This window comes from Neorhizobium sp. S3-V5DH (assembly GCF_004343065.1).
GTDB classification, from domain to species: Bacteria; Pseudomonadota; Alphaproteobacteria; order Rhizobiales; family Rhizobiaceae; genus Neorhizobium; species Neorhizobium huautlense.
The window spans coordinates 1-53,824 of the sequence record NZ_SMCL01000023.1 but is presented as its reverse complement, the minus strand read 5'-3'; the positions used below and the strand labels follow the sequence as shown (position 1 = coordinate 53,824).

At 60.3% G+C, this 53,824-nt stretch carries 64 protein-coding genes (1 of these 64 cut by a window edge); 44 read left to right on the top strand and 20 right to left on the bottom strand.

What is annotated here, in order from left to right:
• The 28 genes from tuf to rplQ all read left to right on the top strand — a co-directional run.
• A protein-coding gene (gene tuf, locus EDE09_RS23495; RefSeq protein ID WP_105374399.1) for an elongation factor Tu crosses the window boundary here: on the top strand, window positions 1-327 show its final stretch. 849 nt of this gene lie to the left of the window's left edge; 327 of the gene's 1,176 nt are visible here — the last part of the coding sequence; the start codon falls outside the window, past its left edge; the stop codon is at window positions 325-327.
• A 305-nt stretch (window positions 328-632) separates the two neighbouring features.
• Complete coding sequence (gene rpsJ, locus EDE09_RS23490; protein ID WP_003547547.1) at window positions 633-941, top strand: 30S ribosomal protein S10; 309 nt, start codon at window positions 633-635, stop codon at window positions 939-941.
• 37 nt (window positions 942-978) lie between these two features.
• Window positions 979-1,620: a 50S ribosomal protein L3 gene (gene rplC / locus EDE09_RS23485; protein WP_105374400.1), complete on the top strand. Its 642-nt coding sequence runs from the start codon at window positions 979-981 to the stop codon at window positions 1,618-1,620.
• Window positions 1,621-1,634: 14 nt separating this feature from the next.
• On the top strand, window positions 1,635-2,255 hold the full coding sequence (gene rplD, locus EDE09_RS23480; protein ID WP_105374401.1) for a 50S ribosomal protein L4: 621 nt from the start codon (window positions 1,635-1,637) through the stop codon (window positions 2,253-2,255).
• Window positions 2,252-2,545, top strand: coding sequence for a 50S ribosomal protein L23 (locus tag EDE09_RS23475; RefSeq protein ID WP_037151093.1), 294 nt, complete (start codon window positions 2,252-2,254; stop codon window positions 2,543-2,545). The genes rplD and EDE09_RS23475 overlap by 4 nt, the downstream gene beginning before the upstream one ends.
• Window positions 2,546-2,556: 11 nt before the next feature.
• Entirely contained in the window at window positions 2,557-3,393 is an 837-nt protein-coding gene (gene rplB, locus EDE09_RS23470; RefSeq protein WP_105374402.1) for a 50S ribosomal protein L2, read from the top strand.
• A gap of 18 nt (window positions 3,394-3,411) precedes the next feature.
• Entirely contained in the window at window positions 3,412-3,690 is a 279-nt protein-coding gene (rpsS, locus tag EDE09_RS23465) for a 30S ribosomal protein S19 (protein WP_029620128.1), read from the top strand.
• 2 nt (window positions 3,691-3,692) lie between these two features.
• A complete protein-coding gene (gene rplV, locus EDE09_RS23460) occupies window positions 3,693-4,082 on the top strand; it encodes a 50S ribosomal protein L22 (protein WP_093000487.1) in 390 nt (129 codons plus the stop codon).
• The gene (gene rpsC / locus EDE09_RS23455; RefSeq protein WP_105374403.1) at window positions 4,082-4,825 is read left to right on the top strand and encodes a 30S ribosomal protein S3; all 744 of its coding nucleotides are present in this window, start codon (window positions 4,082-4,084) and stop codon (window positions 4,823-4,825) included. The genes rplV and rpsC overlap by 1 nt, the downstream gene beginning before the upstream one ends.
• Window positions 4,826-4,863: 38 nt before the next feature.
• Window positions 4,864-5,277, top strand: a complete 414-nt coding sequence (rplP, locus tag EDE09_RS23450; RefSeq protein WP_105374404.1) for a 50S ribosomal protein L16 — start codon at window positions 4,864-4,866, stop codon at window positions 5,275-5,277.
• A gap of 12 nt (window positions 5,278-5,289) precedes the next feature.
• Window positions 5,290-5,490, top strand: coding sequence for a 50S ribosomal protein L29 (gene rpmC / locus EDE09_RS23445; RefSeq protein WP_037151107.1), 201 nt, complete (start codon window positions 5,290-5,292; stop codon window positions 5,488-5,490).
• Between the two features lie 11 nt (window positions 5,491-5,501).
• Entirely contained in the window at window positions 5,502-5,738 is a 237-nt protein-coding gene (gene rpsQ, locus EDE09_RS23440; protein WP_071008864.1) for a 30S ribosomal protein S17, read from the top strand.
• Between the two features lie 235 nt (window positions 5,739-5,973).
• Window positions 5,974-6,342, top strand: a complete 369-nt coding sequence (gene rplN, locus EDE09_RS23435; RefSeq protein WP_105374405.1) for a 50S ribosomal protein L14 — start codon at window positions 5,974-5,976, stop codon at window positions 6,340-6,342.
• Window positions 6,343-6,355: 13 nt separating this feature from the next.
• Window positions 6,356-6,664, top strand: a complete 309-nt coding sequence (rplX, locus tag EDE09_RS23430; RefSeq protein ID WP_105374406.1) for a 50S ribosomal protein L24 — start codon at window positions 6,356-6,358, stop codon at window positions 6,662-6,664.
• Entirely contained in the window at window positions 6,657-7,214 is a 558-nt protein-coding gene (rplE, locus tag EDE09_RS23425) for a 50S ribosomal protein L5 (protein WP_105374407.1), read from the top strand. Before rplX ends, rplE begins: the two co-directional genes overlap by 8 nt.
• A gap of 34 nt (window positions 7,215-7,248) precedes the next feature.
• The gene (gene rpsN, locus EDE09_RS23420) at window positions 7,249-7,554 is read left to right on the top strand and encodes a 30S ribosomal protein S14 (RefSeq protein ID WP_105374408.1); all 306 of its coding nucleotides are present in this window, start codon (window positions 7,249-7,251) and stop codon (window positions 7,552-7,554) included.
• Between the two features lie 12 nt (window positions 7,555-7,566).
• Window positions 7,567-7,965 (top strand): 30S ribosomal protein S8, encoded by a 399-nt coding sequence (rpsH, locus tag EDE09_RS23415; RefSeq protein WP_105374409.1) that lies wholly within the window; start codon window positions 7,567-7,569, stop codon window positions 7,963-7,965.
• A 44-nt stretch (window positions 7,966-8,009) separates the two neighbouring features.
• Entirely contained in the window at window positions 8,010-8,543 is a 534-nt protein-coding gene (gene rplF / locus EDE09_RS23410; protein WP_105374410.1) for a 50S ribosomal protein L6, read from the top strand.
• 12 nt (window positions 8,544-8,555) lie between these two features.
• Window positions 8,556-8,918, top strand: a complete 363-nt coding sequence (gene rplR / locus EDE09_RS23405) for a 50S ribosomal protein L18 (protein ID WP_105374411.1) — start codon at window positions 8,556-8,558, stop codon at window positions 8,916-8,918.
• Window positions 8,919-9,072: 154 nt separating this feature from the next.
• A complete protein-coding gene (gene rpsE / locus EDE09_RS23400) occupies window positions 9,073-9,642 on the top strand; it encodes a 30S ribosomal protein S5 (RefSeq protein ID WP_105374412.1) in 570 nt (189 codons plus the stop codon).
• Window positions 9,643-9,656: 14 nt separating this feature from the next.
• Window positions 9,657-9,866, top strand: coding sequence for a 50S ribosomal protein L30 (gene rpmD / locus EDE09_RS23395; RefSeq protein ID WP_006728669.1), 210 nt, complete (start codon window positions 9,657-9,659; stop codon window positions 9,864-9,866).
• Between the two features lie 16 nt (window positions 9,867-9,882).
• Window positions 9,883-10,362, top strand: a complete 480-nt coding sequence (gene rplO, locus EDE09_RS23390) for a 50S ribosomal protein L15 (protein WP_105374413.1) — start codon at window positions 9,883-9,885, stop codon at window positions 10,360-10,362.
• 238 nt (window positions 10,363-10,600) lie between these two features.
• Window positions 10,601-11,941 (top strand): preprotein translocase subunit SecY, encoded by a 1,341-nt coding sequence (gene secY / locus EDE09_RS23385; RefSeq protein ID WP_105374414.1) that lies wholly within the window; start codon window positions 10,601-10,603, stop codon window positions 11,939-11,941.
• The gene (locus EDE09_RS23380) at window positions 11,938-12,588 is read left to right on the top strand and encodes an adenylate kinase (protein WP_105374415.1); all 651 of its coding nucleotides are present in this window, start codon (window positions 11,938-11,940) and stop codon (window positions 12,586-12,588) included. The genes secY and EDE09_RS23380 overlap by 4 nt, the downstream gene beginning before the upstream one ends.
• A 244-nt stretch (window positions 12,589-12,832) precedes the next feature.
• Window positions 12,833-13,201 carry a 30S ribosomal protein S13 gene (rpsM, locus tag EDE09_RS23375; protein ID WP_105374416.1) on the top strand — a complete coding sequence of 123 codons (369 nt, stop codon included), beginning with the start codon at window positions 12,833-12,835 and terminating at the stop codon, window positions 13,199-13,201.
• Between the two features lie 120 nt (window positions 13,202-13,321).
• Window positions 13,322-13,711: a 30S ribosomal protein S11 gene (rpsK, locus tag EDE09_RS23370; protein ID WP_007766864.1), complete on the top strand. Its 390-nt coding sequence runs from the start codon at window positions 13,322-13,324 to the stop codon at window positions 13,709-13,711.
• 185 nt (window positions 13,712-13,896) lie between these two features.
• Window positions 13,897-14,907, top strand: a complete 1,011-nt coding sequence (locus EDE09_RS23365) for a DNA-directed RNA polymerase subunit alpha (RefSeq protein WP_105374417.1) — start codon at window positions 13,897-13,899, stop codon at window positions 14,905-14,907.
• 135 nt (window positions 14,908-15,042) lie between these two features.
• Window positions 15,043-15,468, top strand: coding sequence for a 50S ribosomal protein L17 (rplQ, locus tag EDE09_RS23360; RefSeq protein WP_038585860.1), 426 nt, complete (start codon window positions 15,043-15,045; stop codon window positions 15,466-15,468).
• Between the two features lie 277 nt (window positions 15,469-15,745).
• Here rplQ and EDE09_RS23355 read toward each other — a convergent pair whose 3' ends face one another.
• The 3 genes from EDE09_RS23355 to msrP all read right to left on the bottom strand — a co-directional run bounded on the left by EDE09_RS23355 (window position 15,746) and on the right by msrP (window position 17,778).
• The gene (locus tag EDE09_RS23355) at window positions 15,746-16,117 is read right to left on the bottom strand and encodes a hypothetical protein (protein WP_245505224.1); all 372 of its coding nucleotides are present in this window, start codon (window positions 16,115-16,117) and stop codon (window positions 15,746-15,748) included.
• A gap of 78 nt (window positions 16,118-16,195) precedes the next feature.
• Window positions 16,196-16,834 carry a protein-methionine-sulfoxide reductase heme-binding subunit MsrQ gene (gene msrQ, locus EDE09_RS23350; protein ID WP_132413043.1) on the bottom strand — a complete coding sequence of 213 codons (639 nt, stop codon included), beginning with the start codon at window positions 16,832-16,834 and terminating at the stop codon, window positions 16,196-16,198.
• Window positions 16,835-16,836: 2 nt separating this feature from the next.
• Window positions 16,837-17,778, bottom strand: coding sequence for a protein-methionine-sulfoxide reductase catalytic subunit MsrP (gene msrP / locus EDE09_RS23345; protein WP_112796699.1), 942 nt, complete (start codon window positions 17,776-17,778; stop codon window positions 16,837-16,839).
• A gap of 208 nt (window positions 17,779-17,986) precedes the next feature.
• Between msrP and EDE09_RS23340 the strand changes: the two genes are divergently transcribed.
• Window positions 17,987-18,397 (top strand): DUF4112 domain-containing protein, encoded by a 411-nt coding sequence (locus EDE09_RS23340; RefSeq protein ID WP_112796702.1) that lies wholly within the window; start codon window positions 17,987-17,989, stop codon window positions 18,395-18,397.
• Between the two features lie 149 nt (window positions 18,398-18,546).
• Complete coding sequence (gene ilvD / locus EDE09_RS23335) at window positions 18,547-20,382, top strand: dihydroxy-acid dehydratase (RefSeq protein ID WP_112796704.1); 1,836 nt, start codon at window positions 18,547-18,549, stop codon at window positions 20,380-20,382.
• A gap of 21 nt (window positions 20,383-20,403) precedes the next feature.
• Here the strand turns inward: ilvD and EDE09_RS23330 are convergent, their stop codons facing one another.
• On the bottom strand, window positions 20,404-20,763 hold the full coding sequence (locus tag EDE09_RS23330) for a hypothetical protein (protein ID WP_207914883.1): 360 nt from the start codon (window positions 20,761-20,763) through the stop codon (window positions 20,404-20,406).
• A 240-nt stretch (window positions 20,764-21,003) separates the two neighbouring features.
• On the opposite strand from EDE09_RS23330, the gene EDE09_RS23325 reads away from it, so the two are divergent.
• A complete protein-coding gene (locus EDE09_RS23325; protein WP_112796706.1) occupies window positions 21,004-22,407 on the top strand; it encodes a DegQ family serine endoprotease in 1,404 nt (467 codons plus the stop codon).
• Entirely contained in the window at window positions 22,404-23,720 is a 1,317-nt protein-coding gene (locus tag EDE09_RS23320) for a replication-associated recombination protein A (protein WP_105374425.1), read from the top strand. The genes EDE09_RS23325 and EDE09_RS23320 overlap by 4 nt, the downstream gene beginning before the upstream one ends.
• Before the next feature lie 15 nt (window positions 23,721-23,735).
• On the opposite strand, the gene EDE09_RS23315 is transcribed toward EDE09_RS23320, so the two are convergent.
• Window positions 23,736-24,050, bottom strand: coding sequence for a DUF1883 domain-containing protein (locus EDE09_RS23315; RefSeq protein WP_105374426.1), 315 nt, complete (start codon window positions 24,048-24,050; stop codon window positions 23,736-23,738).
• A gap of 330 nt (window positions 24,051-24,380) precedes the next feature.
• On the opposite strand from EDE09_RS23315, the gene EDE09_RS23310 reads away from it, so the two are divergent.
• Window positions 24,381-25,322 carry an alpha/beta hydrolase gene (locus EDE09_RS23310; protein WP_132413041.1) on the top strand — a complete coding sequence of 314 codons (942 nt, stop codon included), beginning with the start codon at window positions 24,381-24,383 and terminating at the stop codon, window positions 25,320-25,322.
• Between the two features lie 96 nt (window positions 25,323-25,418).
• On the opposite strand, the gene EDE09_RS23305 is transcribed toward EDE09_RS23310, so the two are convergent.
• A complete protein-coding gene (locus EDE09_RS23305) occupies window positions 25,419-26,420 on the bottom strand; it encodes a 2-dehydropantoate 2-reductase (protein ID WP_132413039.1) in 1,002 nt (333 codons plus the stop codon).
• An 81-nt stretch (window positions 26,421-26,501) separates the two neighbouring features.
• Entirely contained in the window at window positions 26,502-26,720 is a 219-nt protein-coding gene (locus tag EDE09_RS23300; RefSeq protein WP_112796712.1) for a hypothetical protein, read from the bottom strand.
• Window positions 26,721-26,949: 229 nt separating this feature from the next.
• Here EDE09_RS23300 and ftsZ point away from each other — a divergent pair, with 229 nt between their 5' ends.
• Complete coding sequence (gene ftsZ / locus EDE09_RS23295; RefSeq protein ID WP_105374430.1) at window positions 26,950-27,975, top strand: cell division protein FtsZ; 1,026 nt, start codon at window positions 26,950-26,952, stop codon at window positions 27,973-27,975.
• A gap of 72 nt (window positions 27,976-28,047) precedes the next feature.
• On the opposite strand, the gene EDE09_RS23290 is transcribed toward ftsZ, so the two are convergent.
• On the bottom strand, window positions 28,048-28,959 hold the full coding sequence (locus EDE09_RS23290) for a hypothetical protein (RefSeq protein WP_132413037.1): 912 nt from the start codon (window positions 28,957-28,959) through the stop codon (window positions 28,048-28,050).
• 1,060 nt (window positions 28,960-30,019) lie between these two features.
• Here EDE09_RS23290 and EDE09_RS23285 point away from each other — a divergent pair.
• Window positions 30,020-30,223, top strand: a complete 204-nt coding sequence (locus EDE09_RS23285) for a DUF1059 domain-containing protein (protein WP_112796716.1) — start codon at window positions 30,020-30,022, stop codon at window positions 30,221-30,223.
• Between the two features lie 218 nt (window positions 30,224-30,441).
• On the opposite strand, the gene EDE09_RS23280 is transcribed toward EDE09_RS23285, so the two are convergent.
• Window positions 30,442-31,629, bottom strand: a complete 1,188-nt coding sequence (locus EDE09_RS23280; RefSeq protein ID WP_132413035.1) for an MFS transporter — start codon at window positions 31,627-31,629, stop codon at window positions 30,442-30,444.
• A gap of 356 nt (window positions 31,630-31,985) precedes the next feature.
• On the opposite strand from EDE09_RS23280, the gene EDE09_RS23275 reads away from it, so the two are divergent.
• The 5 genes from EDE09_RS23275 to arsB all read left to right on the top strand — a co-directional run bounded on the left by EDE09_RS23275 (window position 31,986) and on the right by arsB (window position 35,303).
• The gene (locus EDE09_RS23275) at window positions 31,986-32,636 is read left to right on the top strand and encodes an outer membrane protein (protein ID WP_112796718.1); all 651 of its coding nucleotides are present in this window, start codon (window positions 31,986-31,988) and stop codon (window positions 32,634-32,636) included.
• A gap of 225 nt (window positions 32,637-32,861) precedes the next feature.
• A complete protein-coding gene (locus EDE09_RS23270; protein WP_112796720.1) occupies window positions 32,862-33,215 on the top strand; it encodes a metalloregulator ArsR/SmtB family transcription factor in 354 nt (117 codons plus the stop codon).
• On the top strand, window positions 33,212-33,739 hold the full coding sequence (locus EDE09_RS23265; protein ID WP_112796722.1) for an arsenate reductase ArsC: 528 nt from the start codon (window positions 33,212-33,214) through the stop codon (window positions 33,737-33,739). Before EDE09_RS23270 ends, EDE09_RS23265 begins: the two co-directional genes overlap by 4 nt.
• A complete protein-coding gene (gene arsC / locus EDE09_RS23260) occupies window positions 33,736-34,170 on the top strand; it encodes an arsenate reductase (glutaredoxin) (RefSeq protein WP_132413033.1) in 435 nt (144 codons plus the stop codon). Before EDE09_RS23265 ends, arsC begins: the two co-directional genes overlap by 4 nt.
• A 59-nt stretch (window positions 34,171-34,229) precedes the next feature.
• Window positions 34,230-35,303 carry an ACR3 family arsenite efflux transporter gene (arsB, locus tag EDE09_RS23255; protein ID WP_112796726.1) on the top strand — a complete coding sequence of 358 codons (1,074 nt, stop codon included), beginning with the start codon at window positions 34,230-34,232 and terminating at the stop codon, window positions 35,301-35,303.
• Between the two features lie 19 nt (window positions 35,304-35,322).
• Here arsB and phnE (EDE09_RS23250) read toward each other — a convergent pair whose 3' ends face one another.
• The 4 genes from phnE (EDE09_RS23250) to phnC all read right to left on the bottom strand — a co-directional run bounded on the left by phnE (EDE09_RS23250) (window position 35,323) and on the right by phnC (window position 39,718).
• Window positions 35,323-36,828, bottom strand: a complete 1,506-nt coding sequence (gene phnE / locus EDE09_RS23250; RefSeq protein WP_112796728.1) for a phosphonate ABC transporter, permease protein PhnE — start codon at window positions 36,826-36,828, stop codon at window positions 35,323-35,325.
• A gap of 11 nt (window positions 36,829-36,839) precedes the next feature.
• Window positions 36,840-37,799: a phosphonate ABC transporter, permease protein PhnE gene (gene phnE / locus EDE09_RS23245; RefSeq protein ID WP_112796730.1), complete on the bottom strand. Its 960-nt coding sequence runs from the start codon at window positions 37,797-37,799 to the stop codon at window positions 36,840-36,842.
• Between the two features lie 78 nt (window positions 37,800-37,877).
• Entirely contained in the window at window positions 37,878-38,783 is a 906-nt protein-coding gene (gene phnD, locus EDE09_RS23240; RefSeq protein ID WP_112796732.1) for a phosphonate ABC transporter substrate-binding protein, read from the bottom strand.
• 83 nt (window positions 38,784-38,866) lie between these two features.
• On the bottom strand, window positions 38,867-39,718 hold the full coding sequence (gene phnC, locus EDE09_RS23235) for a phosphonate ABC transporter ATP-binding protein (RefSeq protein ID WP_112796735.1): 852 nt from the start codon (window positions 39,716-39,718) through the stop codon (window positions 38,867-38,869).
• Window positions 39,719-40,051: 333 nt separating this feature from the next.
• Here phnC and EDE09_RS23230 point away from each other — a divergent pair, with 333 nt between their 5' ends.
• The 3 genes from EDE09_RS23230 (at window position 40,052) to EDE09_RS23220 (ending at window position 41,467) form a co-directional block, all read left to right on the top strand.
• The gene (locus EDE09_RS23230) at window positions 40,052-40,561 is read left to right on the top strand and encodes a hypothetical protein (RefSeq protein ID WP_105374558.1); all 510 of its coding nucleotides are present in this window, start codon (window positions 40,052-40,054) and stop codon (window positions 40,559-40,561) included.
• A gap of 76 nt (window positions 40,562-40,637) precedes the next feature.
• Entirely contained in the window at window positions 40,638-41,009 is a 372-nt protein-coding gene (locus EDE09_RS23225) for a hypothetical protein (RefSeq protein ID WP_112796794.1), read from the top strand.
• 59 nt (window positions 41,010-41,068) lie between these two features.
• Window positions 41,069-41,467, top strand: a complete 399-nt coding sequence (locus EDE09_RS23220) for a hypothetical protein (protein ID WP_245423012.1) — start codon at window positions 41,069-41,071, stop codon at window positions 41,465-41,467.
• Window positions 41,468-42,147: 680 nt separating this feature from the next.
• Here EDE09_RS23220 and EDE09_RS23215 read toward each other — a convergent pair.
• The 7 genes from EDE09_RS23215 to EDE09_RS23185 form a co-directional block, all read right to left on the bottom strand.
• Window positions 42,148-43,083 (bottom strand): DUF4238 domain-containing protein, encoded by a 936-nt coding sequence (locus EDE09_RS23215; RefSeq protein WP_162712218.1) that lies wholly within the window; start codon window positions 43,081-43,083, stop codon window positions 42,148-42,150.
• Window positions 43,084-43,191: 108 nt separating this feature from the next.
• Complete coding sequence (locus tag EDE09_RS23210; protein WP_112796739.1) at window positions 43,192-47,013, bottom strand: vitamin B12-dependent ribonucleotide reductase; 3,822 nt, start codon at window positions 47,011-47,013, stop codon at window positions 43,192-43,194.
• A gap of 794 nt (window positions 47,014-47,807) precedes the next feature.
• Window positions 47,808-48,389 carry a hypothetical protein gene (locus EDE09_RS23205; RefSeq protein ID WP_112796741.1) on the bottom strand — a complete coding sequence of 194 codons (582 nt, stop codon included), beginning with the start codon at window positions 48,387-48,389 and terminating at the stop codon, window positions 47,808-47,810.
• Window positions 48,390-48,448: 59 nt separating this feature from the next.
• Window positions 48,449-50,269 carry a HAMP domain-containing methyl-accepting chemotaxis protein gene (locus tag EDE09_RS23200; RefSeq protein WP_112796743.1) on the bottom strand — a complete coding sequence of 607 codons (1,821 nt, stop codon included), beginning with the start codon at window positions 50,267-50,269 and terminating at the stop codon, window positions 48,449-48,451.
• 257 nt (window positions 50,270-50,526) lie between these two features.
• Window positions 50,527-51,024 (bottom strand): xanthine phosphoribosyltransferase, encoded by a 498-nt coding sequence (gene gpt / locus EDE09_RS23195; protein ID WP_105374565.1) that lies wholly within the window; start codon window positions 51,022-51,024, stop codon window positions 50,527-50,529.
• A gap of 71 nt (window positions 51,025-51,095) precedes the next feature.
• Window positions 51,096-51,935 (bottom strand): universal stress protein, encoded by an 840-nt coding sequence (locus EDE09_RS23190; RefSeq protein ID WP_105374566.1) that lies wholly within the window; start codon window positions 51,933-51,935, stop codon window positions 51,096-51,098.
• Between the two features lie 111 nt (window positions 51,936-52,046).
• On the bottom strand, window positions 52,047-52,826 hold the full coding sequence (locus EDE09_RS23185) for a competence/damage-inducible protein A (protein ID WP_105374567.1): 780 nt from the start codon (window positions 52,824-52,826) through the stop codon (window positions 52,047-52,049).
• A gap of 249 nt (window positions 52,827-53,075) precedes the next feature.
• Between EDE09_RS23185 and wrbA the strand changes: the two genes are divergently transcribed.
• On the top strand, window positions 53,076-53,675 hold the full coding sequence (gene wrbA / locus EDE09_RS23180; protein ID WP_105374595.1) for an NAD(P)H:quinone oxidoreductase type IV: 600 nt from the start codon (window positions 53,076-53,078) through the stop codon (window positions 53,673-53,675).
• The last annotated feature ends 149 nt before the right edge of the window (window positions 53,676-53,824 follow it).

The window sequence follows — 53,824 nt, the reverse complement described above, 5'->3', positions numbered from 1 at the left end:
GTCGAGCGTGGCCAGATCCTGTGCAAGCCGGGTTCGGTCAAGCCGCACAAGAAGTTCAAGGCCGAAGCCTACATCCTGACGAAGGAAGAAGGCGGCCGTCATACGCCGTTCTTCACCAACTACCGTCCGCAGTTCTACTTCCGCACGACGGACGTGACGGGCATCGTGACGCTGCCGGAAGGCACGGAAATGGTCATGCCTGGCGACAACGTCACCGTTGACGTCGAGCTGATCGTGCCGATCGCGATGGAAGAAAAGCTGCGCTTCGCCATCCGCGAAGGCGGCCGCACCGTCGGCGCCGGCATCGTCGCTTCCATCATCGAGTAAGAGATGATGGGGCCGGTGCAGACCAGATCTGCGCCGGATGCATGAATTCTTTTAAGCAAGCGGCCGTTTAGCCGCTTGCTTATGACATAAAAATGTAGCAAATGGCGCGCGAGCGCGATTTGCCCCTGCTTCGCTATCGGGGCAGCAATCAAAATATAAGGTGGGTCGAAAGGCCCGGAGAGTGGAAAGGGATACCGGCTCGGTGTCCCCTTCGATCTTTGAAACCGGTGGTCCGCCTTAGGAAAAAGAACAAACCCGTGCCTTTCGTTCGGCACGTGGATAACAGACAACAAGGATAACGTCGAATGAACGGCCAAAATATCCGCATTCGCCTGAAGGCGTTCGATCACCGGATTCTCGATGCTTCCACGCGCGAGATCGTGTCGACGGCGAAGCGCACCGGTGCTAGCGTCCGGGGCCCCGTTCCGCTTCCGACCCGCATCGAGAAGTTTACGGTTAACCGGTCCCCCCACATCGACAAGAAGAGCCGCGAGCAGTTCGAGATGCGCACCCATAAGCGCCTTCTCGATATCGTTGACCCGACACCGCAGACGGTAGACGCGCTGATGAAGCTCGATCTCGCCGCTGGTGTCGATGTTGAGATCAAGCTCTGAGACTTCGGTTTCAGACTGAGTGAGAAGGATTGAACCGATGCGTTCGGGTGTAATTGCACAGAAGGTGGGAATGACCCGCGTCTACAACGACGCCGGCGAGCATATCCCGGTAACCGTATTGCGGCTGGAGAACTGCCAGGTCGTCGCACACCGCACCGTTGAGAAGAATGGCTACACCGCCGTTCAGCTCGGTGCCGGCACGGCGAAGGTAAAGAACACCTCCAAGGCGATGCGCGGCAACTTTGCCGTCGCAAATGTCGAGCCGAAGGCGAAGCTCGTCGAGTTTCGCGTTTCCGAAGACAACATGATCGATGTCGGCACTGAGCTGAAGGCCGATCATTTCACGGCCGGTCAGCTGGTGGACGTCACCGGTACCTCGATCGGTAAGGGTTTTGCCGGCGCCATGAAGCGTCACAACTTCGGTGGTCTGCGTGCCACGCACGGTGTGTCCGTTTCGCACCGTTCGCATGGTTCGACTGGTAACAACCAGGATCCGGGCAAGGTCTGGAAGGGCAAGCGCATGGCTGGTCATATGGGCCAGACGCGTGTCACCACCCAGAACCTCGAGATCGTCTCCACCGACGAGAACCGTGGCCTGATCCTCGTCAAGGGCGCCGTACCCGGCTCCAAGGGCGCTTGGATCGTCGTTCGCGACGCCGTCAAGTCGGCCGCGAAGTAAGGGAGCCAGCTACAATGGAATACAACGTCAAGACCCTCGAGGGAAAAGACGCCGGCAAGGTCTCCCTGTCGGACGAGATTTTCGGCCTCGATCCCCGCGAAGACATTCTGGCCCGCATGGTTCGTTGGCAGCTCGCCAAGAAGCAGCAGGGCAGCCACAAGACCAAGAGCCGTTCGGAAGTTTCCCGCACCGGTGCGAAGATGTACAAGCAGAAGGGTACGGGCCGCGCTCGTCACCATTCGGCCCGCGCTCCGCAGTTCCGTGGCGGTGGCCGTGCTCATGGTCCGGTCGTCCGCAGTCACGAGCATGATCTTCCCAAGAAGGTTCGCGCTCTCGCCCTGCGCCACGCCCTGTCTGCAAAGATGAAGTCGGAAGACCTCATCATTGTCGACAACCTGGTGGCCGCTGAAGCGAAGACCAAGGCTCTGGCCGGTTCCTTCGCCGAACTCGGCTTCACCAACGCGCTCTTCATCGGCGGCGCCGAGCTCGACAACAACTTCAAGCTCGCCGCTCAGAACATCCCGAACGTCGATGTTCTGCCGGTTCAGGGCATCAATGTTTACGACATCCTGCGCCGCGGCAAGCTCGTGCTTTCCAAGGCTGCGGTAGAAGCTCTGGAGGAGCGGTTCAAATGACGGATCTTCGCCACTATGATGTGATCGTCTCGCCGGCGATCACCGAAAAGTCGACGCTGGCATCCGAGCAGAACCAGGTCGTCTTCAACGTTGCCAAGACTGCTTCCAAGCCGGAGATCAAGGCTGCCGTAGAGGCGCTGTTCGGCGTGAAGGTCACGGCCGTCAACACGCTTGTCCGCAAGGGCAAGGTGAAGCGGTTCCGCGGCTTCATCGGCAAGCAGAAGGACGTAAAGAAGGCTGTCGTGACCCTGGCCGAAGGTCAGACGATCGACGTCTCCACCGGTCTCTGAGGTATAAGATAATGGCATTGAAAAGCTTCAACCCGACGACCCCGAGCCAGCGTCAGCTGGTCATCGTCGACCGGTCCGGCCTTTGGAAGGGCAAGCCTGTCAAGACGCTGACGGAAGGTCTCTCCAAGAGTGGCGGCCGTAACAACCTCGGTCGCATCACCGCCCGCTTCATCGGCGGCGGTCACAAGCGTACTTACCGCCTGGTCGACTTCAAGCGTCGCAAGTTCGACGTCGAAGGCACGGTCGAGCGTCTGGAATACGACCCGAACCGCACCGCGTTCATCGCGCTCGTCAAGTACGAGGACGGCGAATTGGCCTACATCCTCGCACCGCAGCGCCTTGCTGCGGGCGACAAGGTCATCGCATCCGACAAGGCTGTCGACGTAAAGCCGGGCAACACCATGCCGCTGCAGTACATCCCGGTCGGCTCGATCGTTCACAACGTCGAAATGAAGCCGGGCAAGGGCGGTCAGATCGCCCGTTCGGCAGGCACTTACGTGCAGCTCGTCGGCCGCGATGCCGGCATGGCGATCCTCCGCCTGAACTCGGGTGAACAGCGCCTGGTGCCGGGCTCGTGCCTTGCAACCGTCGGCGCCGTTTCCAACCCGGACCACGGCAACATCAACGACGGCAAGGCTGGTCGCACCGTCTGGCGCGGCAAGCGTCCGCATAACCGCGGCGTCGTCATGAACCCGGTCGACCATCCGCACGGCGGTGGTGAAGGCCGCACCTCCGGTGGCCGTCATCCGGTCACCCCGTGGGGCAAGCCGACCAAGGGCAAGCGCACTCGTTCGAACAAGTCCACCGACAAGTTCATTATGCGCTCCCGCCACGACCGTAAGAAGTAAGAGAAGGGAAGTCGTTCAATGGCTCGTTCAGTATGGAAAGGTCCGTTTGTTGACGGCTATCTTCTCAAGAAGGCTGAGAAGGTACGTGAAGGCGGACGCAGTGAAGTGATCAAGATGTGGAGCCGTCGCTCCACGATCTTGCCGCAGTTCGTTGGTTTGACGTTTGGCGTCTACAACGGCTCGAAGCACATTCCGGTCAGCGTCAACGAAGACATGGTCGGACACAAGTTCGGTGAATTCGCTCCCACCCGTACCTATTACGGTCACGGCGCGGACAAGAAGGCGAAGAGGAAGTAATCATGGCGAAGGCTAAGACCGAACGCCGGCTGAAGGACAATGAGGCGCAGGCAGTTGCCCGCACCCTCCGCGTCAGCCCACAGAAGCTGAACCTCGTTGCCGCCATGATCCGCGGCAAGAAGGTCGAACGCGCGCTTGCAGAACTTGAATTCTCGCGCAAGCGCATCGCCGGCACGGTGAAGAAGACTCTTGAGTCCGCAATCGCCAATGCCGAAAACAACCATGACCTCGACGTCGACTCGCTGATCGTTTCGGAAGCTTATGTCGGCAAGTCGATCGTGATGAAGCGTTTCCACGCTCGTGGCCGCGGCCGTGCATCTCGCATCGAGAAGCCGTTTGCGCACCTGACGATCGTCGTTCGCGAAGTCGAGGAAAAAGGGGAGGCCGCATAATGGGCCAGAAAATTAATCCGATCGGTTTTCGCCTCGGCATCAACCGTACCTGGGACAGCCGCTGGTTCGCCGACAATGCCGAATACGGCCAGCTCCTCCATGAGGATCTGAAGATCCGCGCCTACCTGATGCAGGAGCTGAAGCAAGCCGGTATCGCCAAAGTGGTCATCGAGCGTCCGCACAAGAAGTGCCGCGTTACGATCCACTCGGCTCGCCCGGGTCTGATCATCGGCAAGAAGGGTGCGGACATCGAGAAGCTTCGCAAGAAGATCGCCACGATGACCAATTCGGAAACGCACCTCAACATCGTCGAAGTGCGCAAGCCGGAAATCGACTCGACGCTCGTCGCCCAGTCGATCGCTCAGCAGCTCGAGCGCCGCGTGGCTTTCCGCCGTGCGATGAAGCGTGCTGTTCAGTCCGCCATGCGTCTTGGCGCCGAAGGCATCAAGATCACCTGCGCCGGCCGTCTCGGCGGTGCCGAAATCGCCCGTACGGAATGGTACCGCGAAGGTCGCGTTCCGCTTCACACGCTGCGCGCTGACATCGACTACGGTACGGCGGAAGCCGAAACCGCATTCGGCATCTGCGGCATCAAGGTCTGGATCTTCAAGGGCGAAATCCTTGAGCACGATCCGATGGCTTCCGAACGTCGCGCGCTGGAAGGCGACGCGCAGGGTCCGGCAAGCCGTGAACGTGACCGTGGCGATCGTGGTGATCGTCGCCGCGAACGCGAAAACGCTTGATCAACGCTGGCGAAAGATAAGCTCGGAGAAGTAAGAAAATGTTGCAGCCAAAGCGTACCAAGTACCGCAAGCAGTTCAAGGGTCGCATCAAGGGTGTGGCCAAGGGCGGCTTCGATCTGGCCTTCGGCGAATTCGGCCTGAAGTCCCAGGAACCCAACCGCGTCAACGCCCGCGAGATCGAGGCGGCCCGCCGCGCGATCACGCGTGCCATGAAGCGCGCCGGCCGTGTGTGGATCCGCGTATTCCCGGACGTTCCGGTGACCGCGAAGCCGACCGAAGTGCGTATGGGTAAGGGCAAGGGCTCTGTCGAATACTGGGCCTGCAAGGTCAAGCCCGGCCGCATGATGTTCGAGATCGATGGTGTTTCGGAGGAGCTCGCCCGCGAGGCGCTTCGTCTCGGCGCCGCCAAGCTCTCGGTCAAGACGCGCTTCGTACAGCGCATCGCAGAGTAAGGAGAAGGCACGATGAAAGCCGAAGACGTACGCGGCCTCACGGCCGATCAGCTCAAGGACAAGCTCGCCGACCTCAAGAAGGAGCAGTTCAACCTGCGCTTCCAGAAGGCCACCGGTCAGTTGGAAAAGTCCTCGCGCATCAACGAAGTCCGCAAGGATATCGCCCGCGTGAAAACCATTGCCCGCCAGAAGGCGGCAGAAGCCAAGGCTTAAGGAAGAATAATATGCCGAAACGCATTCTGCAGGGCGTAGTCGTTTCCGACAAGAACGAGAAGACCGTTGTTGTCCGGGTAGAGCGCCGATTCGCGCATCCGCTGCTTCAAAAGACGGTCCGCCGTTCCAAGAAGTACAAGGCGCATGACGAGAACAACCAGTACAAGGTTGGTGACGTTGTTTCCATCGAGGAATGCGCGCCGATCTCCAAGGATAAGCGCTGGACGGTGGTTGCCGCCCAGGCTTAATTTTACAGAGATTTCGGCCAGGCCCTTGCGTCTGGCTGAAATATCTGTATGAAGCAGCGCATTGGCGCAGGACGCTCGGTAACGGGCGTTCTTTTGCTTTGAGCGCAGGGAAGGTCCCTTTCAGGGAAACCACCTTGGCAAGACCCATCCCGCGCACATCGAAATTCTGTCCAAAGCCGGCTCCGTACGTTTTCAGCGTTCGGTAGCGCCGGTCATTAGAAAAAGGCGACCTGACATGATTCAGATGCAAACAAACCTCGACGTGGCGGACAATTCCGGCGCACGTCGTGTCATGTGCATCAAGGTGCTGGGCGGCTCGAAGCGTAAGTATGCTTCCATCGGCGACGTCATCGTCGTTTCGATCAAGGAAGCCATCCCGCGCGGCCGCGTCAAGAAGGGTGATGTGATGAAGGCGGTTGTTGTGCGTACCGCCAAGGACATCCGTCGTCCGGACGGCAGCGTCATCCGCTTCGACAACAACGCAGCGGTCCTCATCGACAACAAGAAAGAGCCGATCGGCACCCGTATCTTCGGACCGGTTCCGCGCGAACTTCGCGCCAAGAACCACATGAAGATCATCTCGCTGGCTCCGGAAGTACTGTAAGGGAGCGCGAGACATGCAGAAGATTAAGAAGGGCGACAACGTCGTCGTATTGACCGGCAAGGACAAGGGCCGCACTGGCGAAGTGCTTCAGGTTCTGCCGAAGGAAGACCGCGCCGTCGTGCGTGGCATCAACATGGTGAAGCGCCACCAGCGTCAGTCTCAGACGCAGGAAGCTGGCATCATCAACAAGGAAGCTTCCATTCACCTGTCGAACATCGCGATCGCCGCGAAAGACGGCAAGCCGACCCGTGTTGGCTTCTCCGTTGTCGACGGCAAGAAGGTGCGTGTGGCCAAGCGTACGGGAGATGTGATCGATGGCTGAGGCAAAATATGAGCCGCGGCTCAAGAAGGAATATGTTTCCCGCATCCGCGGCGCGCTGAAGGAGCAGTTCTCCTACGCAAACGAGATGATGATCCCGAAGCTGGACAAGATCGTGATCAACATGGGCGTTGGCGAAGCGACGGCTGACTCGAAGAAGCCAACCGTTGCTGCTGCAGACCTCGCAGCGATCGCCGGTCAGAAGCCGGTCATCACGCGCGCTCGCAACTCGATCGCAGGCTTCAAGGTCCGCGAACAGATGCCGATCGGCGCGAAGGTCACTTTGCGCGGCGCCCGCATGTATGAATTCCTGGATCGCCTGGTCAACATCGCGCTTCCGCGCGTTCGCGACTTCCGCGGCCTGAATCCGAAAAGCTTTGACGGCCGTGGCAACTTCGCTATGGGCATCAAGGAACACATTGTGTTCCCTGAGATCAACTACGACAAGGTTGATCAGATGTGGGGCATGGACATCATCGTTTGCACGACGGCGACCAACGACGACGAAGCGCGGGCTCTTCTGAAAGAGTTCAACTTCCCGTTCCGTCAGTAACCGTAACGACGAGCGTTAAAAAGGAACTCCCGATATGGCGAAAACCAGCGCAGTTGAAAAGAACAAGCGCCGCCGCAAGACCGTCGCTCAGCACGCTGCCAAGCGCGCTGTTCTGAAGGCGACCATCATGAACCAGGACCTTCCGATCGAAGAGCGGTTCAAAGCAACTATCAAGCTCGCTTCGCTGCCGCGCGATGGCTCGAAGACGCGTATCCGCAACCGTTGCGAAGTCACCGGTCGCCCGCGCGCTTTCTATCGCAAGCTCAAGATGTCGCGTATCGCGCTTCGTGAGCTTGGCAACCTCGGCAAAGTGCCGGGCATCGTCAAGTCGAGCTGGTAAGGAGATCGTTAGATGACCATGACTGATCCCTTGGGCGATATGCTCACCCGTATCCGCAATGGTGCCGCTCGCCGCAAGTCGACCGTAAGCACGCCGGCTTCCAAGCTGCGCGCTCGCGTCCTCGACGTTCTGCAGGCGGAAGGCTACATCCGCGGTTATTCGGAAATCGATTACGGTAACGGCAAGTCCGAAATCGAAATCGAACTCAAGTACTACGAAGGTGCGTCGGTGATCCGTGAGATCGGCCGCGTCTCCAAGCCGGGCCGCCGGGTCTATGTCTCGGTAAAGTCCATTCCGCAGGTCGCGAACGGCCTCGGCATCACCATCCTTTCGACCCCGAAGGGCGTGATGGCCGATCACCAGGCTCGCGAACAGAACGTTGGTGGCGAGGTTCTCTGCTCGGTCTTCTAAGACTTGAGCAGGGGAACTCCATAACGAACAGACAGGATTGAAACATGTCTCGTATCGGTAAAAAGCCCGTTCAGGTTCCTGCAGGGATCACGGCCACTGTTGATGGCCAGAAAGTGACTGCCAAGGGCCCGAAGGGCGAGCTGTTCTTCGTCGCAAACGACGAGATCAAGCTGGCACTCGAAGACAATGCCGTTTCGGTGACCCCGGTCAACGATTCGAAGGATGCTCGTTCCAAGTGGGGCATGTCCCGCACGATGATCGAAAACATCTTCAAGGGCGTAAAGGACGGTTTTGAGCGCAAGCTCGAGATCAACGGCGTCGGTTACCGCGCGTCCATGCAGGGCAAGAACCTGCAGCTGGCGCTCGGTTTCTCCCATGACGTGGTCTATGAACCGCCGCAGGGCATCACCATTGCCGTTCCGAAGCCGACGGAAATCGTCGTGACCGGCATCAATAAGCAGCAGGTCGGTCAGGTTGCCGCGGAAATCCGCGAATACCGCGGTCCGGAGCCCTACAAGGGCAAAGGCGTCAAGTACGCCGAGGAACGGATCGTCCGCAAGGAAGGCAAGAAGAAGTAAGGATCACGCGAAATGGCTAGCAGGAAACAAGCACTTGCAAAGCGCGCGAGCCGCGTGCGCCGCCAGATCAAGGCGGTTGCCAACGGCCGTCCGCGCCTGTCGGTTCATCGCTCGTCGAAGAACATCTATGTCCAGGTCATCGATGACGTGGCCGGCCGCACTCTTGCTGCCGCTTCCACGCTCGACGCTGATCTGCGCTCGGCGCTGAAGACCGGCGCTGACGTCGCGGCTGCTGCCGCCGTCGGCAAGCTGGTAGCCGAACGTGCCGCCAAGGCCGGTGTCAAGGAAGTCGTGTTCGATCGCGGCGCCTTCATCTATCACGGCCGCATCAAGGCGCTCGCCGAAGCTGCCCGCGAAGGCGGTCTGAGCTTCTAAGAATTTTCGCCCGGTTTCCTTCAGAGAGGGGAGGCCGGGCGAAACGCGGTTCTGCCGCAATCATCAGTCGTTCCATCTTAGTCCTTCATGGACAGGGGATGGTTGGCTCCCGGAAATTGCCCGTTGCACCCGGAAAAGAAAAAGGAAAAGGACAATGGCACAAGAAAGAAGAGGCCAGCGCGAAGATCGCCAGAGCCGCGAAGAGCGCGATAGCGAATTCGTCGACAAGCTGGTCGCGATCAACCGCGTCGCCAAGGTCGTCAAGGGCGGCCGTCGTTTTGGTTTCGCAGCCCTCGTCGTCGTTGGCGACCAGAAGGGCCGCGTTGGCTTTGGCCATGGCAAGGCACGCGAAGTGCCGGAAGCCATCCGCAAGGCAACTGAAGCTGCCAAGCGCGAACTGATCTTCGTACCGCTGCGCGATGGCCGTACGCTGCATCACGACGTCAACGGCCGTCACGGCGCCGGCAAGGTTCTGCTGCGCTCCGCCAAGGCCGGTACCGGCATCATCGCCGGCGGCCCGATGCGCGCCGTTTTCGAAACCCTTGGCATGCACGATGTTGTCGCCAAGTCGACCGGTTCGTCGAACCCTTATAACATGGTTCGCGCCACGTTCGACGCCCTGAAGCATCAGGTGCATCCGAAGGACGTTGCAGCTCAGCGTGGTCTCAAATACGCCACGCTGCAGGCTCGCCGCGCCGCTTCCGGCAACGCGTCTGAAGAATAAGAGGAGTCTGATCCATGGCCAAGGCTACGAAGAAGACTGAAGCAAAGACGATCACGGTCGAACAGATCGGCTCGCCTATTCGCCGTCCGGCTGTCCAGCGCGCAACGCTGGTTGGTCTGGGCCTCAACAAGATGCACCGGGTCCGCACCCTGGAAGACACTCCTTCCGTTCGTGGCATGATCCGGGCTGTCCAGCATCTCGTTCGCGTTGTCGACGAGAAGTGAGACGGAGGAATTGACCATGAAACTGAATGAGATCAAGGACAACGAAGGCGCCACCAAGGATCGTATCCGCGTCGGTCGCGGTATCGGTTCCGGCAAGGGCAAGACCGGTGGTCGCGGCGTGAAGGGTCAGAAGGCCCGTTCCGGCGTTGCGATCAACGGCTTCGAAGGCGGCCAGATGCCGATCTATCGCCGCCTGCCGAAGCGCGGCTTCAACAACATCTTCGCCTCTGACTACGTCGTCGTTTCGCTCGGCCGTATCCAGACCGCGATCGATGCTAAGAAGCTCGACCCGAAGGCCACGATCGACGCGGCTGCCCTCAAGGCTGCCGGTGTCATCCGTCGCCCGAAGGACGGCGTGCGCATCCTGTCCGACGGCGAACTGAAGGCTAAGGTATCGATCGAAGTTGCCGGCGCTTCCAAAGCTGCCGTCGAAAAGATCGAAAAGGCCGGCGGTTCGGTGAAGCTTCTCGCTGTAGCTGAAGCTGCGGCGGAATAAATCGTTTGAAAGTCGCCCGGTTTGAGCTTCACACCGGGCGATTTTATCTCCATATGTGAGCCTCACGATCCCGAAGCGATCCTGTTGGTCGCCTGACCGGGATCATACGGAAAACAGGGTGAGGCATCCGATTGCGTCGCAATCTCCGCGCCCGGTTTTTTTGAACCAGAATTTTTAGACTGCTTTCCGGGTCCGGCATTTCCCCCGCCGCCGGAGATTTGGTCGGGCGGAGAATTGCATGGCTTCTGCAGCGGAACAACTTGCCTCCAATCTGAATTTTTCCACCTTCGCCAAGGCGGAGGACCTCAAAAAGCGGCTGTGGTTTACCCTTGCAGCATTGCTTGTTTATCGCCTCGGCACGCATATCCCGCTTCCGGGCCTGAACCCCGAAGCCTACGCTCAGGCTTTCCGCGGCCAGGCTGGCGGCATTCTCGGCCTCTTCAACATGTTTGCCGGCGGCGCCGTCGAGCGCATGGCGATCTTCGCCCTCGGCATCATGCCGTATATTTCCGCGTCGATCATCGTGCAGCTGATGACCTCGGTCGTGCCTTCGCTTGAGAACCTCAAGAAGGAAGGCGAGGCAGGCCGCAAGATCATTAACCAGTACACCCGTTACGGCACCGTCCTGCTCGGCACCTTGCAGGCCTATGGTATCGCCGTCGGCCTTGAGAGCGGGCAGGGGATCGTCGCGGATCCGGGCTGGTTCTTCCGCATTTCCACTGTTGTGACGCTCCTCGGCGGAACCATGTTCCTGATGTGGCTCGGCGAGCAGATCACCTCGCGCGGCATCGGCAACGGCATTTCGCTGATCATTTTCGCGGGCATTGCCGCAGGTCTTCCGACCGCACTGGCCGGCACACTGGAACTCGGCCGCACCGGCGCCCTTCCGACGGCGCTGATTCTCACTGTCATCGTGGTGGCCATCGGGGTCATCGCCCTGATCGTGTTTGTCGAGCGTGCCCAGCGCCGCCTTCTGATCCAGTATCCGAAGCGCCAGGTCGGCAACCGCATGTTCCAGGGCGATACGTCGCACCTGCCGTTGAAGCTCAATACCTCGGGCGTCATCCCGGCGATCTTTGCCTCGTCGCTGCTGCTTCTGCCGGCGACAGCGGCAGGCTTTGCCGGCAACAGCCAGCTCCCGAACTGGGCGACCATGATCATTTCTGCGCTCGGTCACGGCCAGCCGCTGTTCATGCTCTTCTACGGCATGCTGATCGCCTTCTTCGCCTTCTTCTATACCGCCATCGTCTTCAATCCGAAGGATACGGCGGACAATCTGAAGAAGCATGGCGGCTTCATTCCCGGCATCCGTCCGGGCGAGCGCACAGCCGAATACATCGATTACGTGCTGACCCGCATCACGGTGGTCGGCGCGATTTACCTCGTCTTCGTCTGCATCCTGCCGGAGTTCCTGGTTGCCCGCACGGGCGTGCCATTAGCCCTTGGTGGTACTTCGCTTTTGATCGTTGTCAGTGTAACCCTCGATACGGTTGCACAGATTCAGGGACATCTCATTGCGCAGCAGTATGAGGGTCTGATCAAGAAGTCGAAACTGCGCGGAGGAAAGAGGGGACGATGAGATTGATTCTTTTGGGGCCGCCGGGCGCGGGTAAGGGAACCCAGGCCCAGCGGATCGTGGAGAAGCACGGCATACCGCAGCTCTCCACGGGGGACATGCTTCGGGCCGCGGTGGCCGCCGAGACGGAAGTCGGCAAGCGCGCCAAGGCGGTTATGGACGCAGGCAACCTCGTGTCCGACGACATCGTCAACGCGATCGTCTCCGAGCGAATCGACCAGGCGGATGCCGCCAACGGCTTTATCCTCGACGGTTTCCCCCGCACGCTCGTCCAGGCCGATGCGACCGAGGAAATGTTGCGGTCGAAGGGCCTCGATCTTTCCGTGGTCATCGAGCTGCGAGTGGACGACAAAGAGCTCGTTCGCCGCGTATCGGGCCGGTATTCCTGCGCCCAGTGCGGTACGGTCTATCACGATACGGACAAGAAGCCGGCAAGCGAGGGCGTCTGCGACAAGTGCGGCTCGACGCATTTCAAGCGCCGGCCGGACGACAATGCCGAGACCATGACCAAGCGTCTCGAGGTCTATTACAAGGAGACCTCGCCGCTGATCGGTTATTACCACGCCAAGGGCAAGCTCAAGGTTGTGGATGGCATGGCCGAGATCGACGAGGTCACGGCTGATATCGAGGCAATCCTGGCGGCTCTTTAGGAGGCCGTCATCGATCTGTTAAAGAATCTTGGGCGGAGTGGTTGCATTTCGGCGCTGATTCCGCTAAACACCGCGCCAACTCGCGACAGCTATTGAGCGATCGGCGCGGATTTCCCGCAAGGACATCCGGGACCGGTCGTTTTGACCTGTTCCGTATGGCGTTTGAACTGGCGGCCGCTGAGTGGCTGCTCTCATAGAAGAAGTACCACTTGCCGGATGGCAACTGGAACCAAGGAGAATAGGCGTGGCACGTATCGCTGGCGTCAACATCCCGACTGCGAAGCGCGTCGTTATCGCGCTGACCTACATTCACGGGATCGGCACAAAATTTGCGCAGGAAATCGTGGAAAAGGTCGGTATTCCGGCTGAGAAGCGCGTCCATCAGCTGACGGACTCGGAAGTCCTTCAGATCCGCGAAACCATCGACCGCGACTATCAGGTCGAAGGTGATCTTCGTCGCGAAACCTCGATGAACATCAAGCGCTTGATGGACCTCGGCTGCTACCGCGGCCTGCGTCATCGCCGCGGCCTTCCGGTTCGCGGTCAGCGCACGCACACCAACGCCCGTACCCGCAAGGGGCCGGCTAAGGCGATTGCTGGCAAGAAGAAGTAATTTTGGGTGATCGGTCTTGGTGGGTAGGGGCGTTGCCGCTGCTCGCCGTGACGTTTATGGATCACTCCAAGGTGGAGCCGCTGGAATTACGGCGGTGCAGAGATCAACGAAAGGGATAATATGGCCAAGGAAGCCACCCGCGTTCGCCGCCGCGAACGCAAGAATATCACGTCGGGCGTAGCTCACGTCAATTCAACCTTCAACAATACGATGATCACCATCACTGACGCGCAGGGCAATGCCATTGCCTGGTCGTCTGCTGGTGCCAAGGGCTTCAAGGGTTCGCGCAAGTCGACCCCGTTCGCGGCTCAGATCGCTGCCGAAGACTGCGCCAAGAAGGCTCAGGAGCATGGCATGAAGTCGCTGGAAGTCGAAGTTTGCGGTCCGGGCTCCGGCCGTGAATCGGCTCTGCGCGCTCTGCAGGCTGCCGGCTTCATGATCACCTCGATCCGCGATGTGACCCCGATCCCGCACAACGGCTGCCGCCCGCGCAAGAAGCGCCGCGTCTGATCGTCGGAATGGAAGGGGCTGCCGAAAGGCGGCCTCTCTCGTGGACTCGGGCATAGCCGCCTGATCCTCTCTCGGAGGTTCGGCGGCTTTACCCATATAGCCGATGAACATCTTCGTTCCTCTCGGTGTTCCTCATGCTCGGTTGCCACGATTGAATGGTGGCAACGAACGGAAGGTATTTAGTCATGATCCAGAAGAACTGGCAGGAACTGATCAAGCCGAACAAGGTGGAATTCTCCTCCTCCGGCCGTACCAAGGCAACGCTGGTTGCCGAACCCCTGGAGCGCGGCTTCGGTCTGACGCTCGGCAACGCGCTTCGCCGCGTGCTTCTGTCGTCTCTGCGCGGTGCTGCTGTTACCGCAGTGCAGATCGACGGCGTATTGCATGAGTTCTCCTCCATCCCGGGCGTCCGGGAAGATGTGACGGACATCGTGCTCAACATCAAGGAAATCGCCATCAAGATGGATGGCGACGATGCCAAGCGCATGGTCGTGCGCAAGCAGGGCCCAGGCGCTGTCACCGCCGGCGACATTCAGACGGTCGGCGATATTGAGATCCTGAACCCCGACCACGTGATCTGCACACTCGACGAGGGCGCAGAAATCCGCATGGAGTTCACGGTCAACAACGGCAAGGGCTATGTTCCGGCCGATCGCAACCGCGCGGAAGACGCTCCGATCGGGCTTATCCCGGTCGACAGCCTCTATTCCCCGGTCAAGAAGGTGTCCTACAAGGTGGAAAACACCCGTGAAGGACAGGTTCTCGACTATGACAAGCTGACCATGACGATCGAAACCGACGGCTCGGTCACAGGCGAAGACGCTGTTGCCTTCGCCGCCCGGATCCTTCAGGACCAGCTCGGCGTGTTCGTCAATTTCGACGAACCGCAGAAGGAAGCCGAAGAAGAATCCGTCACCGAGTTGGCGTTCAACCCGGCGCTCCTCAAGAAGGTGGACGAACTGGAACTCTCTGTCCGTTCGGCCAACTGCCTGAAGAACGACAACATCGTTTATATCGGCGACCTCATCCAGAAGACCGAGGCGGAAATGCTGCGCACTCCGAATTTCGGTCGCAAGTCGCTGAACGAGATCAAGGAAGTTCTGGCATCCATGGGCCTCCATCTTGGTATGGAAGTTCCCGCCTGGCCGCCGGAAAATATCGAAGATCTCGCCAAGCGCTACGAAGACCAGTACTGAAATTAGCAAAGGCAGGTTTTGACTGCCTTTCCCCGTCAAACAGCAGGCACCTTGTCCAAAGATCCGGATGTCTGTATGTGCCAGGAAACGGCAGGCCCTAAGAAGAGTGGGTCCCTGCATTAAAGGAGAATAGCCATGCGCCACGGAGTAGCCGGCCGCAAGCTCAATCGTACCGCAAGCCACCGCAAGGCGATGTTCGCCAACATGGCGGCTTCGCTCATCACTCACGAGCAGATCGTGACGACCCTGCCGAAGGCGAAGGAAATCCGTCCGATCGTCGAAAAGCTCGTCACCCTCGGCAAGCGCGGCGACCTGCACGCTCGCCGCCAGGCGATCTCGCAGATCCAGGATCAGGACGCCGTCAAGAAGCTGTTCGACGCCATTGCCTCGCGTTACGCAACCCGCAACGGCGGTTACCTGCGTATCATGAAGGCTGGCTTCCGCCAGGGCGACAACGCTGCCATGGCCGTCATCGAGTTCGTCGAGCGCGATGTCGACGCCAAGGGCGCAGCCGACAAGGCTCGTGTTGCTGCTGAAGCAGAAGCTGCCGAAGCCGCATAATCCTGTCCGCATAGTCGGAATTTAGAAAAAGCCGGGTGGCAACGCCCGGCTTTTCTGCGTCAGCACTGACGTTGTTGTGCCGATGTTTGAGCTGCATCAATGAACGGCGTTTCCCATCGGTGTTCAATACTAGTATCTGCGCTTCCTCCCCCAAGGGCGCAGCAGGGCCGATTTCCCGCGGTCCGAAGAAAGGCCGGGCGCGAGCCCGGCCTTTGCCATTATCGGGACAACCATTTCGCCGGTGAGGCCCAGTCTTTGCATCGGATGGGCGCTCGCATCATGTCGCCGGCGGTTGCTGGTCTGCCGTCGGCGGTCCGGACCAGGAGGGTGGCCAGCGATCGAAGTCCCTCGCCATCCAGATCGCCTCTCCCTGAAGGGCGAACAACGCGTAACGCGGGGGATCCGGCCAACCGAACCAGTCGCGCTCCCGGGCGATCCACTGTTTGCCGTCAAATTGTGCGGTGGCGATTGTGACGTCGCCGAAACGTTGGATTTGCGGATGGCGTCCTATCCGGTCCTCATCGGCCGGCGTCGGCTTGAACCAGGAAATGGCACTCCGCCGACTTTGCCGGAAACGCCACCACCAAAGCAAGTCTATCCACCAGCCCTGGCCCAGACCGTCGGGGTCGAGGACCGCTGTCGGCTCCACTTGGTTACCGGCATTTCTTCCCATCGCGGGATAGTCGTCACGGCCCCGTGAAACGTCAACTCTGTCGTATTCCTCCGTTTAACGTGCTGGCCGTAAGGCAGGCTTGCCGCGCCTCCAGTTGAGAACCGGTCGCCGCAGCGGGCGGTAAGCGAGCAACAGGACGACGAGCGCAACGTGGATGAACGGCACCAGTGTAACCGATTTGACCGCGAGCACATAGTGGAACGCACCGCCGGCCGCGATCAGGTAGACGAGCTTGTGAAGCTTGTTCCAGCCCTGCTGGAGCTTACGGATAGACCAGTTGTTGGAGGTGAGTGCGAGCGGGAGGAGGAGCAGGAGGCAAGCAAATCCGATGGTGATGTAAGGCCTCTTCGCAATGTCGCCGCCGACCGCCCCGAGGTCGAGCCTGAGGTCGAGCAGTGCATAGACCGAAAAATGCATCAGGACGTAATAGAAGGCGAGAAGCCCAAGTGCGCGCCGGTAGCGGATCCAGTTGATGCCGGCGAGATCGCGCAGCGGGGTGATCGCGAGCGTCGCGATGATGAAGCGCAGCGCCCAGATGCCAAGGAGATGCTCGAATTCCTTGACGGGGTTGAAGCCCAGCCCGCCGGTGGCCGCCAGGTAGAAATACCAGGCGGCGGGACAGAGTCCGATCACATAGAGCATCCAGATGCTGGCGGAGTGATATCGGCGGGGCAGGGTGGGGAGGACCGCCATTCTCAATAGTTCGCCTTGAGGTCGAGGCCTGCATAGAGGCTTGCCACCTGCTCTGCATAGCCGTTGAACGGCAGGGTCGGCCGGCGCCCTGCGCCGAAGAAGCCGCCTTCGCCGATCCGCTGTTCGGTCGCCTGACTCCACCGGGGGTGGTCGACCGCCGGATTGACGTTGGAATAGAAGCCGTATTCACGCGCATTGGCGTTCTTCCAGGTCGTCTGCGGCTGCTGTTCGACCAGCGAGATCTTGACGATCGATTTGATGCTCTTGAAGCCATATTTCCATGGCACGACGAGACGGATCGGGGCACCGTTTTGGTTCGGCAGCGTTTCGCCATAGAGGCCGACCGCAAGAATAGTCAGGGGATGCCGGGCTTCGTCAAGCCGCAGGCCTTCGATATAGGGCCAGGGCAGAGGTTGGAAGAAGCCTTTCTGGCCGGGCATCTCCTCCGGCCGCACGACCGTTTCGAAAGCGACATATTTGGCGCTGCCGAGCGGTTCCACCTGATCGAGCAGGGCCGAAAGAGGGAAGCCGATCCAGGGAATGACCATCGACCAGCCTTCGACGCAGCGCATCCGATAGGTGCGGTCTTCGAGCGGTATCTTCATGAGTTCTTCGAGACCGAACTCCTTCGGCTTGCCGACCAAGCCGTCGACCTTGACGGTCCACGGGGTCGGCTTGAATTCCCCTGCATTCTGCGACGGATCCTCCTTGTTGACGCCGAATTCGTAGAAATTGTTGTAGGCGGTCACGGCTTCCTTGGGCGTCAGTGGTTCGTCCACTTTGAAAGCGCTGGGCGAGGCGGTAAGTGGTGCCGCCAGCGCACCGCCGGTGCCGCCGATGAGGAGGCCGGCAGCCGCCGTCCCCATGAAGCTTCGGCGGGACATGTAGATCTCGCGCGGTGTGATTTCCGAGGCCGGAATATGCGGCGGACGATGGGCGGACATGACGAAATCTCCTCTCAAGGCACAGGTGCCTTTTCTTCCTATACGTAACGCGGAACGGAAAGGTTTCACAGCATCGCAAAGATTGCGGCGGACCACGTTTGCGTGAGGAAACGATCGCTTTCGGTATGGAAAAGGCATGCCGGGAACCCCATCTCCGGTTTAAGGGTTCTCACCGTAGGGTGACAAAGCCTGCGATAGGAGATGGCGGATGACGACACGCAGCTGGGACGCGAGGACGGACGGCGAATTCACCGATCGCGCAGAACATCTGCGGCGCCTGCGCCGATTGGCGGCGATCGCGCGGCTGATGGATACGGCAATCCGCATTCCCGGGACCGGAATCCGCTTCGGCGCGGATTCGGTCCTCGGCCTCGTTCCACTCGTCGGCGATGCCGGCGGCGCCCTGGTCGGTCTTTATATCGTCAATGAAGCCCGCAGGCTCGGCCTGCCGCCGGCGAAGCTCGCGCGGATGCTCGGCAATGTCGCAGCCGATTCCATCCTCGGCAGCGTGCCTCTGGCGGGCGATGTCTTCGACCTCTTCTTCAAGTCGCATCGCCGGAACCTGCATGTGATCCTCGATCACTTCGGCATACATCCGGACGAGCTTCGGCAGAGATAGGCTAGCGGGCAACCGTACCGCTTTGGCCTGTCATGATAGTGACACTCATTGCCCTTTGCGGTAGGAAAGCCGCAAAACTAAGGGTTTTTGCGCGGCCGCCGGGAAAGCGGTAGACTGTTGCACACCCGAAAGACATCGAGGACAACACCATGCCTGCTTATCGCTCCAGAACCACGACCCATGGCCGCAACATGGCTGGCGCGCGCGGGCTCTGGCGTGCCACCGGGATGAAAGACAGCGATTTCGGCAAACCGATCATCGCCGTCGTCAACTCCTTCACCCAGTTCGTCCCAGGCCATGTGCATCTCAAGGATCTCGGCCAGCTCGTCGCCCGCGAGATAGAGGCTGCCGGAGGCGTCGCCAAGGAATTCAACACGATCGCCGTCGATGACGGCATCGCCATGGGCCACGACGGTATGCTCTATTCGCTGCCGTCGCGCGAAATCATCGCCGACTCGGTGGAATACATGGTCAATGCCCACTGCGCCGACGCCATGGTCTGCATTTCCAACTGCGACAAGATCACCCCCGGCATGCTGAATGCCGCCATGCGCCTCAACATTCCGGCGGTCTTCGTGTCCGGCGGCCCGATGGAAGCCGGCAAGGTTGTCCTGCATGGCAAGACTGTAGCGCTGGACCTGGTCGACGCGATGGTTGCCGCCGCCGACGAGGCTGTTTCCGACGCTGATGTCCAGGCGATCGAACGTTCGGCCTGTCCGACCTGCGGCTCGTGCTCCGGCATGTTCACCGCCAATTCCATGAACTGCCTGACCGAAGCGCTCGGCCTGTCGCTGCCGGGCAACGGCTCCACGCTCGCCACCCATTCCGACCGCAAGCGCCTTTTCGTCGAAGCCGGCCATTTGATCGTCGATCTCGCCCGCCGCTACTACGAACAGGAGGACGAAAGCGTTCTGCCGCGTTCGATCGCCACCAAGGAGGCTTTCGAAAACGCCATGTCGCTCGACATCGCCATGGGCGGTTCGACCAATACCGTGCTGCATATTCTCGCCGCTGCCTATGAAGGCGGCATCGACTTCGGCATGGAGGATATTGACCGGCTGTCGCGCAAGGTTCCGTGCCTCTCCAAGGTCGCACCGGCCAAGAGCGACGTGCATATGGAGGACGTCCACCGCGCCGGCGGCATCATGCGCATTCTGGGCGAACTGGATCGCGGAGGCCTGCTCAATCGCGACTGCGGCACGGTCCATGCGACCACGCTGGGAGATGCGATCGACCGCTGGGATATCACCCGCACTAACAGCGAAACGGTGCGCGAGTTCTTCCGCGCGGCACCTGGCGGCGTCCCCACCCAGGTCGCCTTCAGCCAGTCCTCGCGCTGGGACGATCTGGATGCCGACGGCGAGAAGGGCGTCATCCGCTCGGTCGAACATCCGTTCTCGAAGGATGGGGGGCTTGCAGTCCTTTACGGCAATATTGCCTTGGACGGCTGCATCGTGAAGACCGCCGGTGTCGACGAGAGCATCTTGAAGTTCAGCGGCCCGGCCGTCGTTTTCGAAAGCCAGGACGCCGCGGTAAAAGGTATTCTCGGCAATGAGGTGAAGGCAGGCGACGTCGTCGTCATCCGTTACGAAGGGCCAAAGGGCGGACCGGGCATGCAGGAAATGCTCTATCCGACGAGCTACCTGAAGTCGAAGGGGCTCGGCAAGGCTTGCGCGCTGATCACCGACGGCCGCTTTTCGGGCGGTACGTCCGGCCTTTCGATCGGCCATGCTTCGCCGGAAGCCGCCCAGGGTGGCGCGATCGGTCTGGTCCGTCAGGGGGACATCATCGAGATCGACATTCCGAACCGCACCATCCATCTTGCGGTTTCCGATGCCGAACTTGCCGCCCGCCGCCATGAGCAGGAAGCGCTTGGCTGGAAGCCGGCGGTTCCCCGCAAGCGCAACGTCACGACCGCGCTGAAAGCCTATGCCGCCTTCGCCGCCAGCGCCGATAAGGGCGCCGTGCGGATATTGCCTGAATAGGAGATTGAAGCTGGGTCGTCGTCACAGCGGCCTGCTCAAGTTCCTGTAGGCTTCGTCGAGCTGCTTCATCCGCTCGGCATAGGCGGTTCGGATGCATTCGATGTCTTCGCCGCAGGACTGACGCTTCTTGAGCCAGGCGCTCTGTTCCTCTTGAAGCTTGTCGCGGTTGCCCATGGGCAGCAGGTTTACGAGAATGTCGAAGGTGGTCACCATCTTCACGTCCGCGTCGTTGAGCGACCTCGTATCGCAGATCACCTTTTCATCTACCGCGAGATTGGCGCGGTCGCAGTCGAAGCTTGCCGCGGAGGCTGTCGGCGCCGCCCACAAGGCAAAGCCGATAAAAAGCCCGGCCGGCGCGGTTGCGATCGAAATATATCTCATGCTTGCACTCCTGATGCTGACTGGAGAAATCCAGGAACGTTCCACAACACCAAAGGATGCGCTAAAGCCGGACAACAAGGACGGAGGTCTCTCGCCGGACGCCATGGCTTCCGCTGCGGCAGGCTTTATATAGTACCGGGTAACCTTACCGTTTCCGCCGATCTCTCCGTGATTCGGCCACCTTTCTTTTCCAGCCTTCCGCGCTACAAATCGAACGGGTTTCATAAAGTGAGGAATCACATGCTGAGCGTTTTCAAACGCGTTTCGACCGGCCTTTTCGTCCTGGCGCTTCTATGTCCTGTCCCGGCAATGGCGCAGGAACAGAAGACGGTTCCGCAAAGCCGCCAGGAGATGCAGCTTTCCTTCGCGCCTCTGGTCAAGCAGAGGGCGGGTGCCGTCGTGAATGTCTACGCCGAGCGGGTCGTGCAGCGCGTCAATCCGTTTGCGGGCGATCCCTTCTTCGAGCAGTTCTTCGGACAGCGCATGCCGAACCGCACAGAGAAGCAGTCGTCCCTCGGTTCGGGCGTCATTCTTTCGGCAGATGGTCTGGTGGTGACCAATAACCACGTCATCGAAGGCGCCGACGACATCAAGATCGCGCTCGCCGACGGCCGCGAGTTCGCCTGCGACGTGATGCTGAAGGACGAAAGGGTCGATCTGGCCGTGCTGCGCATCAAGGCGAAGGAGCAGTTCCCGGTTCTGCCGGTCGCCGATTCCGACCACGTGGAGGTCGGCGATCTGGTGCTGGCCATTGGCAACCCGTTCGGCGTCGGTCAAACCGTCACGAGCGGCATCGTTTCGGCACTGGCACGCAACCAGGTCACCACGGGCGATTTCGGGTTCTTTATTCAGACCGACGCGTCCATCAACCCCGGCAACTCCGGCGGCGCGCTGATAAACATGAACGGCGAACTGATCGGGATCAATACGGCCATCTTCTCCCGCGGCGGCGGCTCGAACGGCGTCGGTTTTGCAATCCCCGCCAATCTCGTCAAAGTGTTCCTTGCTTCGGCCGCCGAAGGAAAGACCAGCTTCGAGCGGCCTTATGTCGGCGCGACATTCGATGCCGTCACCTCCGATGTCGCCGAAGCCCTTGGACTGAAGACGGCCCGTGGCGCTCTGGTGGTGCGCCTGGTCGAAGGCGGACCCGCCGATCGGGCCGGCTTGAAACCGGGCGAGGTGGTGACCGCCGTCAACGGCATCGCCGTCGAACATCCGGATGCGCTGGGCTACCGTCTGACGACGGCAGGACTCGGCAAGCAGGCGATGCTTGATGTCCAGACTGCGGACGGCCACCGGCAGGTGACGATCGCCCTCAACACCGCTCCGGAGACCACGCCGCCGGATGATCGCCTGCTCGAAGGCCGTCATCCCTTCGCGGGCCTGCATGTCGCCAATCTTTCGCCGAAACTTGCGACGGAACTTCGCATCCCGGCAGAAAAGGCGGGTGTCGTCGTCACGGATGTGGCGCGCGGCTCGCCTGCTGCCCGTTACGGCTTCGAGCCAGGTGATATCGTGATCTCTCTGAACGGCACGACCGTCACCTCGACCAAGGCTCTGGAAGGCATGCTGGATGAGGATCCTGGGTTCTGGCGGGTCGAGATCGAGCGCAAGGGCCAGCGTATCCGGCAGTTCTTCAGATGAGCGGCGATCTTTTCGCGTCGCGGGTTCCAGACGAGGTCGCCAGCCGGCGGCCTCTCGCGGATCGTCTGCGGCCGAAGACGCTGGATGAGGTGACGGGCCAGCCGCATCTGACGGGTGATGACGGCGTCCTGCGCCGGATGATCGCTTCGGGCTCGCTCGGTTCGATGATTTTCTGGGGACCTCCGGGAACGGGCAAGACGACGGTGGCGCGGCTGCTCTCGGGAGAGGCGGGGCTCGCCTTCGAACAGATTTCCGCGATCTTTTCCGGCGTGGCGGACCTGAAAAAGGTCTTCGAGGCGGCGCGGATGCGCCGCATGGACGGCCGGCAGACTCTGCTCTTTGTTGATGAGATCCATCGCTTCAATCGTGCCCAGCAGGACAGTTTTCTGCCGGTCATGGAAGATGGCACGGTCATTCTCGTTGGCGCGACGACGGAAAATCCAAGCTTCGAGCTGAATGCGGCTCTCCTGTCGCGCGCCAGGGTTCTGACCTTCCGGCCGCATGACGAAGAGAGCCTGATGGAACTGCTGCAGCGCGCCGAGCAGGTGGAGGGAAGACCGCTGCCGCTCGATCCAGATGCGCGGGCCAGCCTGATCCGCATGGCCGACGGAGATGGCCGAGCGGTGCTGACACTGGCCGAAGAGGTCTGGCGGGCAGCGCGGGAAGGAGAGGTATTCGATACCGAAGGCCTCATCCGGATCGTTCAACGTCGTGCTCCCGTTTATGACAAGGCTCAGGACGGTCACTACAACCTCATTTCGGCACTGCATAAATCGGTGCGTGGTTCGGATCCCGATGCCGCACTTTATTATCTGGCTCGCATGTTCGATGCCGGCGAGGACCCGCTTTATCTTGGGCGCCGCTTAGTCAGGATGGCGGTGGAAGATATCGGCCTAGCCGATCCCCAGGCGCTGGTCATCTGCAATGCCGCCAAGGATGCTTACGACTATCTTGGTTCGCCGGAGGGAGAGTTGGCCCTCGCCGAGGCCTGCGTCTATCTGGCGACCGCACCGAAATCGAACGCGGTCTACACGGCGTTCAAGGCGGCAACCCGCGCTGCAAAGGAAAATGGCTCGCTTCTGCCGCCGAAACATATCCTCAATGCGCCGACAAAGCTCATGAAAGGCGAGGGATATGGAGAAGGCTATCGCTACGACCACGACGAGCCGGACGCCTTTTCCGGTCAGGACTATTTTCCGGAAAAGATGGGGCGGCAAACGTTCTACGACCCTCCGGAACGAGGTTTCGAGCGCGAGATCAGAAAAAGGCTCGACTGGTGGGCCAAGCTTCGCAAGGAGCGGAATGCCGGGTGATTTTCGCAGAGGCGATCAGGATGCCTGCTTGTGAGTGGCAGCCGCTCCCGGCGCGGCGACAAGTTTGACGGAAGAGTCAGCCAGGCCGTGATGGCCTTCCATATCGACCACCAGATGCCAATGGCCGTTTTCCGGGATGACAAGCCGGATCGGCGATTTCTTGGCGATGCCGCCCACATATTTAAAATCCAGCTTCTCTGTGAAGCGCTGGAAGTTGACGGCGGTCAGCAGCCGCACGTTGTTGACCGCGTTCAACGTCACTTCGATCACGGTACCTGCCCGCTGCAGTTTCAGATCGTAGTGGGTAAAACGGAAGCCGGGAGCGGTCATCACTGCCTCGCTGATGCCAATATGGAAAGTTTGACTATTCTAATGTACCGCCCTTAACGAATTATGGAACCTCGCGGTTACTTATGGGTTAGTCCCGTGAACTTCGAACTCGCAGGCGATCCAGTAATATGTCGCCGGGAGTTCAACAAGGCGGCTTTCGTCCCCTGCAGCCGCCGTAAAACAACAATAATATTTGACCTCCGACTGAATATCCCGTCGTCTCCTCGCGGCGGGATTTCTTTTTGCGCGATTTTTTGTCGGCGCCTGTCGGCTTTCTTTCCGCTTCCCCGTCCTTGGGGCATCATCAAATGATCCTTAGAGGAGGAAGCCATGTCGAGCAGGATATTTGCGGTTGTAATTGCTGCCATCGCTGCATCGGTCACGCCGACCGTTGTCAAGGCGGAACAATCCGCGCCCTCGGTGAACCAACCGGTAGCGACCGAACCCTCCAGGAAGGGCCATATCGAGACGGGTGGCATTCGCTATTATTATGAGATCCGGGGTGAGGGCGAACCGCTCCTCCTTCTGCACGGCGGTCTCGGCTCGATCGATATGTTTGCCCCGGTCATGCCCATGCTCACTGGACACCGTCAGGTGATCGGCGTCGATCTTCAGGGGCACGGCCGCACGCCGCTCGGCAAGCGGCCTATTTCTCTGGAAGCCATGGGCGCCGACATGGGCAAACTGGTTTCCGAACTCGGTTACAAGCAGGTCGACGTGCTGGGTTATTCCATGGGCGGCGGCGTCGCGCTCCAGATGGCGGCTCAATCGCCGGATAAGGTGCGGAGGCTCGTGATAGCGTCCGCTCCCTTCGCGAGGAAAGGCTTCTTCCCCGAGATGATTCCGCAGCAGGAATCGGTTGGGGCTGGCATGGCGGAGATGATGAAGGACACGCCGATGTTCATCTCCTACAAGGCCGTTGCGCCGGACGTTTCGGAATTCCCAAGGCTGCTTGACGCGATGGGCGATCTGATGCGCCGTGATTATGACTATTCCGATGCGATCCCGAAGCTGACGATGCCGGTCATGCTGGTTTTCGGCGACAGCGATATGGTTCGCCCGGAACATATCGTGGAGTTTTATCAAAAGCTTGGCGGCGGTCTGAGGGATGCCGGATGGATGCGGGAAAACATGTCGAAGTACCGGCTGGCGATCCTGCCCGACCTGACGCACTACGAGGCCTTTGCGTCTCCCGCCATGACCGCGACCGTGCTGCCATTTCTCGACGGCAAGAGCAATGCTCCCAACTGGGCAGAGCAGGTCAAGAAGTGATCGTTTCGCCCAAGAAGATGCCGGTAAGCGCTGGCATCTTCAATGGCTTTCAGACGCTTGCCGGCGTTTTCGGATTCACATCCTCAATACGATGAATCAATCTCTTAGGTTCTCGTGGTCGAGCTGAGTGGTGAGCGCCAGCACCGTCTCGCAGGTCGGCGTGGCGACGCCGGTAAGTTTTCCGAGTGCAACGACCATGCCGGTCAGCGGGCCGATTTCGAGAGGTTTGCCGGCGATCAAATCCTGAAGCATCGAGGTTTTCACCGGGCCGAAGCCGCCGGAACGGTTCAACTGTTCATCGACGCTGCCGTTGAAGACCGCGCCAAGCGCTTCGCCAACCGCTCTCGTTTCGGTCATGACCTTGCTGATCTGCTCGACGAGGAGCCTATTCTCCATCATCCTGTCCATCCGGGCACGGGTAAGCGCGCTGATCGGATTGTAGGCGGCATTCCCCATCAGCTTCGTCCAGATCGCATCACGGATGCGTTGTGTCGGCACGATCGTGATGCCGGCGCGGCCGAGAAGTTCGGAGACGGACACAAGGTCTTGTGAAAGCTCGCCCGAAGGCTCGCCGAGGAAGAAACGACCGTCCCCGTAGAGGCGGACCATGCCGGGCTCAACCACTTCTCCGCCCTGATAGGCGACGCAACCGATCACCCGTTCGGGTCCGACGAGCCGCCAGAGCTTGCCATCGGGGTCAAGCTCCGGCAATTGGCGTTCCGCGTGGCCGCTTTCCTCATCCCGGTGGAAGTACCACCAGGGAATGCCGTTGACGACCGGCACGATGCGTGTTCCGTCCTTGAGCAGACTGGCAAGGCCTTCGGCCGCATCCGCGAGCTGATGGCCCTTCATGCCGGTGATGACGAGATCTTGTTTCGGCAGTTCCTTGGGATCGCTGGTGGCGGCAAGCCTGACGTTGAGCGAACCTCCTTCACCGGTCTTCACCACGGTGAGGCCGTTTTCCTGGATCGCCGCCAGATGTGCACCGCGGGCGATGACCGAAACATTGACCTCGTCGCCAAGCGTGTTTGCGAGCTTTGCGGCAAAGGCTCCGCCGAGGGCGCCGGCGCCATAGATGCAGATATTCCTGATCGCCATGAGCTTTCTGTCTCCGCTTGCGTGCAATGCGGTAGATCTAGGGCATCCTGACGGAGCAGGCGAACGAGTTTTTGTGATGGGTCAATGCGTCAAATCGCCAGGCAGCAGTTCTGTCCGGCGCAGTTCATCGATGGCCGCGACGGCATCTTCGACCGACCATCCGGCCTTGACTGCGGCGGCGACCATTTTGATCTCGGCTTCTTCTTCGAGCGCCAGGAAGAGCGGCTCGAGCGCCTCCTGCACGGTAAGAATATGTTCATCCGGGGATGGGACGGACGCGCGTGCGGCAGACGTAGGCATGATACGCGATGCTCCTCTCTCGTTTTCTCATTTTTGTGATCAGACTCTTCACAATAATCGGATGCGCAAAATGTTCCGTGTGCATGTGGAAAATTCTCGGTTTTCCGCCGCTCCGTTTCAGAGCTTGTTCTTTCGCCAAGCCTCTGCCTTGTTGCACAGCTAAAATACATGTGATTCGGACGGCCGACGGGGCCGCTCGGGCGGCGGAGCCGATGCCAAGGAGATTGCGATGACGGACGGCAAGAAATACCAGATTACCGAGATGCGGCCGAAGATCACCGTGATCGGCGTCGGTGGCGGTGGCGGCAATGCGATCAACAACATGATTGCGGAAGAGCTCGAAGGGGTCGATTTCGTTGCCGCCAATACGGATGCTCAGGTGCTTGCCACCTCCAAGGCCTCCCGCCGCATCCAGCTTGGCGCACATGTGACGGAAGGGCTCGGGGCGGGGTCGCTGCCGGAGATTGGCCGGGCGGCCGCCGAAGAGTCGATCGACGAGATCATGGATCACCTTTCCGGTTCGCATATGTGCTTCGTAACGGCCGGCATGGGCGGCGGCACGGGCACGGGTGCTGCACCGGTGATCGCCCAGGCGGCACGCAGTGCCGGCATCCTGACGGTCGGCGTCGTGACGAAACCCTTCACCTTCGAAGGCAATCGCCGCATGAAGACGGCAGAAGCCGGCATCGAGGAACTGCGCCGGGCAGCCGATACGGTGATCGTCATCCCGAACCAGAACCTCTTCCGCATCGCCGACGCCAAGACGACCTTCGCCGACGCCTTTATGACCGCCGACCGAGTCCTGTTCGCAGGCGTCGGCTGCATCACCGACCTGATCGTCAAGGAAGGCCTGATCAATCTCGACTTCGCCGACGTGAAGTCGGTGATGAAGGGCATGGGCCGGGCAATGATGGGCACGGGCGAAGCTTCCGGTGACGGACGCGCTCTGCTTGCCGCGGAAGGCGCGATCGCCAACCCGCTGCTCGACGACATCTCGATGAAGGGTGCCAAGGGCGTGCTCATATCGATCTCCGGCGGTTCCGATATGACGCTTTTCGAAGTGGACGAGGCGGCGAGCCGCATCCGCGACGAAGTCATGGACGACGCCGATATCGTCGTCGGCGCAATCTTCGACCGCAATCTGGACGGCAAGTTCCGCGTCTCGGTCGTGGCGACCGGCCTCGACGGCGATCAGGCGGGCGCAGCCGCCGGGGCTCCGGCCGACCTGCAGGCCATGCCCCGCACGCTGCAGTAAGCTGCTCGAACCGACGCAGTAACGCCCTCCGGGAACCTTTCGGAGGGCGTTGTCGTCTTTGATCTTGAGCGCTCAGAAGCGGGAGGCGACCAGCAGGTCTTCCTCCTCATCGCGTTGCCGGCCGCCGAGTGCCGCGGCTGCAGAGGAGATAAACGCGCCGACGAGCAATGAAAGAGATCCGACAAGGGCCGTCGTTGCTGCCGCCTTGCGGGCTTCGTCGGTTGCCTGCTGGGCGGCCACCTTGGCATCTTCGATCCTTTTCAGGACGGAATCGACACGGGCACGGGCTTCCTCCGGCGAGAGGCCGGTGCGGGCGGAGACGATGGTGGCAAGATAAGCCTTGTCATCTTCCGGAACGCCGCCTTGAACGGCTCCATTCACGAGAATGCGCGAGACCTCGGCAGTTGCTGCCGTATTATCGGTTTCCGCACGCTGCTGCGCCTGCTGCGGACGCAGCAACGCATCGGTGAAATAGGAGGTCGCGGCATTGGTATCCGCGTCATCCGCAGACGATGCCGCCGCTGCGGAACCGGCAACACCGGCGGTCGCTGCCGCAGTTCCGACGGCCTGAGCCCCGGCGCCCGCCAGCGAGGTCACCGACGAGGCGAGGAAGCCGGCTACGAAGATCGTCGCCAATGCCCAGGAAACGAAGCCATGCGCGGTATCCCGGAAGAAGACTTCATCCGTATGGACCGCCGCCCATTTGGTCCTGAGCCTCCCGGTCAGATAGCCGCCGAGCGCGGCCGACAGCCATTGTACGACCACTAGCCAAATTGCGGCGGTGACGCCGACCGTTGCAGCCGAACTGCTTTCCCCCGACCAGGGCGAGACCATGGTCAGGCCAAGGCCGGAGCCGAAAAGGATGAGGATGAGGCTGATGCCGGTTGCCGCAACCGCACCGCCGATGATCGGACCCCAGGCAATTGCGGATTTTGACGACTCGACCGGAGTTAGCGCCGTGGAGCCTGTCGATGAAATTGGCATTTCCGTCTCCTCAGCGCATGAAGAGGACGAGAAGGATGACGATCGGCAGCGGAATGCCGAGGAGCCAGAGCAGAATACCGCGTCCCATGGTGAATCTCCTGTAATATCATGGTTTGTCTATCGAAGTGCCCTTTCAACACGCCGGTGCTCCTTTTGGTTCCTGGGGTCGGGGTTTTTCCCGCGCCTGCCGCGCCCGTTTCTTCCCCGGCCAGTCTGTGCACCAATTTTCGCCATGCCGACGGACCGGACCTGGCTTAGCCATCCCGGGGACGAAGGGTGGTCGGACGGGGCGCTGGGAGCTGCCTCGTAAGTTAGTTTATAGGTGACACCTCTCAGCGCCCCGTTCAGCGGTTTTTATCCGCGACTTCGATCTCTCTGCCGTGGCCTTTCCGGATGGTGTTCGTCTGACCTCTGGCGCTCGTCCGGACCAACTTACCGGCAAGGGCAACCAGGAACCGCCGCCGGACTTCCGGATCCTCGGATTAAATCCGAGGAAGCGGACGGACTTCAAATAGTCCGGCGAAACCATCCTTCGGACCACCATGTGTGCCGCACAGGCACGCCCGGCGCGCTGTTTCGGGCATCAAGAGACGAGGGCCGGTCCGTAACCCTTCATCTCTCCCCGTGTCGCCGGAGGGAGACCATTTTCCGCGAACCCCAGATACAAGGACTTACGTCGTTTCCTTGTACCCGGCGCCGGCCCCGCCTCGCCAGAACGCCTCCTGGTGTATCCGATGCAGGACCGGGAAATTGTAGGCATGGGGCGAGGGGCGGGGATGAAGGGGGGCGAAGTTTTTTGTAACCGATTGATTTTTGAAGATCTGGTAAGTTGGCGCGTCCCCGTCGCGGTCAAGGCGTGGAGTGCCGATGAGCGGGCGCGGCCGACCGGAGATCGGCGCTGACCGGCCCGTTTGCGACCGTGTCTAGATCGTCGCGGCTACCCCGAATTGATGAGCCTTTGGCGTTCCGATCCCGTCGCCTTCCGTTTGTTGCCCGGCTGGGATGGGAGTAGAATTTCCGATCCTTCGGCTCCGCCGGAGGGTTTTCTGAGGAGGCGAAAATGGGACGCAAATTTATCGACTGCCGGGAGTTTCCGAGCGAGATGAAATGCACCGTAGCCATATCGGCAGACAATACGGACGAACTCGTCAATGCCGCCGTCCAGCACGCGGTTGCCGTCCATGGTCACACTGACACGCCGGAATTCCGCACGGAAATCCGCAAAGCAATTCACGACATGGAACCCTCGCGCAGTGTTGCGTAACGAGCTCCGCTGTTTTTGATGAAATGTTGGACCGAGGTCGAACGCCGTCTCCTGCGAAAGGGGCGGCGTTCGATCTCGTATGGCGCTGGTTATCCCCGAACGAGGCGGACCTTTCGTCGCCTCTCGATTTTTTCGCTGTGCGGGAAACACGTGGCGACGAATGTCACCGCTTTACTATCGGACAATATAGCAAATGCCACCCATGTCCGCTTCCGGCCCTAAGCAGCAATTGCGCTCGTCACCCTTCTATGAACCACCGCAAGATATACCAGGGTGGCAAAGGCAAAGATTGATACGATCAGGGCCAACCAGAGGGTTCCTTGCGGACTGGTTAAGGTCATGATCGCCGTGAATGCAGGTGGCGCGGTCGCAAACGCGAAATTCAGCGGCACTGACATCCTGGCGGAAGACCGCGCATAGGCACCGGGAGGAAAGAGTTCTAGCGGAAGGGTGGCGCGGGCGACTGCGGTAATGCCGCTTGCGATCCCATATAGGATAGCAAACACAACTGCGCCGCCAAAGCTGTTGGTGACAAGCAAGACGATAAAGCTTGCCGGAAAAAGAGCCGCGCCCGCAAGACCCATGGCTAGTCCCGACCAGCGGTGTCCGCCAGCTAGGTCAGTCATGCGGCCAGCCCATTGCGCGATGCCGATGAATGCCGCAGCCGCAAGCGCTGACGTGTGGTCCAGGCCCTTGGCTTCGAACAAGATGATGATGGTGAGGGCAAAACCCCATGTGAAAAAACCGTTGGCGGCGAAGCTGGCCGCGAGAAGGATGAATCTTCTGAGGTCTGCGGATGTGGAGCCGACTGACTTCCCTCCCTTAGTCTTGTTGCCCACATTTCTGGCCAATCCGTACCAATGAAGGGGCATGCAGACGAGGAGTAGCAGAGCAGCGTAGATGAGCGTCGTTGTCCGCCAACCCCAGTGCGCCTGCAGGATATCGGTCACGGGCCACATGATCGTTGAAGTGAGTCCGCCTACAAGAATGAGAACGCTGAGAGCATTTCGTGATTTTTCGCCCGCGATCTCGGTAACGGCGATCTGTGCGGGTGTGGACAGCATGCAAGAACCAGCGACGCCGAGCATGGTCCAGGACAGGAAGTAGGCTATAGGGCCGCCTGCCATGCCCATAATGATTAAGCCGACCGACGCCAGAGGCGCTCCAATCGTCATGATCGGGCGCGCTCCGAAGCGCTCGAATGCAGTGCCGAGCGGCCATGAGACGATAGCCATCACCATGAGCATAGCTGTAGGTCCACTCATAACGATGGACAGCGGAAGCTGGAGATCGTCGGCCGTTGAAGGACCGGTCACGGCGATCATCCAGAAAGTCGCACCCCATCCTAAAAGTTGAGTAAGCGAAAGGATAGCAACTACTGAAGCGGTGCGAGAAAATGTGGTCATCTGAAAATGATATCAATCAGGTCGCGCGGTAGCGATACTAGATACAATCATAAGATGAGTCTATGACGTTTGCATGACCGCTTCTGGCGCGAAGCGGCCGAGTCTCCTGCGGCCCAAACCTGCCCGTGCCGCATCAATATCGGCGGATGGCATCCACTTCACGATTCCGTTTGTTTTTCGCAATCCGCGTCCCTGGAGTCTCGCGGTTAAGGGAGTGTTTATAAATTCGTGAAAGTTAATGGAAACTTGCCGGTGGTGCGGCCACGAGGGCCTGGTGGGATGGCTCGGACCGCCGTGCAGTTGTAACCTGAGTAATTGCCTGCCTATCTCCCGATGCAGGTGCTGTACGGAGTAACATGACCATGAAAGCAAAGCCTTTCGCCCTGGCGATCGTCGCCGCAGTTTCCACCACCTCTGTCTCTTCAACGGCTGTCCTCGCCGCCGACCTGACCAGCTATTCCGAGCCGCCGACCTACAATGAGCCGGCCGCCGGCCCGAAGGCCGGCTGGGGCGGCGCCTATGTCGGCGCCGATCTCGGCATGGCATCCCGCAAGCTGAACCCCTTCGACGGCGACAAGGGCCTCGTCGTCGGCGCTCACGCGGGCTACAACATGGACTTGGATTCCGGCGTCGTCGGTGCGGAAATCGAAGCTTCGCATCTCGGCAACGTGAAGAGCCGCGTTCCCGGCGGCAATATCAAGGAACAGGGTCGCGTGGCCGCCAAGGCGAAGGCCGGTGTCGGTTTCAACGATACGCTCGTCTATGGCACCGCAGGGGTTGCCCTCACCAGCTTCAAGGACAATGGCGGCACCTCCGGTCCGGATGGCTGGAAACCCGGTTGGGTCGTGGGCGCGGGCGTCGAGCAGAAGCTCTCCGACAATCTTTCGGCTCGCGTCGAATACAACTACACCATGACCAACGATGTGCGCAGCACCACCGCCGGCGTCACCTCGCGCACAGATGTGCGCGACCAGGTGCTCAAGGCCGGCGTGAACTACCGCTTCTGATAAACGGCCCCTGGATCCGCCGGATCTGAAGAGGCGACGTTTTTTGGACCACCAATCGACAGCCCCGTATGCTCTGAAGCATACGGGGCTGTTGCTGTTCATGGCGACGGGATGTCCTCGGTTCGGGCCCGTCAAGGCAGGACGCCGCCATCTTCAGTGAAGGGAAACAGGTTCTTCCTTATCCGGATCTGTTGACAATATCCATATATCGAGTAATCTCGATATATGGATCAGGAAAAAGTAATTCTCGCTCTGGCCGCATTGGCCCAGCCCACCAGGCTGCAGGCCTTCAATCTGCTCGTGCGGCATGAACCGGATGGTCTGCCTGCCGGCGACGTCGCAAGGATGCTGGCGGTGCCGCAAAACACCATGTCCTCGCATCTGGCGGTTCTCGCCCGCGCTGGCCTCATCCAGGCTGAGCGCAGGAGCCGCCTGATGGTCTACCGTGCCGAAATCGCCGCGCTCCGCGAACTCACACTCTATCTCGTCAAGGACTGTTGCGGGGGAAGGGCGGAGCTCTGCGAGCCGCTGATTGCCGAACTCTCACCCTGTTGTTCCCCGCAAAAGGTGTCGCAATGACAAAGACGACCTTCAACGTGCTGTTCCTCTGCACGGGAAATTCCGCCCGCTCGATCATAGCCGAAAGCGTTCTCAGAAAGGACGGCGCCGGCAAGTTCAACGCCTATTCCGCCGGGAGCCATCCGAAGGGCGAAGTCCATCCGCTGGCCGTCGAGGCGCTGCGGGGCCATGGCTACCCTGTGGACGGCCTCCGGTCAAAGAGCTGGGAGGAGTTCGCCACGGAGGGTGCACCCGAACTCGACTTCGTATTTACCGTCTGCGACAACGCCGCCGGGGAGGCCTGCCCGGTTTGGCCGGGGCAGCCGATGACGGCCCATTGGGGCCTGGAGGATCCGGCCGCCGTGGAAGGTACGGATGCGGAAAAGCGCGTCGCCTTCGGCCAGGCGCTGCGTTACATGAAGCTTCGGATCGCAGCGTTTGCAGCGCTTCCGGTGGAAAGCCTCGAGCGTTTGAGCCTCACCGCGAAACTTCGCGAGATCGGGCAAATGGAAGGTTCCTCCGTAAAGAGGGAAGATGTCGCATGAGCGAGCCGATCGATATCGTCATCTATCACAATCCCGACTGCGGCACGTCGCGGAACACTCTTGCGATGATCCGCAACGCCGGCATTGAGCCGCATGTCGTCGAATACCTGAAGACCCCGCCGTCGAGGGAATTGCTCGTGCAGTTGGTGGACCGCATGGGTGTCAGCCTGCGGGAACTGCTCCGCGAGAAGGGCACCCCTTACGCCGAACTTGGTCTTCAGGACGAGAGCCTGACCGATGATCAGCTCCTGGATGCGATGATGGAGCATCCGATCCTGATCAACCGACCGATCGTCGTATCTCCGATGGGCGTCAAGCTTTGTCGTCCTTCCGAAGCCGTTCTCGACATTCTTCCCGTGCCCCAAAGGGGTGCCTTCGCAAAGGAGGACGGCGAGATCGTCGTCGATGCCGACGGCCGGCGGATCGCCTGAGACCGCTGCCGATCCGCCACGCTGCCCCTCCGGCATATCTTCGTTAAAGGAACACTTCAATGCAGCCTGCCAAACCTGCAGTCCGTTTGTCATTTCTGGATCGCTACCTGACGGTATGGATCTTCGCTGCCATGGCGCTGGGCCTCATCCTCGGCACGGTCTTTGGCGGCTTGCCGGAGTTGCTCAACAGCATGTCGATCGGCACCACCAACATCCCGATCGCGATCGGCCTCATCCTGATGATGTATCCGCCGCTTGCGAAGGTCCGTTACGAGGAACTGCATCAGGTCTTTGCCGACAAGCGAGTGCTGCTGCTTTCGCTCGTCCAGAACTGGATCATCGGCCCGACGCTGATGTTTGCGCTCGCCGTGATCTTCCTCCGCGGCTATCCGGAATATATGACGGGCCTGATCCTGATCGGTCTTGCGCGCTGTATCGCGATGGTCCTCGTATGGAATCAGCTCGCACGCGGCGACAACCAGTACGTGGCCGGGCTGGTGGCGTTCAATTCGATCTTCCAGATCCTCTTCTTCAGCGTCTATGCCTGGATCTTCCTGACGTTTCTGCCGCCGCTGTTCGGCCTCGAAGGCAGCGTCGTCGACGTGTCCTTCTGGACGATTGCAGAAGCGGTTTTCATCTACCTCGGCATCCCGTTCCTCGCCGGCTATCTGTCGCGAACGATCCTGACAAGAACCAGGGGCAGGGACTGGTACGAGAAGACATTCCTGCCGAAGATCAGCCCGATCACGCTGGCCGCGCTGCTTTTTACCATCGTCGCAATGTTCAGCCTGAAGGGTGGCGATGTCGTCAGGCTGCCGTTCGACGTGGTGCTGATCGCGATCCCGCTCACCATCTACTTCCTCGTCATGTTCACCATGAGTTTCGTGATGGCGAAGATGATCGACACCGACTATCCGCGCACGACGGCGGTGGCATTCACGGCAGCGGGAAACAATTTCGAGCTCGCCATCGCGGTGGCGATCGCCGCCTTTGGTCTTGCTTCGCCTGTTGCCTTCGCCGCCGTCATCGGTCCGCTTGTCGAGGTGCCCGTGCTGATCATCCTGGTGCAGTTCGCGCTCTGGATGGGACGCCGCTACTACGGCGCCGAGAGGGAGCGCGCGCCGGCCGAGTGATCGAGGTTCAGGGGATGTATCAGCCGCGTTCCTTGCCGATCAGCCGCGAGCGCAGCGCGTTCGAAATCCCGTCGAAAATGAACACCACCAGAAGGATCAGCAGCACCATATAGGCGACGTTCTCCCAGTCGGAATTGGTGCGCATGGCCTCCCAGAGTTTAAGCCCGATGCCGCCCGCGCCGACGGCGCCGATGATCGTGGCCGAACGGGTATTCGATTCCCAGAAGTAGAGTGCCTGCGACAGGAACACCGGCATAACCTGCGGCACCGTGCCATAGCGCTGCACCGCTACCGGTGAGGCACCGACGGAGCGCACTCCCTCGCGCTGCTTCTCGTCGATATTTTCCAGCGCTTCCGAATAGAGCTTGCCGAGCGTGCCGGTGTCCGTGAGGAAGATCGCGGAAATCCCCGCCAGCGGACCGGGGCCGAAGGCACGGGTAAAAAAGAGCGCCCAGATCAGCATATCGACGGAGCGGAGAAAGTCGAAGAGCCGCTTGGCGATCTGGTTTGCGGGACGGTTTCGGAAGATGTTGCGCGCTGCGATGAACGACAGCGGGAAGGCGACCAGCATCGCGAACAGGGTTCCGATGAACGCCATCACGATGGTCTGCAGGAGTTTTTCCCACACGTCGAGATGCTGCCATTCGGAATTGTAGAGGATGTTGTTCCAGGCGAGCGAGAGGTTCGACCTGTCGGGCTGGATACGCTCGCCCGAGACAATCAGCGTTGCGACCTCGCCAGCCGGTTTGCCGAAGAACGGAGAATTCGTATCGAAGAGGAAGTTCGCCCAGCCGAGGAAGCGCTTGCGGATGCGAACCCGCTCCGCACTGATTTCCGCCCAGCCGGACACGCCGAAATAGGCGAGGGCGCGGCCGCCCGGCAGTCTTTGTTCGATCCACGAGGGTAGTGCTCCATCCGCCCGGACCTCGCCGGATCTCCTGTCGAGGCGGAGGGCGACGCTCTCCGAGCCTCGGGTAAGCACCACCCGGTCGGGATGAACCTCGATCGTTCTAGCGCTGCCGATCTCTACGACCGCCTCGGTGAGGATCTCCTCGGTGCGGGTTTCCCGGATAGGACTTGCCTGGGCGGCCTGCTGCTCGGCCTGGGGCGCAGGCGCCATGAAGCTGGACGAGGGCTTGGCGGCCGCTCCGTTCGCTGAGTTGGGCGCGGGGATTTCGATCGTCCTCGTCACCGTCTCGCGCCGCGTTTGAAGCCAGTCCGGGTTGGGGTTCGGGCCGATCGGGTCGAAACGCGGATATTCGATCCTCATTGCGCCGTCGGCGTCGATCTCGATCTGCGGCCGGATTTCGTAGGAGACCCAGTCTGCGAGGTAGTTTCCGGCGATGCTCCAGTTCGCTTCGCCCAAAACCTTGCCGACGGCGAAATACCACCAGGCAAAGAGGAGATAGAGGGTGCACGCGAGGGCGATGGCCGGCACCCTGAAGCGCTGCCAGAAGCCTGGCCTCAGGAGATCAGGATGGCGCGCCGCGATGGCTTCCATTTCGGAGGTGTTGAGGATCGTCATGGTGCCTCCGGTCAGATCGCGTTGAATGCCTGGTCGCCCGAAAGCTTCTGGCGAAGCCATGCGGAAAACTGGTCGACGGCCACGATGGTCAGCAGCAGAAGGAGGACGATGGCGAGCGTCTTGGCTTCGTGACCCTGGCCGATCGACAGGCGCAGGAGTTCGCCTATGCCGCCGCCGCCGACGGCGCCGATAATCGTCGAGGCGCGCACGTTGATTTCGAGACGCAGCAGGAAATAGCTCATGAAGTTCGGCATGACCTGCGGAACGATACCGAACCAGATCCGTTCGAGCCAGGTGGCGCCGACCGCACGCAACCCTTCCTCAGCCTTCATGTCGGCATTTTCGATGACCTCGTAGAACATCTTGCCGAGCGCGCCGACGGTATGGATCGATACGGCGATGACGGCCGGGATCGGGCCGAGCGAAAGGATCGCCAGGAAGAAGCCGGCAATCACCACTTCCGGAAAGGCGCGCAGGATCTCCATGACGCGGCGCACCGGCCCCCGCACCCAGGAATTGGGCATGGTGTTCCGCGCCGCGAGGAATGCCAGCACGAAGCCGAACAGCAGGCCGATGCCGGTGGAGACGAGCGCGATATTCAGCGTCTCGACCATCTTGTGGAAGTATTCGGGGATATAGAAGGTCTCGCCGAGATAGGCCCGCCCTTCTGGATAGTTGTACTTGAAGCTGCCGTCGTTATAGGGGGACGGGAGGTCGAACAGCGCTCGCCAGATCTCCATCCCGTCCCGCGGAACGAGATCCTCGACGAAGTCGAAGAGATGGGGAAGCCGCTCGAAGAACTTGCCGGAATTCGTCTCGTTGGCGAACCAGAGCGATCCGGACACCACGCACAGCAGCAGGATGACGCCCAAAAGCGTGTAGAACCCCCGCTGGGCGGCCAGCTGCCGCGAGTGGAGCTCTATCATCCGGCCGCTCTCGCCGAGGATTGGCCTGGCGTTGGAAATGGACATCGCTTGCCCCCGGTTGCGACGGTCGAGAAAAAGGCCGCCGGAGACGTCTCCAGGCGGCCGTCCTGTTCGAGGCTGCGATCAGCCGCCGATGGTTGCCTTGCGGGCGTCGATGATCGGCTTGTAGAAATCGACATTGACCTCGGCGAAGCCCTTGAAGTCGCCGCCCTGGATGGCGGAGAAGCAGGCCGCGTCGGTCTTCGGCAGGTCCAGCATGAACTGCTTGAACTTCGTCTTCATGTCCGCGTTCATCGACGTGCGGACGACGACTGGGCCATTCGGGATGAGCGGCGACTTCCACAGCTCGACCAGGTCATCCATGTTGAGGATGCCCTTGTCGACCATCTTGCGCAGGTTGCCGGAGGTGTAGCCGTCCTTGAAATTGCCAACGCCCGAACCGAAGGTGGTGCCGGCATCGAAATTGCCCTTCAGCACTTCGAGCACAAGGTTTTCGTGACCGCCGCCAAAGCCGGTGGAGCCGAAATAACCCTTGACCGGGCCGCCGATCGCTTCCGGAAGCGTGACGAGCGGCACCAGGTAGCCGGAGGTCGAATCCGGATCGGCAAAGCCGAGCTTCTTGCCCTTCAGGTCGGAGATCTTCGTGATGCCGCTATCCTTGCGGGCGACCATGATCGAATGATAGCCCATCGAGCCGTCGGTCTGGACCGTCGTGAGGATCGGTTCGACAGCGTCGGATTTTGCCAGGTAGACCTTCGCATAACCCGATGCGCCGAGTTCGGCGTAGTCGAGCGTGCCGCCGAGCAGACCCTGGATGACGCCGTCATAGTCGGAGGCCGGGAAGAGCGACACCTTTTCGACGCCGAGTACGGCGGGAAGCTTCTCGGTCATGCACTGGTAGTTGCGCAGGCGGTCGGCCTCGTTTTCCCCGCCCAGGATGCCGATGCGGAATACCTTCAGGTCTTCCGCAGCCGCCGAGGTGGCAAGTGCCGCAAATGCGACGGCAGCAAGCAAAGCTTTCTTCAACATGAGATCATCTCCTGTCTGTCCGGATTCGGAACATGTGTTGAGGCTGGCCCTTTACGCGGGCGTACATACGATCTTGGTCCGGCTCACGCCGTTGCGGGTGTGAGAACCCTGGAAGGCGCAGACCGGGAGGATTCGTGCTCCAGGTCCGGGCTGCGGACGTTGATGCTGGTGGATGTCAGGGATTCGTCGATGCCTGCGCCTTCCTTGTCGGACCCGTAGATTTCCCGGACGGCCGTCGCCGTCAGTTCCGAAGGAGGTCCGTCGAAAACCACGCGCCCGCCCGCCATGCCGACGATGCGCTCGCAATAGGAGCGGGCGGTATCAAGCGTGTGCAGGTTGGTGACGACGGTGATGCCGTCGCGCTCGTTGATGTCGCGGAGCGCATCCATGACGATCTTGGCATTGAGGGGATCGAGCGAGGCAATGGGCTCGTCGGCGAGCACGATCCTTGGCTGCTGCATGAGCGCGCGGGCGATCGCCACGCGCTGCTGCTGGCCGCCGGACAGTGTGCCAGCCCTCTGCAGCGCCGTCTGCTCGATGCCGAGCCGCTCAAGAGCTGCAATCGCGGCGATCCGCTCCTCGCGGGTGAAGACGTTGAGCAGGCTCATCGCCGTCGAGCGGTGATTGAGCCGTCCAAGCAGGACGTTGGTGAGTACGTCGAGGCGCGGCACGAGATTGAACTGCTGAAAGATCATGGCGCAGTCGCGCTGCCATCGGCGCAGCGCCGCGCCCCGCAGAGCCGAAACTTCCAGATCGCCAAAATGAATGGCGCCCGAGGACGGTGTCGTCAGCCGGTTGATCATTCGAAGAAGCGTCGATTTGCCCGCGCCCGACCGCCCGATGACGCCGACCATCTGCCCCTGCGGAATCTCCAGGCTTATCGAGTCCACGGCGGCGCGATTGCCGAAAGTCTTCGTCAGCTTTTCCAGACGCATGCCAAGCCCCCTGTTTTATGGGGGCCTCATTAGCGGCGGCGCATGAAGGCCCGATGTCGATTCCATGTAGCTTTTATGAAATTGCGGCCAAACCCCGATATTCCCGCGAGGCCGGGCGGTGAGATTGAGGGTTTGAAAATCCGCGATAGTTCCCGCTGTCGGACCAAATACCCGCGGTTCGGGACCTCTGGCCGATATCGGCTGGATCCAAAGTCGGATGCCGCATCCGACTGAAGTCTCTGGGGCGGAACATCGTGACCGCTCACCTGTTCAATCTTCAGCTTCGACAATCGCAACGGGTCAGAAGCATAGAGGAAAATCAAGGAGATAGAGATGAAGATCGTCAAACGTGCGGCCCTTGCAGCGGCCCTTCTTGCCGGCACTACGCTGACTGCCTATGCGCAGTCCAGCAGCACTGTCGGAACCGGTGGAACGAGTGCCGGAGGCGGCACTTCCAGCAGCACCGTCGGAACCGGCGGCTCGTCGGCCGGCACCAACTGTACTCCGGGCACCACCAACTGCGACGGCGGCTCGGCCTCGACGCTTGGGACCGGTGGTTCCTCGGCAGGCGGCGGCACCTCCAGCAGCTCGGTCGGCACGGGTGGATCGGCAGCCGGTTCCGGTAGCGGATCGGGATCTGCCTCGACGCTTGGCACCGGTGGCTCCTCGGCAGGTGGCGGCACCTCCAGCAGCTCGGTCGGCACCGGCGGCAGCGCCGCAGGCGGCGGCACGTCCGGCAGCTCGGTCGGCACGGCCAACAGTGCAGCAGGCGCGGCACAGGACGACGTCAGCAACAAGGAATGCCCTCCGGGCCAGACCAAGAAGAGCGACGGCAAGTGCTAAGGCAGACACATGGGCCGGTTGCCGACAGGCGGCCGGCCTTCCTTCAGGAGGACAGGATATGACCTCGGCATCTTTGATTACCAAAAGCGCGTTCGCTCTGCCGCTGATCATGGCTCTCTGCATCGCATGCGAGGCCTTGTCGGCGGAGACGATCAAGCTTGAGGACGGCACCACCTGCACCGTGATCGAAAGCACCAGTTCGGCTGGAGGCGGAACCTCCTCCTCGGTGACGGCCGGCGGCGGCAGCGTGACCTCATCGACGACGGTCGACGGCAAGACGACCACGATGCATTCGGGCGGCGGCTCGGCTTCGTCGAGCGCCGGATCGTCCGTCTCGGGCACGGCAGGCGCCCAAGCATTTTCGACCGCAAGCGTCACCCGTCCCGACGGTTCGGTGGTAACGCGCCGGTCCGACGGCACCTGCGACATCACCAAACCGAACAAATGAGGAGCAAGACCATGACGAAACTGGTTTCCTTGGCAGCGGCCCTTGCAATCGCCACGGCGATGGCCGGCACACAATCGCTTGCGCAGGACTGCAAGGCGGCCGGGACGGTCGGTTCGGCAGGCAGCGCATCTGCCGGCGGCACTTCGGCGAGCACGCTCGGAACGGCCGGCACCTGCGCAACCGACGACGGCACGACCTCGTCCATCGGTTCGGGCGGCAGTGCTGCCACCGCCGATGGCAAGGCCCAGAGCCGCACAAAGATCAACGAGAACGACAACCAGCTCAAGGCACAGTCCAAGGCGCAGGCCATGGACCAGGGCACATTCAGCAAATCGCAGACCAAGACGCGCGTGAGGGATGGCGAACTGGAAAGCACGACGCGGACCATGTCGCATGTGCCGGGACAGAAGCCGGTCAAGAGCAGGACGGACAGCAACGTGATCCTGCCGCCGCAGTGAGGCGGGGCCGGGGTGGCCGTCGCGGTCTCTTACACGAGTTACCGATACCAGGATCGTGATTTTGCGTCCTCTCCCGTGAGGGAGAGGACGGCGCCAAGAGTCCGCACCGGCTTCTCTTCCCTGCGGGAGAAGGCAATTTCGACATCTCGCTCAAGACTTAAGCGAGAAATCGCAAGTGAGGGGATCAAGGTTTATTTCGTGCAGGTACCAGCTTTGTCCTTGGACAGACACTCGTTGCACAACTCACCCTGCGCGGGTTTCGAGGGTTTCTCCTCATAGTCCGACGTCGGCCAGTTGCCGCAATTGCGGCACCAATGCCAAGTGTCCTTGCCGTTACGTTTTCGATACGCCATCTCCGTCCTCCGTTGGTTCGACCGGACCAAGCTAGGAAGATTCGCCGGCTTCTTCCACGAACCTTGTACATCCTGGAGTAGTGCCGTCTCTTACGGTCGCGTGTGGCTGTGGAGCGTTGAAGCCGATTGCCCGGCATGATGAAGTTCTGCGTATTACTCTCAACGCCTGCTCCCATTACCCAGAGAGCTGAAGCGCCATATGTGACTCACAACGAGCCTCGGCTTATTCCGGATCATTTAAGGAGGTTTCAAATTCATAGCGCCATTTGTTCCTTACAATTAATGGCGGGCCGAATTTGTAGTATATTTTGTTTACCACGCCATCTGCTACCCATGATGTGGAGGATCAGGAACAGGAAATAGCGTTTTGGGTGGGATGTCGGGATACAGTGTGGCTGGATTGTCGGAAAATATATAGCGATCCGAATAAGCGTATATCTTGGAATTAATCTTTTTAATTGTTTTTTCGCTGAAAATACGTCGATGTTGGGTTTCGGATGTGCCCTTGCTGTGTAACAAAAGAGCAATTCGGGACGTTAAGGGGAGTATGAACTCGACATTTTGGTGTGAAGAAAACGAATACGGTCGGATCTCGTCGATATTGTTTGAAAATATATGAGATATTGAGGGATTGTCGGAACTTATAAAGCTGACTCCGGTTTCATTGTGCAAGAATTGAGGGCCGGAATTTATTCCATGAACTCCGTCGTTCGTTCGTATTAATTTTTCAAAAGATAGAATGGCGGTGTGAGGGTCAATTTGAACATCGATTATTCCAGCCCTCACAAGGTCACCAAACCTAATTTTTGAGGAAAATCCTGGCCTCTTTTTTAGGAAAACATCTCTAAAGACATCGGGAACAGGCTGATCAACCGCGTTTGATGCCTTAATCACAGACTCCCTTAGTAGAAATATCACAGACTTAATAGTGTTTGGAACTCTAACTCTCATTGAGAGGTAGAACTCGATAACACTGCTCCATTCCTCTCTGGTCAGATCTTCGCGAGCGGAGATCTTTTTAATTAAATCCGGCCATCTCGACTCTAAATGCCGGGAAAAGAAGTTCTCAATCGCGTTGTCGAATCGCTTTTCCGCATGTACGGGCTGACGATAGAGGTAGCTTTGCTTTAAAACATTCTGCGGCTTTCCAGGGAAAACTCGGCCATCCCAAGTATCTTTTAGGTAGAGATAACCTTCTGAGTTGCAGAAAAACTTTGAGTAGCAACAGGGAATATAGTGTTGTTGCTTTTGTTCTGTGGTCACCTGCATCTCACGTTAAAAGAGCCGCCACGAGTTATTCGCGGCGGCGGCAGTCTCAACTAGCTGCTAAAAAAAGCGGAGTAGTAGATATGCAACGAGGTTCTATCCTGCTCAGCTGCACCCGCTCGTCGCGCCGCACGTGTCGCACTTCTCGCAGGTGCCGTTCCTCACCATCGTGAAGTTCTGGCACTCGGAGCACATGTTGCCGGTGTAGCCCTGGGCGATCGAGCGCATGCGGCGTTCGTTTTCGACCTTCTTGGCTTCCGTCTTGGCGGCGGCGGCGTCGGCTTCGGCCTTGTCGGAGAAGAGGGCGGTGGCGACCTGCTGGCTTTCGCTGACAACCTCTTCCAGCACTTCCTCGGCAATCTCTTCGGCCAGTTCCTTGGCGCGCTCCTCGTAGTCGCGCTTGAAGGCGACGATTTCGGAGGTGGAGATCGCCGTCGTCGGCTCCAGCTTGCGGGCGGCGGAGCCCGCAAAGGAGGTGACGGTGGCCGATGCCCGGGCAGGGGCGGCGGTCGCAGCTCCCTTGGGTTCGCCTGCGGCCCGGTCGGAACCGGTGTTTGCCACCAGCGTCGGCTTGTAGCCGCGGGTCCAGCCGGTCGAGATCAGGTTGGTCTTGCCTTCCTGAATGCCCTTGCCGAGCGCGGTATTGGAAAAGTCCGACGTATCGACATGAGCGAGATCGTGACGGCCGAGATAGGAGACGGCGAGTTCGCGGAACACGTAGTCGAGGATCGAGGTCGCGTTCTTGATCGCGTCGTTTCCGGTGACGATGCCGGCCGGCTCGAACTTGGTGAAGGTGAAGGCCTCCACATATTCTTCCAGCGGCACGCCGTATTGCAGGCCGAGCGAGATGGCGATGGCAAAATTGTTCATCATTGCGCGGAAGGCAGCCCCTTCCTTGTGCATGTCGATGAAGATTTCGCCGAGACGCCCGTCACCGAATTCGCCGGTGCGCAGATAGACCTTGTGGCCGCCGACATTGGCCTTCTGGGTATAACCCTGGCGACGGTTCGGCAGTTTTTCCCGCTCGCGGGTGACGCGTTCGATGACCCGCTCGACGATCTTTTCGGTGATCGTCACGGCCTGTGCCGCAACCGGGCTCTGCATCAGTTCTTCGAGCGCGTCATCGGCATCGTCCTCGTCGATCAGCGAGGCGTTGAGCGGCTGGGACAGCTTGGAACCGTCGCGGTAAAGCGCGTTTGCCTTGAGGCCGAGCTTCCAGGAGAGCATGTAGGCGGAACCGCAATCTTCCACGGTCGCGTCGTTCGGCATGTTGATCGTCTTGGAGATCGCACCCGAGATGAACGGCTGGGCGGCCGCCATCATGCGGATGTGGCTTTCCACCGAGAGATAACGCTTGCCGATCTTGCCGCAGGGATTGGCGCAATCGAAGACGGCCAGATGTTCGGCCTTCAGGAAGGGCGCACCTTCCAGCGTCATCGCACCGCAGACATGGATATTGGCGGCTTCGATATCCCTTTTCGAAAAGCCGATATGCTCCAAGAGGTTGAAGCTCATGTCGGCGAGCTGTTCGTCAGTGACCTTCAGCGTGTTCTTCAGGAAGTCGGCGCCGAGCGTCCATTGGTTGAAGACGAACTTGATGTCGAAGGCAGCCTTCAGCGCGCCGTTGACGGCTTCGATCTTCTCGTCAGTGAAGCCCTTGGCGCGCAGCGAGCCGGGGTTGATGCCGGGCGCCTGGTTGAGGTTGCCGTGACCAACCGCATAGGCCTCGATCTCGGCGATCTGGCTTTCCGAATAACCGAGGGTGCGCAGCGCGTCCGGAACGGCGCGGTTGATGATCTTGAAGTAACCGCCGCCGGCGAGCTTCTTGAACTTGACGAGTGCGAAATCGGGTTCGATGCCGGTCGTGTCGCAATCCATCACGAGGCCGATCGTGCCGGTCGGCGCGATCACGGTCGTCTGGGCGTTGCGGTAGCCGTGCTTTTCGCCGAGCTCGAGCGCCTTGTCCCAAGCAGCCTTGGCATGGCGGCTAAGATCCTGGTCCGGATTTTCCGAATGGATGAGCGGAACCGGGTTGACGGCCAGCGCCTCGTAGCCGGTGGCTTCGCCGTAAGCGGCGCGGCGATGGTTGCGCATGACGCGCAGCATGCTCTCGCGGTTCGGCTCAAAGTTCGGGAAGGGGCCGAGCTCGGAGGCCATTTCGGCTGACGTCGCATAGGCGATACCGGTCATGATCGCGGTCAGCGAGCCGGCGATCGCACGGCCTTCCGGCGAATCGTAGGGGATGCCTGACGACATCAGGAGGCCGCCGATATTGGCGTAGCCGAGGCCGAGCGTGCGGTATTCGTAGGAGAGTTCGGCGATCCGCTTCGACGGGAACTGTGCCATCATGACCGAGACTTCGAGCACGACGGTCCACAGGCGGACGGCATGTTCGTAGTCGGCGATGTTGATGTTCTTCGTCGCCTTGTCCTTGAACTGCAGGAGGTTGAGCGAGGCAAGGTTGCAGGCCGTGTCGTCGAGGAACATGTATTCCGAGCACGGGTTCGAGCCGCGGATCGGGCCGCCGGCTGGCGAAGTGTGCCAGTCGTTCATCGTCGTGTTGAAGTGGATGCCGGGATCGGCCGACGCCCAGGCGGCGTAGGAGATCTGCTCCCAGAGGTCGCGGGCCTTCAGCGTCTTCATGACCCGGCCGTCCTTGCGGGCGGTCAGATTCCAGTCGCCGTCGTTCTCGACCGCCCGCAGGAAGTCGTCCTTTAGCGAGACGGAGTTGTTGGAGTTCTGGCCCGACACGGTGAGATAGGCTTCCGAATCCCAGTCGGTGTCGTAGGTCTTGAACTCGAGGTCCTTGTAGCCCTGGCGGGCAAACTGGATGACGCGGCCGACGTAGTTTTCCGGAACCTGGTCCTTCTTGGCGGCCTTGATCTCGCGCTTCAGCGCCGGATTCTTGTTGGGGTCGAAGCAATCGTCGCCACTGCCGCCGTCGCAGTTGACGCAGGCCTTCATGATTGCCTTCAGGTGACGATTGACGATCTTGGAGCCGGTGACGAGGGCTGCCACCTTCTGCTCTTCCTTGACCTTCCAGTTGATGTATTCCTCAATATCCGGATGGTCGATGTCGACGACGACCATCTTGGCGGCGCGGCGCGTCGTGCCGCCCGACTTGATCGCGCCCGCTGCCCGGTCGCCGATCTTCAGGAAGCTCATGAGGCCGGAGGACTTGCCGCCGCCGGAAAGTTTTTCGCCTTCTCCGCGCAGCATGGAGAAGTTGGAACCGGTGCCGGAACCGTATTTGAACAGGCGCGCTTCGCGAACCCAGAGGTCCATGATGCCGCCCTCGTTGACGAGGTCGTCCTCGACCGACTGAATGAAGCAGGCATGCGGCTGCGGATGCTCATAGGCAGACTTGGACTTGGTCAGCTTGCCGGTGAACGGGTCCATGTAGAAATGGCCCTGGCCGGGGCCGTCGATGCCATAGGCCCAATGCAGGCCGGTGTTGAACCACTGTGGGCTATTCGGTGCGACGCGCTGGGTGGCGAGCATATAGGCAAGCTCGTCCATGAAGGCTGCCGCGTCTTCTTCCGAGGTGAAGTAGCCGCCCTTCCAGCCCCAATAGGTCCAGGTGCCGGCAAGGCGGGAAAAGACCTGGCGCGCATCGGTTTCGGAACCGTACTGCTCTTCCTTAGGCAGCGCCTTCATCGCTTCTGTGTCGGCGACCGAGCGCCACAGGAAGGAGGGGACGTCGTTTTCCTCGACCTTTTTCAGGACCTTCGGAACGCCGGCTTTGCGAAAATATTTCTGCGCGAGAACGTCGGTCGCGACCTGGGAGAACTGCGCCGGCACGTCAATGTCGGCAAGCCGGAAGACGACGGAACCGTCGGGATTGCGGATCTCGCTGACCGCCTTGCGGAATTCGATCTCTCCATAGGCGCCCGTGGCGGGCTTGGTGAAACGGCGTTCGATGCGCATGGTCCCTTACCTCATTTTTGATGCGCCCGGCCTCGTGCACGAGGCGCAAAAGTTCTCATCCGACGGCGCGGGTGTTCGCGCAGCCAGTCCGTTCGTCCCATTGTGACAGGAGTGTCATCCGGAGATGTTATTTCCTGTATCTTGTGGCGATCGTGGCTGCAAACACTAAATATAGTATTAACAGCTTATTATAGCCAGCCCCGGATGTCGCTTTTTTGGAGGGAAAAATCGCACAACCAGCCCTCGGGGCAGAGCCTCATCATGAGGCGCAGAACCCTGATTCTACAGTCGATTTTCGTGAGGAGCCGGCCTCGTTATGTCCGGTCCAGTCGCCGCCGCAACATCGAGCCTATTAAGTTTGAATTGAGCGATTCCGTCAAGGGGTGGTTTTTGACAGATTTTTAACCACAACATCTTGTGTATGCCGGCTGTGGAAAATGGGGAAAGATGGATAAGCCCGCAAATTCAGTGTCTTGGCGGAAGAGGCGTTGGCGCCGCGGCAGGAGCGGCCGACGAAATCCATCAACGGGGAGCCAATTTCAGGAAGTTTGGCAAAATATAGCTGCTGCCCGTTGCGAAACGTCGGCAAGCGTGACTGGCAACTGATTCTCTGCCGGCAGCAGATCGTCCGGAGCACCGGGTCGCAGTTTTAGCGGGAAGCAAGGACGCCGGTAAGGGCCGACATCTCTCGGCTGACGTGGAGCGAAAGCCCCCGATATGAAGGCGACCGGCGGAACCTCCGGCTCTCCCCGCTGTGTCGTAGAAGCCGCAGCGGGGAGGGGTGTCGAGGTGAATTAAAGTGAATCGATGTTGATCCCGATCGTGACGGCGCCGATCGGCGTTCCGCTTTCGTCCGAGATTGTCAGGCTCGCCTGAGACTGAAGCGTCTGGGATGATTCGTCCTTTTCCACCTCATCGACGAACAGGGCTTCCTTGCCGGCGCCGAAGGATTTCTTGAACTTGGCTTCGTCACCCTGCCAGTAGTCGGAGGTCACGTCGCTCTGGCCGACATTGAGGCCGTTGGCATCCATCACGAAGATTTCCGTGATCGTGCCGTCCGACTTTTCCTTCTTTTCCAGCAGGAATTTAGACAGTGCGTTGTTGAGCACGCCATCGATCGTGGAATGATCGGAGCCGTCCACCTCCGCCCGCCATTTCTTGTCGAGCGCCAGGATATCGGCTTCGCCGAGCTTCGCATTGGCGGCATTCTGAGCCTTGATGGCGGAAATGACGACCGGGTCGCTGAGCCAGGGTTTTACCTTGCCGGTGACGTAGTCCGTAATCGGCGCGACATGGGCTTCCTCTGCCTGGGCGCTTAACCCGGGCATGGCCGCAATCGTGCTGCCGAGGAGAAGCGCGATGATGATCTTCTGCATGAGTATTCCCTTCCGTGGATTGTTGACGGTTGTTGGGGATGCTGCGGACGCGGCGCCTTTCACGACGCTCGTCTGGTTTGGCCGGCAGCGCCGGTATTTCCACCCGCGAAGGACCGGAAATCGCTTGCGGCCGGTTCCGCGACTGTGAACCTGCTCGCCGAATTCAACAGGAGGCGGCCTTGAGAGAGCAGCTCCTGGCAGGCGGCATTGGTTTCTTCCACCATCGCCGCGTTCTGCTGCGTGGTCTGATCCATCTGGTTGATCGCGCCGTTGATCTCCTGCAGACCGGTGGCCTGTTCGCGGGAGGAGTGGACGATCGAGACGATGCTGTCGCTGATGCGGTTGATCTGGTCGCCGATCTTCAAAAGCGCATCCCCGGTGTCGTTCACGAGCCCGACGCCAGCGGCAACCTCCTGATTGGAGGCATTGACCAGCCCCTTGATTTCCTTGGCCGCCTGAGCCGACCTTTGCGCGAGTTCCCGCACTTCCTGCGCGACAACGGCAAAACCCTTGCCGGCCTCGCCGGCACGCGCCGCCTCGACGCCGGCGTTGAGCGCCAGGAGATTGGTCTGGAAGGCGATTTCGTCGATGACGCCGATGATGTGGCCGATCTGGCTGGATGACGTCTGGATCCGATCCATGGCGCCGATCGCGTTGCGGACGACCGTTGCGGAAGAATGGGCGCCTTTCTGGGCTTCCTCGACCAGTTGTCCAGCAGTCTCGGCTTTCTGCGAGGAGGCCCTGACTGTTGTTGTCACTTCGTCAAGGGCTGCGGCGGTCTGTTCCAGCGAGGCAGCCTGTTGCTCGGTGCGTTTCGCCAACTGATCGGCGGCGTTGGCAAGTTCGCTGGAGCGATCCTCCACGGCGTGCGATGCTAACTTGATCTCGGTGAGCGCGGCAGCAACCGCCTCGACCATATTGTTGAAGTCTCGTTGCAGCTTTTCAAAATCCGGCCCGAGGCCGTTGAGTTTGCACGAGAAATCGCCGCCTGCGAGTTTTTCGAGCGCCTGGCCGAGTTGAGCCATCACGGTTCGCTGCACACCGCTGGTCTCTTCGGCCATCCGGGCGTTGCGGGCGCGCTCCTCGTCAAGCGACTGGCGCTGTTCCGAAGCGAGGCGATCTTTCTCCACCTTGGTAATCGCTTCGTTCCGGAAAACTTCCAAGGCGCGTGCGAGGACGCCGATCTCGTCGCCATTGTGCTGATGATCGACCGGAGAATCGAGATCTCCTGCCTGCAGATCGCTGATGCGCGCGCTCAAGGTTCGGATAGGGCGGCCGACCAGGCGTCGCATCGCAAAAAGAAAAGCGAGAACCGCTACGGTGATGACGAGCAGCTGGATCAGCAATGATTTCAGAACTTCGTTCTGCGCGTCGGCTGTAATGTCGGCGATCGACCATGCCGTGAATAGATAGCCGCCGATCTTGCCGGATTTATCCGGCGGGAGGGGGGCGACAATGGTGATCAAGCCATCCGACGATCGGGTCGCATCGGCAATCGCGCTCTGCGCTTTCTGGCCGATGATCTGGGCGATCTCCGCAGGGGCGAGAGCGACGGTAAGACCGTCTTGTGTCCAGGTATCGACGGCCGCAAGCTCGGCGTTGAAGGCCGCGAACTGAACAAGTCCCAGTTCAGGCTTCTCGCGCTGCAGGGCATAGGCCTCTCGAACCGCCGCGGTCTTACCCCATTTCACCCCGCCCGAGACCAATGAGGCGAGCTGTTCGGTGTCGTTCAGCCACTGGGTCGTGGCCGTTTTGGTCAAAAGACGCGTTCCGGATATCCAGGTGTAGGTCGCCAACACGGAGATGCCACAGATGTTGACGGCAACGATCAGCGCCGCGAGCTTCGCAGTCAGCGGCATCTTCTTCAAAAAGTTACGCATTCCCGGCCTCGACGCAATCAGGAGCTGCCGGACGAGTCCGGCCCGCTGACATCACTGGGCATCGTATGCGGAGTGTTGGTGGGCAGGCGTCATACCCGCGTGGCCGTTGCAAAGCCAAGCATACGCGGGACAGTGTTCCTTCATTATGTGAAGAAATAATAAAGTAAGCGCCCCCTAGTAAAAATAGGGGGTGCAGTTTGTCCGGGACGACCTGCTGGCGAAGACAAGAGAGTGCCTTGCGGGAGCCGTATCGACAGCTAAGCGCGCGATCCCTTGGCGATCGGCTCCTGATAGGTGAAGCCCATGTCCCAGGGAAAATAGATCCAGGTGTCCTGGCTGACTTCCGTGACGAAAGTATCCACGGTCGGAACGCCCTTGGGTTTGGCGTATACGCAGGCGAAATGGGCCTTGGGCAACATGACGCGCACTTCCGACGCCGTCTTGCCGGTGTCGGTCAGGTCGTCGACCACCAGCACGCCCGATCCGCCGTCGGTGGCGAGCTCGGGAGTAATACCCTTGAGAAGGTTCATTTCCCCCTGGTTGACGTAGTCGTGGTAGGAGGCAATGCAGACCGTCTCGATGAGCCGGATATTGAGCTCGCGCGAAATGATCGCCGCGGGGACCAGGCCGCCACGCGTGATGCAGACGATGGCGCGGAAATCCTCGTTGAGGCCGGCGAGCCGCCAGGCAAGCGCACGGGCGTCGCGGTGGAACTGATCCCAGGAGACGGGGAATGCTTTTTCGGGAAGGGACATGTTTTCTGCCGTTAGCGAGAGCTGCGTTGGCTCTCGCTAATAGCGGTATTCCACCCCGGAAGGCAAGATTGTCAGCGCGACAGCAGCGTCAGGGCCGTCATCGAGTCGAGCATACTGCGCGTGACGCCGCCGAACAGGAATTCCCACCAGCGGGCATGCCCGTAGCCGCCCATGACGAGGAGGTCGATGCTGTTATCGGCCAGGCGATTTTCGATTGCGGCTGCCGTGGGCGTTCCGCCGCCGGTTTCCTGCGTCAGCGTCACGTTGATCCCGTGGCGGGCGAGCGTGGCCGCGATCTGGCTTCCGGCGAGTTCGTGCGTATGATGGCCGCGGTCAGGCGGATCGATCACCAGAATTTCGACGCTCTCCGCCGCTTTCAGGAAAGGAAGCGAATCGAAGGTCGCTCGCGCAGCCTCGCGTGAGCCGTTCCAGGCGACCAGCACGCGACGGATCGGTGGGGGTTCGTTTATCGTATAGGGTACGAACAGCATCGGCCGGCCGCTCTCGAAAAGGAAGGTCTCCAGATCGGCGCGATGATCGGCATGAGCGGGATCGCTCTGGCTCGCGACGATCAGATCGACGGCGCGCGCCGTTTCAAGAACCGAGGTGGAGCTGTAGCCGGCGGTCGAGATGAAACTGCGGCATTCGGTCGACAGACCCTCGCGCGCCGTCCGCTCCTTGAAGATCCGTTCAACTTCGGCGGTTTCCTTCTGCGCCACTTCCTGCAACACCTGCACGGCGGCGGGATCGGGAATTTCCATCGGAGCAATGAGGGGAACCGCGGCGAGCGTTTCGGCATGCACGCCGATGATGTGAGCCGAGAACTGCTCGGCGAGAGCCATCGCAAAACCCGTTATCTGAGGAGCATTCTGCGGAGTGTCGAGAACGGCGAGAATGGTCTTGTAGGCCATGGCGGTTACCTCCTCATCGGCTGGTGTCCGTGCGTTGGAACCAGTCTCTATTGATAAGGTGGTGTCCTCATTGACCTTGGTCAAGCATCTGCAAGATGAAGAGAAATCGGATCAGGCGTCCGCCGTCGGGTTGGTCGGGATTTTCGCCTTCCGGATTGCGGCAATCATTGCCGAGACGGCCTCAGAGGCGGCATCGAGGGCCTGCGGCTCACGCGCGCGCACGACGATCTCTGTCGAAAAGCGCTGCCCGTCATATTTCGGGTAGGAGCCGATGCTTGTCTCCGGATGCGCCTTTTGCACGGCGGCGAGAGGCGTTCCGATATCGCCTTCGCCATAGGGGCAGGGAATGGCCCGGGACAACATTTTCGCGCCGGTGCGCAACATCGGCAATACGTTGTCGACCATGGCCTGGAAGACCTGCGGCACGCCGGCCATGACATAGACGTTGCCGATGACGAAGCCGGGTGCTGTGGAGACCGGATTGGGAATGTGCGTTGCTCCCTGCGGCATGCGCGCCATGCGCTGGCGGGCCTCGGTGAATTCCATTCCGCGCCGTTCGTACATCTCGGCAAGCAGCTTCATCGCAGCGGGATCATGGATGCAGGGGACGCCGAACGCGGCCGAGACCGCATCCGCGGTGATGTCGTCATGGGTCGGCCCGATGCCGCCCGAGGTGAAGACGTAATCGTACCGGCTGCGCAGCGCATCCAGCGCTTCGACAATCGCGCCCTCTTCATCGGCGACGATTCGTACCTCCTTCAGGTCGATGCCGGAGAGCGTCAGCAGATCGGCAAGATGACCGATATTCTTGTCCTTGGTGCGGCCGGACAGCAGTTCGTCGCCGATGGCGAGCATGGCGGCGGTAACGATCGAGGACGAAATTTCAGGCATGGCATTCCTCTGCAGGTGCGAAAACTCCTAAGCCCAAAATCTTCGAGGCAGAAGCAAATTGTTGGGGGATCGACAAAGAAATGCCGACCGTCACGAATTTATGACCCGCAAGGGAAAAAGCGTCTCCGAATACTGAACAGTGCGTTGCCTCGACGGGGGTTGGCATCCGGTTTCCGGAGCCGCTACATGTCGGCTTGGTTTCCGGCCGGATCCGGCCCCGTTCAGAAGATAACGCAATTGGAGAAGATCATGCCGAAGGTTCTCGTCCTCTACTATTCCGCATATGGCCATATCGAGAAGATGGCTTATGCCGTTGCGGAGGGTGCCAGGTCCGCAGGCGCGGAGGTGACAGTGAAGCGCGTGCCCGAACTCGTGCCGGAAGATGTCGCCAAGGCGTCCTATTACAAAATGGACCAGGAAGCGCCGATCGCAACTGTCGACGAACTTGCAAATTACGACGCGATCATCGTCGGTTCCGGCACCCGTTTCGGGACCGTCACGTCGCAGATGCGCAATTTCTGGGACCAGACCGGCGGTCTGTGGGCACAGGGCAAGCTTGTCGGCAAGCTCGGCTCCGTCTTCACGTCCTCCGCAACCCAGCACGGTGGACAGGAATCGACCATCCTCGGCTTCATCCCGACGCTGCTTCACCACGGCATGGCCGTGGCAGGCCTGCCCTATGCATTTGCCGGACAGATGGGTGTCGATGAGATCAAGGGCGGCTCGCCTTATGGTGCGAGCACCATCACCGATGGCGACGGCTCCCGCCAGCCGTCGGCAATCGAACTCGAAGGCGCCAAGTATCAGGGCGCGCATGTCGCAAAACTGGCGGCCAAGCTCGCCGCCTGATTCGCGCGAAGACAACGACAAAAAAAAGCGCGGTGAGCGATCACCGCGCTTTTCCTGTTGTGCGCCCAGCATGGGCGCATTCTTGTGGGTGGAAGTCCCACCGTAAGCTGGTCATGGCGAGCGAAGTGAAGCGCAACTGCGGAAGGGCG

Coding starts and splice junctions, on each gene's coding strand:
- rpsS (WP_029620128.1), top strand. CDS start 3,412: ATGGCTCGTTCAGTATGGAAAGGTCCGTTTGTTGACGGCTATCTTCTC.
- EDE09_RS23220 (WP_245423012.1), top strand. CDS start 41,069: ATGGCCGGCACACAATCGCTTGCGCAGGACTGCAAGGCGGCCGGGACG.
- EDE09_RS23300 (WP_112796712.1), bottom strand. CDS start 26,720: ATGCCTACGTCTGCCGCACGCGCGTCCGTCCCATCCCCGGATGAACAT.
- EDE09_RS23340 (WP_112796702.1), top strand. CDS start 17,987: ATGACGACACGCAGCTGGGACGCGAGGACGGACGGCGAATTCACCGAT.
- rplV (WP_093000487.1), top strand. CDS start 3,693: ATGGCGAAGGCTAAGACCGAACGCCGGCTGAAGGACAATGAGGCGCAG.
- EDE09_RS23210 (WP_112796739.1), bottom strand. CDS start 47,013: ATGCGCATCGAACGCCGTTTCACCAAGCCCGCCACGGGCGCCTATGGA.
- arsB (WP_112796726.1), top strand. CDS start 34,230: ATGCAGCCTGCCAAACCTGCAGTCCGTTTGTCATTTCTGGATCGCTAC.
- wrbA (WP_105374595.1), top strand. CDS start 53,076: ATGCCGAAGGTTCTCGTCCTCTACTATTCCGCATATGGCCATATCGAG.
- EDE09_RS23315 (WP_105374426.1), bottom strand. CDS start 24,050: ATGACCGCTCCCGGCTTCCGTTTTACCCACTACGATCTGAAACTGCAG.
- EDE09_RS23290 (WP_132413037.1), bottom strand. CDS start 28,959: ATGCCAATTTCATCGACAGGCTCCACGGCGCTAACTCCGGTCGAGTCG.
- phnE (WP_112796728.1), bottom strand. CDS start 36,828: ATGACGATCCTCAACACCTCCGAAATGGAAGCCATCGCGGCGCGCCAT.
- EDE09_RS23320 (WP_105374425.1), top strand. CDS start 22,404: ATGAGCGGCGATCTTTTCGCGTCGCGGGTTCCAGACGAGGTCGCCAGC.
- rplD (WP_105374401.1), top strand. CDS start 1,635: ATGGAATACAACGTCAAGACCCTCGAGGGAAAAGACGCCGGCAAGGTC.
- gpt (WP_105374565.1), bottom strand. CDS start 51,024: ATGTCCCTTCCCGAAAAAGCATTCCCCGTCTCCTGGGATCAGTTCCAC.
- rplE (WP_105374407.1), top strand. CDS start 6,657: ATGGCTGAGGCAAAATATGAGCCGCGGCTCAAGAAGGAATATGTTTCC.
- phnC (WP_112796735.1), bottom strand. CDS start 39,718: ATGCGTCTGGAAAAGCTGACGAAGACTTTCGGCAATCGCGCCGCCGTG.
- rplN (WP_105374405.1), top strand. CDS start 5,974: ATGATTCAGATGCAAACAAACCTCGACGTGGCGGACAATTCCGGCGCA.
- rplC (WP_105374400.1), top strand. CDS start 979: ATGCGTTCGGGTGTAATTGCACAGAAGGTGGGAATGACCCGCGTCTAC.
- EDE09_RS23190 (WP_105374566.1), bottom strand. CDS start 51,935: ATGGCCTACAAGACCATTCTCGCCGTTCTCGACACTCCGCAGAATGCT.
- rpsC (WP_105374403.1), top strand. CDS start 4,082: ATGGGCCAGAAAATTAATCCGATCGGTTTTCGCCTCGGCATCAACCGT.
- msrP (WP_112796699.1), bottom strand. CDS start 17,778: ATGTCCGCCCATCGTCCGCCGCATATTCCGGCCTCGGAAATCACACCG.
- rpsE (WP_105374412.1), top strand. CDS start 9,073: ATGGCACAAGAAAGAAGAGGCCAGCGCGAAGATCGCCAGAGCCGCGAA.
- EDE09_RS23265 (WP_112796722.1), top strand. CDS start 33,212: ATGACAAAGACGACCTTCAACGTGCTGTTCCTCTGCACGGGAAATTCC.
- EDE09_RS23230 (WP_105374558.1), top strand. CDS start 40,052: ATGAAGATCGTCAAACGTGCGGCCCTTGCAGCGGCCCTTCTTGCCGGC.
- rplR (WP_105374411.1), top strand. CDS start 8,556: ATGGCTAGCAGGAAACAAGCACTTGCAAAGCGCGCGAGCCGCGTGCGC.
- EDE09_RS23280 (WP_132413035.1), bottom strand. CDS start 31,629: ATGACCACATTTTCTCGCACCGCTTCAGTAGTTGCTATCCTTTCGCTT.
- phnD (WP_112796732.1), bottom strand. CDS start 38,783: ATGTTGAAGAAAGCTTTGCTTGCTGCCGTCGCATTTGCGGCACTTGCC.
- EDE09_RS23310 (WP_132413041.1), top strand. CDS start 24,381: ATGTCGAGCAGGATATTTGCGGTTGTAATTGCTGCCATCGCTGCATCG.
- EDE09_RS23475 (WP_037151093.1), top strand. CDS start 2,252: ATGACGGATCTTCGCCACTATGATGTGATCGTCTCGCCGGCGATCACC.
- rplO (WP_105374413.1), top strand. CDS start 9,883: ATGAAACTGAATGAGATCAAGGACAACGAAGGCGCCACCAAGGATCGT.
- rplB (WP_105374402.1), top strand. CDS start 2,557: ATGGCATTGAAAAGCTTCAACCCGACGACCCCGAGCCAGCGTCAGCTG.
- arsC (WP_132413033.1), top strand. CDS start 33,736: ATGAGCGAGCCGATCGATATCGTCATCTATCACAATCCCGACTGCGGC.
- EDE09_RS23325 (WP_112796706.1), top strand. CDS start 21,004: ATGCTGAGCGTTTTCAAACGCGTTTCGACCGGCCTTTTCGTCCTGGCG.
- EDE09_RS23205 (WP_112796741.1), bottom strand. CDS start 48,389: ATGCAGAAGATCATCATCGCGCTTCTCCTCGGCAGCACGATTGCGGCC.
- rpsN (WP_105374408.1), top strand. CDS start 7,249: ATGGCGAAAACCAGCGCAGTTGAAAAGAACAAGCGCCGCCGCAAGACC.
- phnE (WP_112796730.1), bottom strand. CDS start 37,799: ATGTCCATTTCCAACGCCAGGCCAATCCTCGGCGAGAGCGGCCGGATG.
- EDE09_RS23305 (WP_132413039.1), bottom strand. CDS start 26,420: ATGGCGATCAGGAATATCTGCATCTATGGCGCCGGCGCCCTCGGCGGA.
- rplQ (WP_038585860.1), top strand. CDS start 15,043: ATGCGCCACGGAGTAGCCGGCCGCAAGCTCAATCGTACCGCAAGCCAC.
- EDE09_RS23200 (WP_112796743.1), bottom strand. CDS start 50,269: ATGCGTAACTTTTTGAAGAAGATGCCGCTGACTGCGAAGCTCGCGGCG.
- EDE09_RS23270 (WP_112796720.1), top strand. CDS start 32,862: ATGGATCAGGAAAAAGTAATTCTCGCTCTGGCCGCATTGGCCCAGCCC.
- rpsH (WP_105374409.1), top strand. CDS start 7,567: ATGACCATGACTGATCCCTTGGGCGATATGCTCACCCGTATCCGCAAT.
- rpsJ (WP_003547547.1), top strand. CDS start 633: ATGAACGGCCAAAATATCCGCATTCGCCTGAAGGCGTTCGATCACCGG.
- rplF (WP_105374410.1), top strand. CDS start 8,010: ATGTCTCGTATCGGTAAAAAGCCCGTTCAGGTTCCTGCAGGGATCACG.
- EDE09_RS23185 (WP_105374567.1), bottom strand. CDS start 52,826: ATGCCTGAAATTTCGTCCTCGATCGTTACCGCCGCCATGCTCGCCATC.
- ftsZ (WP_105374430.1), top strand. CDS start 26,950: ATGACGGACGGCAAGAAATACCAGATTACCGAGATGCGGCCGAAGATC.
- EDE09_RS23275 (WP_112796718.1), top strand. CDS start 31,986: ATGACCATGAAAGCAAAGCCTTTCGCCCTGGCGATCGTCGCCGCAGTT.
- rpsQ (WP_071008864.1), top strand. CDS start 5,502: ATGCCGAAACGCATTCTGCAGGGCGTAGTCGTTTCCGACAAGAACGAG.
- rplP (WP_105374404.1), top strand. CDS start 4,864: ATGTTGCAGCCAAAGCGTACCAAGTACCGCAAGCAGTTCAAGGGTCGC.
- ilvD (WP_112796704.1), top strand. CDS start 18,547: ATGCCTGCTTATCGCTCCAGAACCACGACCCATGGCCGCAACATGGCT.
- rpmC (WP_037151107.1), top strand. CDS start 5,290: ATGAAAGCCGAAGACGTACGCGGCCTCACGGCCGATCAGCTCAAGGAC.
- EDE09_RS23365 (WP_105374417.1), top strand. CDS start 13,897: ATGATCCAGAAGAACTGGCAGGAACTGATCAAGCCGAACAAGGTGGAA.
- EDE09_RS23330 (WP_207914883.1), bottom strand. CDS start 20,763: ATGAGATATATTTCGATCGCAACCGCGCCGGCCGGGCTTTTTATCGGC.
- EDE09_RS23285 (WP_112796716.1), top strand. CDS start 30,020: ATGGGACGCAAATTTATCGACTGCCGGGAGTTTCCGAGCGAGATGAAA.
- secY (WP_105374414.1), top strand. CDS start 10,601: ATGGCTTCTGCAGCGGAACAACTTGCCTCCAATCTGAATTTTTCCACC.
- rplX (WP_105374406.1), top strand. CDS start 6,356: ATGCAGAAGATTAAGAAGGGCGACAACGTCGTCGTATTGACCGGCAAG.
- rpsK (WP_007766864.1), top strand. CDS start 13,322: ATGGCCAAGGAAGCCACCCGCGTTCGCCGCCGCGAACGCAAGAATATC.
- msrQ (WP_132413043.1), bottom strand. CDS start 16,834: ATGGCGGTCCTCCCCACCCTGCCCCGCCGATATCACTCCGCCAGCATC.
- rpmD (WP_006728669.1), top strand. CDS start 9,657: ATGGCCAAGGCTACGAAGAAGACTGAAGCAAAGACGATCACGGTCGAA.
- EDE09_RS23380 (WP_105374415.1), top strand. CDS start 11,938: ATGAGATTGATTCTTTTGGGGCCGCCGGGCGCGGGTAAGGGAACCCAG.